37 protein-coding genes and 1 pseudogene (1 of these 38 cut by a window edge) are annotated in these 45,444 nt (G+C 69.2%); 22 read left to right on the forward strand and 16 right to left on the reverse strand.

Annotation, left to right across the window (positions count from 1 at the left end; all coding sequences use genetic code 11):
* The 5 genes from AB3347_RS20570 to AB3347_RS20590 all read right to left on the reverse strand — a co-directional run.
* Nucleotides 1-559, reverse strand: the 5' portion of a protein-coding gene (locus AB3347_RS20570) for an LTA synthase family protein (protein WP_369093576.1). Its footprint begins 1,442 nt before the window's first position; 559 of the gene's 2,001 nt are visible here — the first part of the coding sequence; it begins with the start codon at nucleotides 557-559; its stop codon lies beyond the left edge, outside the window.
* A gap of 314 nt (nucleotides 560-873) precedes the next feature.
* Complete coding sequence (locus AB3347_RS20575) at nucleotides 874-1,212, reverse strand: four-helix bundle copper-binding protein (RefSeq protein ID WP_369093577.1); 339 nt, start codon at nucleotides 1,210-1,212, stop codon at nucleotides 874-876.
* An 84-nt stretch (nucleotides 1,213-1,296) separates the two neighbouring features.
* Complete coding sequence (locus tag AB3347_RS20580) at nucleotides 1,297-3,702, reverse strand: ABC transporter permease (RefSeq protein ID WP_369093578.1); 2,406 nt, start codon at nucleotides 3,700-3,702, stop codon at nucleotides 1,297-1,299.
* 16 nt (nucleotides 3,703-3,718) lie between these two features.
* Nucleotides 3,719-4,399, reverse strand: coding sequence for an ABC transporter ATP-binding protein (locus AB3347_RS20585; protein WP_369093579.1), 681 nt, complete (start codon nucleotides 4,397-4,399; stop codon nucleotides 3,719-3,721).
* 30 nt (nucleotides 4,400-4,429) lie between these two features.
* Nucleotides 4,430-5,713: an efflux RND transporter periplasmic adaptor subunit gene (locus AB3347_RS20590; protein ID WP_369093580.1), complete on the reverse strand. Its 1,284-nt coding sequence runs from the start codon at nucleotides 5,711-5,713 to the stop codon at nucleotides 4,430-4,432.
* A 241-nt stretch (nucleotides 5,714-5,954) separates the two neighbouring features.
* Here AB3347_RS20590 and AB3347_RS20595 point away from each other — a divergent pair, with 241 nt between their 5' ends.
* The gene (locus tag AB3347_RS20595; RefSeq protein ID WP_369093581.1) at nucleotides 5,955-7,307 is read left to right on the forward strand and encodes a sigma-54-dependent transcriptional regulator; all 1,353 of its coding nucleotides are present in this window, start codon (nucleotides 5,955-5,957) and stop codon (nucleotides 7,305-7,307) included.
* The gene (locus AB3347_RS20600; protein ID WP_369093582.1) at nucleotides 7,297-8,532 is read left to right on the forward strand and encodes a PAS domain-containing sensor histidine kinase; all 1,236 of its coding nucleotides are present in this window, start codon (nucleotides 7,297-7,299) and stop codon (nucleotides 8,530-8,532) included. Before AB3347_RS20595 ends, AB3347_RS20600 begins: the two co-directional genes overlap by 11 nt.
* On the opposite strand, the gene AB3347_RS20605 is transcribed toward AB3347_RS20600, so the two are convergent.
* Nucleotides 8,522-9,322 (reverse strand): helix-turn-helix transcriptional regulator, encoded by an 801-nt coding sequence (locus AB3347_RS20605; protein WP_369093583.1) that lies wholly within the window; start codon nucleotides 9,320-9,322, stop codon nucleotides 8,522-8,524. The two genes, AB3347_RS20600 and AB3347_RS20605, sit on opposite strands and share 11 nt — an antisense overlap.
* Before the next feature lie 87 nt (nucleotides 9,323-9,409).
* Between AB3347_RS20605 and AB3347_RS20610 the strand changes: the two genes are divergently transcribed.
* Nucleotides 9,410-10,633 carry an MFS transporter gene (locus AB3347_RS20610; protein ID WP_369093584.1) on the forward strand — a complete coding sequence of 408 codons (1,224 nt, stop codon included), beginning with the start codon at nucleotides 9,410-9,412 and terminating at the stop codon, nucleotides 10,631-10,633.
* Between the two features lie 25 nt (nucleotides 10,634-10,658).
* Here AB3347_RS20610 and AB3347_RS20615 read toward each other — a convergent pair whose 3' ends face one another.
* Both AB3347_RS20615 and AB3347_RS20620 read right to left on the reverse strand, forming a co-directional pair.
* The gene (locus AB3347_RS20615; protein WP_369093585.1) at nucleotides 10,659-11,048 is read right to left on the reverse strand and encodes a hypothetical protein; all 390 of its coding nucleotides are present in this window, start codon (nucleotides 11,046-11,048) and stop codon (nucleotides 10,659-10,661) included.
* Nucleotides 11,049-11,073: 25 nt separating this feature from the next.
* Nucleotides 11,074-11,466: a hypothetical protein gene (locus tag AB3347_RS20620; RefSeq protein WP_369093586.1), complete on the reverse strand. Its 393-nt coding sequence runs from the start codon at nucleotides 11,464-11,466 to the stop codon at nucleotides 11,074-11,076.
* A gap of 176 nt (nucleotides 11,467-11,642) precedes the next feature.
* Between AB3347_RS20620 and AB3347_RS20625 the strand changes: the two genes are divergently transcribed.
* The gene (locus tag AB3347_RS20625) at nucleotides 11,643-15,449 is read left to right on the forward strand and encodes a PAS domain-containing protein (protein ID WP_369093587.1); all 3,807 of its coding nucleotides are present in this window, start codon (nucleotides 11,643-11,645) and stop codon (nucleotides 15,447-15,449) included.
* A 96-nt stretch (nucleotides 15,450-15,545) separates the two neighbouring features.
* Here the strand turns inward: AB3347_RS20625 and AB3347_RS20630 are convergent, their stop codons facing one another.
* From AB3347_RS20630 to AB3347_RS20645, 4 genes are all read right to left on the reverse strand, one after another.
* Nucleotides 15,546-16,127 carry an energy transducer TonB gene (locus tag AB3347_RS20630; protein ID WP_369093588.1) on the reverse strand — a complete coding sequence of 194 codons (582 nt, stop codon included), beginning with the start codon at nucleotides 16,125-16,127 and terminating at the stop codon, nucleotides 15,546-15,548.
* A 291-nt stretch (nucleotides 16,128-16,418) separates the two neighbouring features.
* The gene (locus AB3347_RS20635; RefSeq protein WP_369093589.1) at nucleotides 16,419-19,289 is read right to left on the reverse strand and encodes a PAS domain S-box protein; all 2,871 of its coding nucleotides are present in this window, start codon (nucleotides 19,287-19,289) and stop codon (nucleotides 16,419-16,421) included.
* 29 nt (nucleotides 19,290-19,318) lie between these two features.
* Nucleotides 19,319-19,654, reverse strand: a complete 336-nt coding sequence (locus AB3347_RS20640) for a hypothetical protein (RefSeq protein ID WP_369093590.1) — start codon at nucleotides 19,652-19,654, stop codon at nucleotides 19,319-19,321.
* A complete protein-coding gene (locus tag AB3347_RS20645; RefSeq protein ID WP_369093591.1) occupies nucleotides 19,651-20,907 on the reverse strand; it encodes a metal-dependent hydrolase in 1,257 nt (418 codons plus the stop codon). Before AB3347_RS20645 ends, AB3347_RS20640 begins: the two co-directional genes overlap by 4 nt.
* 170 nt (nucleotides 20,908-21,077) lie before the next feature.
* Here AB3347_RS20645 and AB3347_RS20650 point away from each other — a divergent pair, with 170 nt between their 5' ends.
* The 5 genes from AB3347_RS20650 to ccoS all read left to right on the forward strand — a co-directional run bounded on the left by AB3347_RS20650 (nucleotide 21,078) and on the right by ccoS (nucleotide 27,735).
* A complete protein-coding gene (locus tag AB3347_RS20650; protein ID WP_369093592.1) occupies nucleotides 21,078-22,652 on the forward strand; it encodes a methyl-accepting chemotaxis protein in 1,575 nt (524 codons plus the stop codon).
* 160 nt (nucleotides 22,653-22,812) lie between these two features.
* Nucleotides 22,813-24,270: an oxygen-independent coproporphyrinogen III oxidase gene (gene hemN, locus AB3347_RS20655; RefSeq protein WP_369093614.1), complete on the forward strand. Its 1,458-nt coding sequence runs from the start codon at nucleotides 22,813-22,815 to the stop codon at nucleotides 24,268-24,270.
* Nucleotides 24,267-25,043, forward strand: a complete 777-nt coding sequence (locus AB3347_RS20660) for a sulfite exporter TauE/SafE family protein (protein ID WP_369093593.1) — start codon at nucleotides 24,267-24,269, stop codon at nucleotides 25,041-25,043. The genes hemN and AB3347_RS20660 overlap by 4 nt, the downstream gene beginning before the upstream one ends.
* Entirely contained in the window at nucleotides 25,040-27,502 is a 2,463-nt protein-coding gene (locus tag AB3347_RS20665) for a heavy metal translocating P-type ATPase (protein ID WP_369093594.1), read from the forward strand. Before AB3347_RS20660 ends, AB3347_RS20665 begins: the two co-directional genes overlap by 4 nt.
* 14 nt (nucleotides 27,503-27,516) lie before the next feature.
* Nucleotides 27,517-27,735 carry a cbb3-type cytochrome oxidase assembly protein CcoS gene (ccoS, locus tag AB3347_RS20670; protein WP_369093595.1) on the forward strand — a complete coding sequence of 73 codons (219 nt, stop codon included), beginning with the start codon at nucleotides 27,517-27,519 and terminating at the stop codon, nucleotides 27,733-27,735.
* 67 nt (nucleotides 27,736-27,802) lie between these two features.
* Here the strand turns inward: ccoS and AB3347_RS20675 are convergent, their stop codons facing one another.
* Nucleotides 27,803-28,201 carry a TraR/DksA family transcriptional regulator gene (locus AB3347_RS20675; RefSeq protein ID WP_369093596.1) on the reverse strand — a complete coding sequence of 133 codons (399 nt, stop codon included), beginning with the start codon at nucleotides 28,199-28,201 and terminating at the stop codon, nucleotides 27,803-27,805.
* 236 nt (nucleotides 28,202-28,437) lie between these two features.
* Between AB3347_RS20675 and ccoN the strand changes: the two genes are divergently transcribed.
* The 13 genes from ccoN to AB3347_RS20740 all read left to right on the forward strand — a co-directional run bounded on the left by ccoN (nucleotide 28,438) and on the right by AB3347_RS20740 (nucleotide 41,773).
* Nucleotides 28,438-29,898 carry a cytochrome-c oxidase, cbb3-type subunit I gene (ccoN, locus tag AB3347_RS20680; protein WP_369093597.1) on the forward strand — a complete coding sequence of 487 codons (1,461 nt, stop codon included), beginning with the start codon at nucleotides 28,438-28,440 and terminating at the stop codon, nucleotides 29,896-29,898.
* A gap of 16 nt (nucleotides 29,899-29,914) precedes the next feature.
* Nucleotides 29,915-30,535, forward strand: a complete 621-nt coding sequence (gene ccoO / locus AB3347_RS20685) for a cytochrome-c oxidase, cbb3-type subunit II (protein WP_369093598.1) — start codon at nucleotides 29,915-29,917, stop codon at nucleotides 30,533-30,535.
* 2 nt (nucleotides 30,536-30,537) lie between these two features.
* Nucleotides 30,538-30,744: a cbb3-type cytochrome oxidase subunit 3 gene (locus AB3347_RS20690; RefSeq protein ID WP_369093599.1), complete on the forward strand. Its 207-nt coding sequence runs from the start codon at nucleotides 30,538-30,540 to the stop codon at nucleotides 30,742-30,744.
* On the forward strand, nucleotides 30,737-31,684 hold the full coding sequence (ccoP, locus tag AB3347_RS20695; protein ID WP_369093600.1) for a cytochrome-c oxidase, cbb3-type subunit III: 948 nt from the start codon (nucleotides 30,737-30,739) through the stop codon (nucleotides 31,682-31,684). Before AB3347_RS20690 ends, ccoP begins: the two co-directional genes overlap by 8 nt.
* On the forward strand, nucleotides 31,681-33,072 hold the full coding sequence (gene ccoG / locus AB3347_RS20700) for a cytochrome c oxidase accessory protein CcoG (protein ID WP_369093601.1): 1,392 nt from the start codon (nucleotides 31,681-31,683) through the stop codon (nucleotides 33,070-33,072). The genes ccoP and ccoG overlap by 4 nt, the downstream gene beginning before the upstream one ends.
* Before the next feature lie 14 nt (nucleotides 33,073-33,086).
* Nucleotides 33,087-33,626, forward strand: a complete 540-nt coding sequence (locus tag AB3347_RS20705) for a FixH family protein (protein ID WP_369093602.1) — start codon at nucleotides 33,087-33,089, stop codon at nucleotides 33,624-33,626.
* Between the two features lie 91 nt (nucleotides 33,627-33,717).
* The gene (locus AB3347_RS20710) at nucleotides 33,718-34,281 is read left to right on the forward strand and encodes a S41 family peptidase (protein ID WP_369093615.1); all 564 of its coding nucleotides are present in this window, start codon (nucleotides 33,718-33,720) and stop codon (nucleotides 34,279-34,281) included.
* A 126-nt stretch (nucleotides 34,282-34,407) separates the two neighbouring features.
* Entirely contained in the window at nucleotides 34,408-35,928 is a 1,521-nt protein-coding gene (locus tag AB3347_RS20715; protein WP_369093603.1) for a DUF4214 domain-containing protein, read from the forward strand.
* A gap of 277 nt (nucleotides 35,929-36,205) precedes the next feature.
* A complete protein-coding gene (locus tag AB3347_RS20720; RefSeq protein ID WP_369093604.1) occupies nucleotides 36,206-38,047 on the forward strand; it encodes a DUF885 family protein in 1,842 nt (613 codons plus the stop codon).
* Between the two features lie 138 nt (nucleotides 38,048-38,185).
* Nucleotides 38,186-38,929 (forward strand): hypothetical protein, encoded by a 744-nt coding sequence (locus tag AB3347_RS20725; protein WP_369093605.1) that lies wholly within the window; start codon nucleotides 38,186-38,188, stop codon nucleotides 38,927-38,929.
* Nucleotides 38,923-40,302 carry a serine hydrolase domain-containing protein gene (locus tag AB3347_RS20730; RefSeq protein ID WP_369093606.1) on the forward strand — a complete coding sequence of 460 codons (1,380 nt, stop codon included), beginning with the start codon at nucleotides 38,923-38,925 and terminating at the stop codon, nucleotides 40,300-40,302. The genes AB3347_RS20725 and AB3347_RS20730 overlap by 7 nt, the downstream gene beginning before the upstream one ends.
* Nucleotides 40,303-40,307: 5 nt before the next feature.
* Nucleotides 40,308-40,886, forward strand: a complete 579-nt coding sequence (locus AB3347_RS20735) for a PH domain-containing protein (protein ID WP_369093607.1) — start codon at nucleotides 40,308-40,310, stop codon at nucleotides 40,884-40,886.
* A gap of 53 nt (nucleotides 40,887-40,939) precedes the next feature.
* On the forward strand, nucleotides 40,940-41,773 hold the full coding sequence (locus AB3347_RS20740) for a metallophosphoesterase (protein ID WP_369093608.1): 834 nt from the start codon (nucleotides 40,940-40,942) through the stop codon (nucleotides 41,771-41,773).
* Here the strand turns inward: AB3347_RS20740 and AB3347_RS20745 are convergent.
* The 3 genes and pseudogenes from AB3347_RS20745 to AB3347_RS20755 all read right to left on the reverse strand — a co-directional run.
* Nucleotides 41,770-42,696, reverse strand: a complete 927-nt coding sequence (locus tag AB3347_RS20745) for a DMT family transporter (protein ID WP_369093609.1) — start codon at nucleotides 42,694-42,696, stop codon at nucleotides 41,770-41,772. The two genes, AB3347_RS20740 and AB3347_RS20745, sit on opposite strands and share 4 nt — an antisense overlap.
* Nucleotides 42,697-42,790: 94 nt before the next feature.
* Nucleotides 42,791-45,124: a PAS domain S-box protein gene (locus AB3347_RS20750; protein ID WP_369093610.1), complete on the reverse strand. Its 2,334-nt coding sequence runs from the start codon at nucleotides 45,122-45,124 to the stop codon at nucleotides 42,791-42,793.
* A 123-nt stretch (nucleotides 45,125-45,247) separates the two neighbouring features.
* Nucleotides 45,248-45,444: pseudogene (locus AB3347_RS20755) on the reverse strand (IS1595 family transposase); the annotation flags it as partial.

Raw genomic sequence — 45,444 nt, forward strand, 5'->3', positions numbered from 1 at the left:
GCATGCCGCGGGAGGCGCCGCGCAGCAGCCGGAACAGGCTGACCGCCAGCACCACGGTCAGGCCCACACCCAGCAGCAGCGCGGTGCGAAAGCCGTTCCACAAGGTGCCGAACACTTCGCGCGGATAGGCCAGGTACTCGACGAACAGGCGGTTCGGGCGCACGTCGTACTGCATGATGAACTGCGGCGAGGACAGCTCCATGAAGACGATGAAGACCAGGGCGAAGGTGGCCCAGCCGACCGTGGCGGCGCGCCAGAAGCGGCCGGAGGCGCGGTGCGCCAGCAGGGGAGCGAGCAGCAGCGGGACGACCAGGAAATAACCGAGCAGGATCAGGTCGGCGCGCAGGCCTTGCAGGAACAGGCTGCCGGCGATCCCGGTCGCCTGCACCCGGTCCCACTGCCAGGCGGCCAGGCCGAGGCGCGACAGGCTCAGGATCGCCAGCCCGAGCAGCAGCATCTGGAGCAGCACCGCATACGGCCCTGCCCAGAGGGTGAAGCGCGCGAGCCGTGCCGAGGGAGTCTTGTCTTGGGAAGGGATGCCGGATGCTGGAAGGACCATTGGAGAAGTAGGTAAGCCGCTTGCTAAGCCAGAGTGATGTGGATGACACATCGCCAGGCGATGCGCCAAGGGCGCGGCGCCTTGTGAGGCCGCGACGACACCTGCCGGTACCGACAGATCATAGTCGATGCTAGGGAGCAATTGCTCAGCGAGACGTTACCAAGGCGTTAAGAAAGCGTTAAATCGCGTGGCATGCATACAACGAAGTCGCCGTTTGCCTGAAAAACGGGCAGGAATGGCCGCGCATGCGGGGGCGCGGCCACCGGGACCTTGCGGCCCCGGCTGGGCTCAGCTCAGCTCGGCTCGGCTCGGCTTTAAATATGGCGCTCGCGTGCGTGCTTGTCGCACTCGGCGGCGCAGCGCTCGCAGGCCGCCTGGCACTCGGCGCAATGCCGGTGCATCGAGGCGTGCTTGGCGCATTCGGCCGCGCAGGCCCGGCAGACATGGGCGCACAGGGCGCAGAAGTCGCCATGGTGGGGCGAGCCGCGCGACAGCACGTTCAGGGTGGCTGCGCAGATGTCGGCGCAGTCGAGGTTGATCGCGATGCATTCGCCGTTGCCGTCGCGGATGTCGCCCGCGACGCAGGCCTGGCAGGCGCGCAGGGCCTCCTGGCAGGCCCGGATGCAGGCCTGGATATCGGACATTTCGCTCATCGTCTTGCTCCTAGTCGGTAACCGGGAGCCCATCCTAGCGCAATGCCCGCTTGGCCAGCGCGCGCTATCCGCCGCTGCGCGTCCTTACTCGCGCAGCGCCTGCGCCGGACGGATCTGCATCGCCGCCACCGCATGGCGCGCGGTCGATCCCAGCGCCACCAGCCCGGCCACCAGCAAGGCCAGCACCAGGGTCCAGGCGCCCACCGGGGCCTGGTCGGTAAAGCTGGACAGGTAGCGCTGGACCGCCACGAAGGCCACCGGCAGCCCGAGCAGGGCGCCGATCCCGATCAGCACCACGAATTCGCGCGCGACCAGGCGGCCGATCGCCGCATGCCCGGCGCCGTACAGCTTGCGCAGCACGATCTCGCGCCCCTTGCGCTGGACGCTGTAGGCCGCCAGCACGTAGATGCCGAAGGCCGCGATGGCGGTGGCGATCACGCTCGACGCCGCCAGCAGCTTGGCCAGGCGCAGGTCGTCCGCGTAGCTGAGCGAGAACAGCGACGCCATGCGCTGCACTTCCAGCACGTCGTTCGGGAAGTAGCGCGGCCAGAGCTCCTCGATGGCGCGCTGCACCGCTTCCTGGTCATGCCCGCTGCGCACGGTGAACACGCCGGTGCGGGTGCCCAGGAAGTAGACGGTGGGCTGCATCTCCTCGCGCGCCGAGCGGTGCCGGATGTTCGGCGCGACGCCGACCACCTGCATCGCATCCTCGCCGTTCGGCTGGCGGACGAACTTGCCGACCGCATCCTGGGCGCTGGCGAAGCCGAACTTGCGCGCCGCGGCCTCGTTGACGACCAGCTTGTCCTCGTCCTCGGGCTTGTCGCGCGACGGGTCGTACAGCCGTCCGGCCGCCGGCTCGAGGCCGTACACGCCGAAAAACTCGGGGCTGACCCTGGTCCAGTGGATATCGATCGGGCTGCCGCCGTCGCGCTTGAGCGCGGTGCTGTTGAAGTTGATCGTCACCGGCGCGTCGCTGACCGCCACGCCGCGCACGCCCGGAATCCGCGCCAGCGCATCGCGGAAGGCGCGCACCTGGGCGTTGCGCATGTCGTCCGGGGCGCGGACGATCAGCAGCGGCGCCGCGTCGAAGCCGGGGTCCAGGCTGCTGGCGTAGCGGGTCTGCCAGGCCACCGCCAGGGTCAGGCCGGTCAGGCCCATCGCGGTGGCGAACTGCAGCACCGTGAGCACGCGGCGCAGGCGCAGGCCGCCCACGGTCTCGCTGTTGCCGCGGCCGGCCAGCGCCGCGGTCGGACGCACCTTGATGGCCGACCAGGCCGGGTAGGCGCCGGCCAGCACGCCGACCAGCACGCCCAGCAGCAGGCTCAGGCCGAGCGAGAGCGGGGTGAACATCCGGTCCAGCCTGCGCTGCACCAGGTCGGAGAACACCGGCAGCAGCAGCCAGGCCAGCAGCAGACCGATCGCGGTGGCGATCAGGCATACCAGCACCGACTCGGCCAGGAAATGGCGGCTCACCGCCTGCGTCGAGGCGCCGAGCACCTTGCGCACCGCGATCTCGCGCTGGCGCCGCACCGTGCGCACGGTGGCCAGGTTGACGTAGTTGGTGGCGGCCAGCACCAGGATCAGCACGCCCACCGCGCCCAGGCCGAAGATGGTCTTGCGGTCGCCATGGGTCGGCGAGAATTCCTTGATCAGCGGGTCGAGGTAGGCGTCGCCCAGGGGGCCGAGGCGGAAGTCGATCAGGTCGCGGCCGTTCAGGGACGCTATCTGTTCCGGGCTCATGCGCTTGACGAAGCTCGAGGCCAGCATCGCGCGCCGCACCGAGTCGAGCACGGTCTGCGGATCCGCTCCCGGCAGCAGCTTGACGTACACGCCGCCGTGCGAGGAACCCCAGTTGGTGGTCACCAGCTGCCGGTATTCGTCGTTCCAGATCGTGGTGCGGCTGCCGGCCAGCGACGCGTAGGGCAGGGTGGTGGCGGCCGGCTGGTCTTCCAGCACGGCCATGATCCGGTAGGGTTGCCCGGCCACCTGCACGGTCTTGCCGACTACGTCGATGCCGCCGAACAGCTTGGTCGCGGTCTCGCGCGTGAGCGCCAGCGTATCCGGCCGGGCCAGGCTTGCGGCGAGGTCGCCCGCCAGCACGGTCGGCTGGAAGATCCGGCGGAAATCGGGATCGACCACCGTCAGGGTGATGGTCTGCACCTGGCTGCCGACGCGCACGTCGATGCTACGCTCGATGAAGGCGCTGGTCAGTACCGGCGCGCCGCTGGCCACCACGGCGTCGCGCGCCGGCAGGCTGGCGGAATCGTTCCAGTGTCCGCTGGCGGTCGACGTGTTCCACTTCTGCATGAGGCGGTAGATCTGTTCGCGCTGCGGGACATGGCGGTCGTAGGACAGCGAATGGGCCACGTAGCCGAGCAGCAGGAAGCAGGTGGCGAAGCCGACCGCCAGGCCCAGCACCACCACGGCCGAGTAGCCGGGTTCCTTGACCAGCAGGCGCCAGCCGATGCGGCAATCGCGTAAGAAGCGCATGATCATTCCGTGCTCCTCATGCCGCCTGCAGGGCGTCGACCACCACCCGGCCGTCGACCAGGTGCAGGGTGCGCGAGGCCTGGGCCGCATGCGCCGGCGAGTGGGTGACCATGACCACGGTGGTGCCTTCGGCATTGATGTTGCGCAGCAGGCGCATCACCTCGTCGCCGTGCGCACTGTCCAGGTTGCCGGTCGGTTCGTCGGCCAGCAGCATCGCCGGTTCGGCCACCAGCGCGCGCGCGATCGCCACGCGCTGCTGCTGGCCGCCCGACAGCTGCGAAGGACGGTGGCGCGCGCGGTGCGCCACGCCCAGGCGCTCCAGCATGGCCTCGACGCGGCGGCGGCGCTCGGCGGCCGGGGTGCCGGTGTATTCCAGCGCCAGCTCGACGTTCTCGTACACGCTCAGTTCCTCGATCAGGTTGAAGCTCTGGAAGATGAAGCCCACCCGCCCGCGGCGCAGCGCGTTCAGGCGCGCCTCGCTCCAGCCGGCCACGTTCTGGCCTTCGAAGAAATACTCGCCTTCGTTCGGCACGTCGAGCAGGCCGAGCACGCTCAGCAGGGTGGACTTGCCGCAGCCGGAGGGCCCGGTGATGGCGACGTATTCGCCGGCCGCGATGTCGAGGTCGACGCGGTCGAGGGCGCGGGTCTGCACTTCGCCCGCCTGGTGGATCTTGGAGACGCCCCTGAGTTTCAGCATGGTGCTTCCTTTCTGGTGTGATTCGTTGGTTTACTTGTTCAACTGGAGCTGCTCGGCCTTGCCGAACGGCCCGTAGCTGGAAACGATGACCTGCTCGCCGGCGGCCAGGCCCGACAGGACCTCGACCTGGCTGTTGTTGCGCCGGCCCAGGCGCACGGCGCGCTTCCCGGCGCGGCCACTGTCCTTGTCGACCACGAAGACCCAGGCGCCGCCGGTGTCGTTGACAAAGGCGCCGGCCGGCAGCAGCAGGGCCTGGGCGCTGCGGCCCAGGGTGAGCTGCGCGTCCAGGCTCTGGCCCGGGCTGATCACCGCGGGCTGGTCCTGCGTGAACACCATCTCGGCGGTGAAGCGGCCTTCGCGGATCTGCGGGAACACCGCGCTGACCTTCAGCGGGTACTGCTTGCCGTCCTGGTGGACTGCACCGGCCAGGCCGCGCGTCACCCGGCTCAGGTAGAACTCGTCGACCTCGACCCGCAGCTTGAAGCGCTTCGGATCGTCGATGCGGCCGATGTTCTGATTGGGCTGCACGGTCTGGCCGACCTGCAGGCGGAAGTCGGTCAGCATGCCGTCCGCGGGGGCGCGCACCGCCAGCGCGTCGACCGTGGCGCCGACCAGCTGCAGGCCGGAGGCCAGGCCGTCGATGGCCGTTTCCATCTGCTGCAGGCCCTGCTTTCGCACGCTTTCCTCGGTCTCGAAGCGGCGCCGTTCGTTGTCGAGCGTGCGGCGCTGCTGGGCCAGGCGGTCGCTCGACTCTTCCAGCGCCACCGCCGAGATGAAGCCCTGCTGGGCCAGGCGGCTGTTGCGGGCATGCTGTTTTTCCGCCTGCTGCAGCGCGAATTCCGCGTCCGCATAGCGCCGGCGGTGCTCGCTGCGGCTGGCTTCCTGGGCCACGCGCAGGTTTGCCAGGTTGGAGATCTGCTGGGCGTGCTCGGCCTGGCGTTCCAGCAGTGCCAGGTTGCGCTGCGGGTTGGACAGGCGGAACAGCAGCTGGCCCTTGCCGACGGTCTGGCCGTCCTCGACCAGCACTTCCTCGACGCGGCCGGATTCGACCGAATCGAGCATGATGGAATTGAGCGGCTGGGCGCTGGCGCGCACCACGATGTCGTCGCGGAAGATGCCGTTGGCGGCCTGCGCGACGCGCACGTCGGCGGCCGGTACTTGCAGGCCGTGCGGCATGAGCTGCCAGGCGCCGGCGCCGAAGGCGAGGAGCAGGGCGAAGGCCAGGCCGGCGCGTACGTAGCGCTTGCTGGGGCGGCGGGGCACCACCGCGTCCATGGCGGCGCCGGTGACGGCTTGGGGTGGGAGTCGGTCCATGTTTTTCAATCTAGTTGCGAGACTGCGGGTTGAGATGCCCCAGGCATCGCAACTATCGTGCCACCCCGGCGCCAGGCCGTTTTTCGCGCCTGCGGACAGCGTTCCGGGCAAAAGTGTCCGGATCCGGACAGGTATGCATGTTCGCAGGCGGACAGCTGTCCGCGCCCCTGTCCGCAGGGCGTAGGCGCGGCCGATCGGCGCTGCTAGAATGCGATTCTGTCATTACCTTCCCATGCCCGGCATGTCCCCATCGAACGCCTCCATCCTGATCCTCGACGACGACGAGGACGTTGCCTGCGCCGCGCAGATGCTGCTGCGCCGCCGCCATGGCCGCGTGGCGACGCTGGGCGACCCGCGCGGGCTGGACGGGCTGCTCGACGCCGCGCCGGACCTGGTGCTGCTCGACCTGAACTTCACGCCGGGCCGCATCGACGGCGCCGAAGGCCTGGCGGTGCTCGATCGCCTGCGCGCGCTGCCGCGTCCGCCAGGCGTGATCGCGCTCACCGCCTATGCCGACATCCCGCTGGCAGTCGAGGCCCTCAAGCGCGGCGCCAGCGACTTCATCACCAAGCCCTGGGACAATGCTCGCCTGGTGGCGGCGGTGGAGGGCGCGCTGGCGCGCCGCGCGGCGGCCGCTCCCGCCGGCGAGTCTCCCCTGATGGGAGATTCAGCGCCGATGCGCGAACTGCGCGCCATGATTGCCGCGGTGGCGCCGACCGAGGCCAACGTGATGGTGCTGGGCGAGAACGGGGTCGGCAAGGAGCTGGTGGCGCGCGCCATCCACGCGGCCTCGAAGCGCGCCGCCGGCAGCTTCCTGGCGGTGGACATGGGTGCGCTGCCGGAAGCGACCTTCGAGAGCGAGCTGTTCGGGCACCGCAAGGGCTCGTTCACCGACGCCAGGAGCGACCGCGCCGGGCGCTTCCAGGCCGCGCGCGGCGGCACCCTGTTCCTCGACGAGATCGGCAACATGCCGCTGGGCGCCCAGGCCAAGCTGCTCACCGTGCTGGAGCGGCGCGAGGTGACGCCGCTGGGGCTCGACCGCGCCGAACCGATCGACGTGCGCATCGTCAGCGCCACCAACCTGGAAGAACAGCGCCTGTTCGATGCATCGGTGTTCCGGCCCGACCTGCTGTTCCGCCTGAATACCATCGTGCTGCGCGTGCCGCCGCTGCGCGAACGGCGCGAGGACATCCCGCACCTGCTGCACCATTACCTGTCGCTGTACGAAACCCAGTACGGGCGCCCGGTGCGCGAGCTGGCCCCGCACGCGCTGGACGCCTTGTGCGCCTGGCCCTGGCCGGGCAATGTGCGCGGGCTGCGCCATGCCTGCGAGCGCGCGGCCATCCTGGCGGCGCAGCCCGAGTACCGCTTCGACGATTTCGGCCTGGCCGCGCCGGCCGCGGTGCCGGCGCCGGCGGCTGCGCCAGAGCCGGCCGTCGCGGCGCAGCCGGAGGAATTCAGCCTGGGCGCGCTGGAACGCGAGACCATCGCCGCCGCCCTCGACAAGGCCAAGGGCAACATCAGCCTGGCGGCGCGCATGCTGGGCCTGAGCCGCGCGGCGCTGTACCGCAAGCTGGGCAAGCATGGCATCTGAGGGCCGGGTCAAGGCCGCCGTCCTGCTGTGCGCGGCCGGCGTCGCCGTGCTCGGCTTCGGCGCCGGCATGGTCAAGGACGCGCCGCGCCTGATCGTGTTGTGCGCCCTGGCGGCGCTGCCGCTCCTGTGGGCCCTGTGGCGCTGCCTCGACCGGCTGGCCATGCTGCGCCACCCCAGGCCGCTCGAGCCGAAGGCCGTGCTCAGCATCGAACAGCAGCACCTGGTCGACAATGCGCTGGCCCTGGAGAGCAGCCTGGAACACGCGCCGATCGCGCTGTTTCGCATCGACGGCGCAGGCGGCGAAGGGAAGGTCACGCCACTGAACGCCAACGCGCGCAAGCTGGTGGCGCCGGGCCGGGCCAGCGATCCGGCGGCCCTGTACCGCGAGCTGGCCGGGCAGCCGGGCGAGCGCCGCACGATCATCCAGTTCGATACCGAACGCGGCGTCGAGCGCGCGCTGCTGGCGGTATCGGCGCTGGCGCTGCAGGGCAGGGCGCAGCGCCTGGCCGCCCTGATGCCGCTGGAAAGCGAGCTGGAAGCCGAAGCCCTGAACGCCTGGCGCCAGCTGGTGCACGTGCTCACCCACGAGATCATGAATTCGCTCACGCCGGTGGCCTCGCTGTCGCGCACCGCGCGCGAGATGCTGGAGGAGTGCCGCGCCTTGTTGCCGCCGGACCTCGGGCACGACCTGGTGACGGCCCTGGACGCGATCAGCCGGCGCGCCGACAGCCTGGCCGACTTCGTGGCCAGCTACCGCAGCCTGTCGAACGTGCCGCCGGCGCGGCCGGAACGGATCCACCTGGGCGCCCTGTTCGAGCGGGTGCGCGCGCTGGTGGCCCCGGGCTGGCGCGCACGCGGCGGCGAGGTGCAGTTTTCGGTGGAACCCGCCTCGCTCGAGCTGGTGGCCGACCCCGGCCAGCTGGAGCAGGCCCTGATCAACCTGCTCAAGAACGCCTTCGAGGCGACCCAGGGCCTGCGCCAGCCCGGCGCCCGGGTCAGCGCGCGCCTGGCGCGCGGCGCGCGCCTGCGCATCGAGGTCGCGGACGACGGCCCCGGCGTGCCGCCGGAACTGGTCGGGCACATCTTCACGCCCTTCTTCACCACCAAGAAGCAGGGCGGCGGCATCGGCCTGGCCATGGTGCGCCACCTGGTGCACGAGAACGGCGGCACGGTGCGCTACGCGCGGCCGGTGGGCAGCGGCGCGCGCTTCGTGATCAGTTTTTGAGCCCGCGATCGCCGGCAAAGAAGGCCGAAGGCGTGGTGCCGAAGGTTTTCCTGAACATCGCCGTGAAGGCCGACTGGCTGGCGTAACCGAGCTGCTGCGCCACCTGCCACAGCGGCAGGCCGCGCGCGATCAGGCAAGCGCCATGGGCCAGGCGCACCTGCTGGCGCCACTGGCCGAAGCTCATGCCCAGCTCGCGGTCGAACAGCCGCGCCAGGGTGCGTTCGGAAGCGCCCACGGCGCGGGCCCAGTCTGCCAGGGTCTGGGTGTCGCCCGGCGCGGCGATCAGGCCTTCGCACAGGCCCTTGAGGCGCTTGTCGCGCGGCAGCGGCACGCGGATCGGGCGCGACGGCGCGCGCGCCAGCTCGTCGAGGATCAGTTCCCCCAGCAGGAAGGCGCGCCCCGGGTCGCGCGGCTGTTCTCCGGTCTCGAGCGCGGCGATCAGTTCGCGCAGCAGGCTGCTCACCTCCACCACGCGGCAGCGCTCGCCCCCGAAGGGATCGCGCGACGCATGGATGCGCAGGGGACTCAGGCAGGCCGCCTCGAGCATCGTCACTTCGTGGACGACGTGCGGCGCGATCCAGAGCGCGCGCTGCGGCGGCACGATCCAGCTGCTGTCCTGCGCGCTCACCCGCATCATGCCGTTGTGCGCATAGGTCAGCTGGCCCCAGGCGTGGCTGTGGGCGCCCACCGAGACGTCGGCGGGCAGGTCGCGCGCCCACAGGCTCACCGGCCGCGCGTCGGTCGGGCCCGGACCCTGGGTGGGAGGAAGCGTTGGCCGCACTGGCTGCATGGCAGGTTCTCGATAAATCTTGACAGGCTATCTTAAATCGGACGCCGCCACTTTGCATACACTGGCTTTTTCGACGAGAGGCATAGGATGGAACAACAGAACAACAGCCTAAAGCAGGACGCCCGCGTGATCGGCCTGGTCGGCCTGGCGCACGGCACCTCGCACTTCTACCACCTGATCCTGGCGGCCCTGATCCCCTGGCTCAAGCCCGCCTTCGGCCTGAGCTACACCGAGCTGGGCCTCCTGATGACGGTGTTCTTCGTGGTCTCCGGGATCGGGCAGGCGCTGGCCGGCTTCGTGGTCGACCGGGTCGGCGCCCGCGCCGTGCTGTTCTTCGGCATGGGCATGCTGGGCGTTTCGGCGCTGCTGCTGTCCCGGGCGGACAGCTACGCCGGCCTGCTGGCGGGCGCGCTGCTGGCCGGCACCGGCAACGCGGTGTTCCACCCGGCCGACTACACGCTGCTGAACCAGCGCGTCTCGCGCGCGCGGCTGGCGCACGGCTTCTCGGTGCACGGCATCAGCGGCAACATCGGCTGGGCCGCCGCGCCGATCTTCCTGACCGCGATCGCCGCCACCCAAGGCTGGCGCGCCGCGCTGCTGGGGGCGGCGGCGCTGCCGGTGGCGGTGCTGGCGCTGTTGGTGCTGAACCGGCGGCTGCTGTATCCCGACCCGGTCCAGCGGCAGGGCGCCGCGGCGCAGGACAACACGCTCGGCTTCCTGAAGCTGCGCGCGGTCTGGCTGTGCTTCGGGTTCTTCCTGCTGACCGCGGTGGCGCTGGGCGGCATCCAGAGCTTCGCCACCATCAGCCTCGAATCTCTGTACGGCATCTCCCATGCGCTGGCGACCAGCTCGTACACCGCCTACATGCTGGCCTCGGCGCTGGGCATGCTGGCCGGCGGCTTCCTCGGCGCGCGCGCCAGGCACCACGACCGCACCGTGGCGCTGGCCTTCTCGGCGGCGGCCCTGCTGGCGCTGGTGCTGGCGGCCGGGGCCGGCCCGGCCTGGATGGCCTTGCCCCTGATGGGCCTGATCGGCCTGTGCTCGGGCGTGGCGGGACCTTCGCGCGACCTGATGATCCGCGCGGCCGCGCCGCAAGGGGCGACCGGACGCGTCTACGGCGTGGTGTATTCGGGCCTGGACAGCGGCCTGGCGATCGGCCCGCTGTTGTTCGGGCTGGTGATGGATGCGGGAAGGCCGGGCTGGGTGTTCGCCGGCGTTGCCCTGTTCCAGGCGCTGGCGATCGCCACCGCGGTGGGCGTGGGCGGGAGTACCCGCGAGCGCCGGGCGACGGCTAGCGGGCAGGCGGCCTAGCAGGCGCCCCGGGCGGCGCTGCGCGCTATCCGAGCGTCATGTTGGTCGCATGGGGCTGCCGCATCTCCGGATGCATGTCCGCCCGCGGCTCGGGCGCCGCCACCAGTTCGCGGCTGTCGCGCACGATCGACAGCATGGTGCGCACGCAGGCCAGGGTCGGCACGCCGCTCTGCGCATCGGCGCCCTTGGCATAGGCGCGTGCGATGCGGGTGGCCACCGGCGCGCCGCCCACCACCTGTTCGCGGTACAGGCGGATCAGCGTGACCACGGTTTCGTGCAGCATGTGCTGCGCCGCGCGAGCGATGTTGCGTCCGCTGCCGGCCTCGCCCACCGAGTCGGCGACGATCTGTTCGAGCTGGCGTTCGGCCCGGTCGACGAGCATGGCAACCTGGCCGGGAGTATAGGTGATGCGCATGTCTACCTCGTTGAACTTAATGTTGTCATGCCGCCTCCTTGGCGCAGGCCAGCCTGCCGGCTGTGCGCGCCATGATCCGCGAAGGCCGCACGCGTGGCGGCGGCGGCGGCGGGGCGAAGGGCCGGATCTGGGTCAGGGCGCCGCCGAACGGCGCCAGCGCGTCGTCGATTTCCTGGACCTCCGCGCCGGCATCGTCCACGCCCCGCGCCAGGTACTGGGCAATCGCGATTCTGACAAGCATGCGGTTGGTGAGTTCGGCCGAGAGCCCGACTTTGCGGCTGTGGTACTGGTAGGCCGCGGTCACGCCGTCCGGTCCCGTGATCTCGACCTTCTTCGGCAGCGAAAAGCCGTAGCGCCCGCTGGCCCAGAGCTTTACCAGGCACGCGCCGCTGGTTGGGGTTGAAAAGCTGAAGTTCATGAATAAATGGTAAGCCCGGCCGATCGGCAGCACGATTCGAAATTGTTCCAAACCGTAACGGGCGAAATATTCGTTTCCGACCGTTACGGATGACCTGTGGAGTTTCCCGGGGCGCAGGAAAGTTACTTGCCATGTCGGCTATACTGTCCGGCACTTCAACCCGACCCCACGACGCCATGCTGCCTGCCGATTGCGACAAGCTGATGTCTGCCCCGGCAACGCACCTGGCCGGCGGTGGCGACATGGGAGCGCTGATGCGCGCCTTCGACTGGGAGGCCACGCCGCTGGGCGCGCCCTCGGGATGGCCGAGCGCGCTCAAGACCACGCTGCGCCTGCTGCTCACCTCGAACCACCCGATGTGCCTCTGGTGGGGGCCGGAACGCATCCAGTTCTACAACGACGCCTTCCGCGCCACGCTGGACGCGCAGCGCCACCCGGCCGCCCTGGGCCAGCCCGGACCCGATTGCTGGCAGGAGGCCTGGCCGATCATCGGACCGCAGATCGCGCAGGTGATGCAAGGCGGCGCCACCGGGAACGAACACCGGCCGGCGCCGCCGGTGCCGCCGGCGCCCGAAGGCGCGCTGGCGGAGGTCTGGCGGACCTGTGGTTTCAGCCCGGTCGAGGACGACGGCGGCGTACGCGGCGTGCTGGCGATCTGCAACGATGTCACCGAGGAGCACCGCAACCGCGTCGCGCTGCAGGACATGAACCGCAGCCTCGAGGAAGAGGTCGCCCGGCGCCGGGGCGCCCAGGCGGAACTGGCGGCGGCCAAGATGCGCAGCGACCTGGCGCTGGCCGTTTCCGAGCACCAGCTGGCGCGCCAGCTCGACGACTGGCAGCAGCTGCACGCAATGAGCGAGCGCCTGCTGGAGGCCGGCACCCTCGCGCAGCAGTTCGACATCGTCCTGCGCACGGTGACCGGCCTGCACGGCGTGCACCAGGGCGCGATTTCGCTCTACGATGCCGACGCCGGCGGCCTGGCAGTGCAGGCCAGCCAGGGCATCGACGCCGACGGCCTGGCGGCCCTGTGCTGCGTGCCTGCGGGGGCGGGCGCGTGCGGCACCGCCTTTGCGGAAAAGCGGCGGATCGTGGTCGCCGATACCGCGACCGATCCGCTGTACGCGCACTACCGCGGGTTCGCACGACGCCAGCACATCGGCGCCTTGTACAGCACGCCGTTCTTCGGCAGCGACGGCAGCACCCTGGGCGTGATCAGCATTTACTTTTGCGAACAGCGCGTGCCGGACGAGCGCGAGATGCAGCTCACCGACATCTGCGCGCGCCACGTGGCGCCGATCGTCGAGCGCGAACGCGCCCAGGCGCAGCTGCACCGCGAACAGCAGCGCAGCCACCATATCCTGCAGACCTTGCAGGACGGCTTCCTGCTGATGGACCGCGCGTTCCGGATCCTGCAGATCAATGCCGCCGGCCTGGCCATGGACGGACGCCCGGCCGACCGGATCGTGGGACGCACCCACTGGGAGGCCTGGCCCGGGTCGGAACGCCAGCAATCCGGCCTGCTGTACCAGCGCGTGATGCGCGAGCGGGTCACGGTCGACATGCCGGTCGCCTACGAGCTCAATGGCCAGACCCGCTGGTTCAGCGTGCACGCCTATCCCTACGACGACGGCGTGGCCGTGCTGTACCGCGACGTCACGCGCCAGCGCGAGACCGAGCGCGAGTTGCAGGAGCTCGGCCGCGAGTCGGAGCAGCGCCGCCGCCTGTACGAGACCTTTCTTTCGCACACGCCGGACCTGGCCTACGTGTTCGACCTCGAGCACCGCTTCACCTACGCCAACGAAGTGCTGCTGACGATGTGGGGGCGAACCTGGGACGAGTCGATCGGCAAGACCTGCCTGGAGCTCGGCTACGAACCCTGGCACGCCGAGATGCACGGCCGCGAGATCGAGCAGGTGCGCGCGACCAGGGCGCCGATCAAGGGCGTGGTGCCCTTCAACGGCAGTTTCGGGCGCCGCATGTACGAATACATCTTCGTGCCGGTGATCGGGCCGGACGGCGAGGTCGAGGCGGTGGCCGGCACCACCCGCGACATCACCGAGCGCCTGCAGTCGGAAGAAGCGATCCGCGAGAACGAGGAGCGTTTCCGCTCGCTGATCGCGGCCACCACGCAGGTAGTGTGGCACTGCCGCCCGGACGGCGCGATCGAGGCCGATTCCCCGACCTGGCGCGCCTATACCGGCCAGGATTACGGACAGTTGAAGGGCTTCGGCTGGATCGATGCCATCCATCCCGAGGACCGCGCGCCCACCCTGGCGCAATGGAACGCCTGCGTCGCGCGGCGCACACCCTTCGAAGCCGAGCAGCGCATGCGCACCGCCGACGGCTCCTGGCGCTGGACGGTGACGCGCGCCGTGCCGATCTTCGGCCGCGACGGCGCGATCCGCGAATGGGTGGGCACCAGCACCGACATCCACGACCGCCGCCAGGTCGAGCTGGACCGCCAGCGCTTCGTCTCGCTCGCCGAGCGCAGCGAAGACTTCATCGGCATGGCCGGCCTGGACCTGAAGGTCTTCTTCCTGAACACGGCCGCGGTGCGGATGGTGGGCGCGGAGTCGGTCGAGGAAGCGCTGGCCATGCCGGTGGCCGGCTTCTTCTTTCCAGAGGACCGGGACTTCATCAGCAACGAATTCCTGCCGCGCGTGGCGCGCGAGGGACACAGCGAGACCGAGATCCGGATCCGGCACTTCCGCAGCGGCGAAGCGATCTGGATCATCTACACCGTCTACGTCATCCGCGACCAGCACGGCGTGCCGGAAGGCTATGCCACGGTCAGCCGCAACATCACGGAGCGCAAGCTGGCCGAGGAAAGGCTGCGCCAGGCCACCGTCGACCTGCTCGACGCCAACAACCGCAAGACCCGGTTCCTGGCCACGCTGGCGCACGAGCTGCGCAACCCGCTGGCGCCGCTGCGCACCGGCCTGGACCTGATGCAGCTGCCGGGCAGCAGTCCGCAGGTGCTGGCCAGGGCGCGCACGATGATGGATCGCCAGCTGCGCCAGATGGTGCACCTGATCGACGACCTGATGGACATCGCGCGCATCGACAGCGGCAAGATCGCGCTCAAGCGCGAGCGGGTCGCGCTGCGCCAGCTGGTCACCATCGCGATCGAGGGCGTGATGCCGATGATCGAGGCGTCCGGGCACCGGCTCGAGGTCGACCTGCCGGAACAGGCGCTGTGGCTGGACGCCGATCCGACCCGGCTGGCGCAGGTGCTGACCAACCTGCTCACCAATGCCTGCAAGTACACGCCGCCGGGAGGCATGGTCGCGCTGTCGGCCCGGGCGGACGAGGGCGAGGTGGTGGTGGCGGTGCGCGACAGCGGCATGGGCATTCCGCCGGATGCGCTGGAAAGCGTGTTCGACATGTTCAGCCAGGTGTCGCAGAACATCGGCCGCGCCCAGGGCGGCCTCGGAATCGGCCTGGCGCTGGTGCGCAGCCTGGTGCAGATGCATGGCGGGACCATCGTCGCCGACAGCGCCGGAATGGGGCAGGGCAGCTGCTTCACGCTGCGCCTGCCGCCGGCGCCGTCGCAGGCCGACGGCCCCGAGGCCGGCGCCGACGGCGGGCCGGGCGCCGCGCCGGCAGGCGGCCTGCGCATCCTGGTCGCGGACGACAACGTCGATGCGGCGACCATGCTCGCCGCCGTGCTGGAGGCGCGCGGCCACGGGGTGACGCTGGCGCACGACGGGCACGCGGCGCTGGCGCTGGCACGCGACGCCGGTTTCGAACTGCTGATCCTCGACATCGGCATGCCGGGCCTGTCGGGCTACGAACTGGCGCGCGCGATCCGCAGGCTGCCGCACCTGGACGGTGCGCTGCTGGCCGCCCATACCGGCTGGGGCGCACAGCACGACCGCAGCGAGGCGCGCGCGGCCGGCTTCGACGCCCACCTCACCAAGCCGGCCGGGCTGGAAGAGATCGACGCGCTGCTGGCGCGGCTGGGCACGCCGTCGCGGGCCTGATCCGGGCCGGGCGGAGGATCGACGGGCAACGCGGTCCTGTGGACGCGCACGGCAGCTCCGGGAGCGAGTGGAAGGGAAGCATGGAAAACCGGGTTGTCAGAGCTGCGGCGGCAATTCAGGACCGGCGGCGCAGGCCTGCGCACGATGCGCCAGGTAGATGTCGGACGTCGGGGCATGGGCCGATGGCGCCTGCGCCTGCCGCAACTGCAGGTATTTCGTGGCGGCCTCGCAGTCGCCCAGCGCCGCCCCCTGCCGGAACAGCGCGGCTGCCAGCTGGTCGTCGCCGTGTTGTTCGAGTATCAGCCCATACCGGTAGTAGGCGCCCGGGTGGCGCCACTGCATGGCCTTGCGGTACAGGCTGGCCGCTTCGGCGGGCGCCGCACTGCCTGCGCGGCCCGCCTCGATGAGCATGGCGAGTGCGGCTTCGGCACGCTGCCGGGTGCGCGCGAACAGTTCCTCGTACGCCGCCTGTGCCTGTTTCGCTTCGCCGGACACCCACACATACTGCGTCTTGAGCCAGCCGGTCGGCGCCTGGCCCGTGGCAAGCACCGCGTGGAATACGCAGCGGCGGATGCCGGCAAGAGCCGCCTCGTCCAGGTCGGCCCTGCCGCTGGAGGCGAGCACCCGGGCATCGGTGACGAGCCCCTGTTCGCCGATCTGCACTTCGACCGTGGTCACGCCGCCGCCACCATGCGCCGGGCAGCCGCTGGCCAATGGGGACGCGGGCAGGCATTCAGGTCGATCGTCATCACCTGCTGGGTGTCCTGGGCACGTGCTGCCCGTGCCTGTGCGGGAAGGAGGATGGCCGCACAAGCGGCCAGAAAAAGGATGTGCGCTCTCATCCGGCGAATGTACGCCATCGGGCCGCGCCACACATGCGCGGATTGTCACAAGCTGCCGGATTCTTGACCGGCATCGGCGACGCTGGGCGCAGCGCAGCGCGCAGCCGGAATCGCGGCTTCCCCGGGTTTACTGCGCGGCCGGGGCGCGCTCGATGATCTCCAGCAGCGCTGCCAGATCGGCCGGCTTGACGAAGTGGTGGTCGAAGCCGGCGGACCTGGCCAGCACGCGGTCGTGGGCCTGGCCGTAGCCGGTGAGGGCGACCAGGGTGGCGCCGCGGGCATTGGCGTCCTCGCGCAGGCGGCGCGCCAGGGCGTAGCCGTCGATGTCGGGCAGGCCGATGTCGAGGATGAACACGTCCGGCCAGTCGGCCTGCGCCAGCGCCAGCGCCTGGTGCGAGTCGTGCGCGGTGGCCACCGGATGCCCGAGCGAGCGCAGGACCTCGGCCAGCGACCGCGCCGCATCCACGTTGTCGTCGACCACCAGGATGCGCCGCCCCGTGTCCGCACCGGCCAGGGCCGCCGTGGACGGCTCGCCCGCCGCCGCGCCTGCGCCACTGCCTGCGCCGCTACCGCTGCCGGCGCCGCCGTCCACGGTCGGCAGGGTCACCGTGAACGTGCTGCCCATGCCGAGTCCCGCGCTGTGGGCCGCGACCCGGCCGCCGTGCAGCTGCACCAGGCTGTGTACCAGGGCCAGGCCCAGCCCGAGGCCGCCCTGGGAGCGGTCGGGCGTGCGTTCGGCCTGGGTGAACAGCCCGAACACGTGCGGCAGCATGGCGCGATCGATGCCGATCCCGTTGTCGCGCACCGTGATCGTCACGCTGGCGGCGTCGGTCTCGACCGAGAGCGCGATGGTGCCGCCCTGGGCGGTGTACTTGGCCGCGTTGTTGAGCAGGTTGACGACGACCTGCACCAGCCGGATGCGGTCGCCCTGCACCCAGCAGCGCTGCGACACCATGTGCTGGTCGAGCGCATGGCCGCGCGCCTCGATCAGCGGGCGCGCCTGCTCGACCGCGCTGGCCACCACCGACTTGATGTCGACCCGTTCCTGTTCCAGCTCCACCAGGCCGCGGGTCACGCGCGAGACGTCGAGCAGGTCGTCCACCAGCGAGGTCATGTGGCGCACCTGGCGGATGATCACCTCGCTCGACTGGCGCACCCGCTGCGGGTCCAGGCTGGTCATGGCCAGCAGCTGGGCCGCGTTGCTGATCGGCGCGAGCGGGTTGCGCAGCTCGTGCGCCAGCATCGCCAGGAACTCGTCCTTGCGGCGCGCCTGCGCCAGCAGCTCTTCGGCGCCGGTCTTCTGGTCGTGGATGTCGGTCAGGGTGCCCATCCAGCGGGTGGCCCTGCCGGCCGCGTCGAGCGAAGGCAGGGCGCGGTTGAGCACCCAGCGGTATCCCTGTGCATGGTGGACCAGGCGGTGCTCGATCTCGAACGGCTCGCCGGTGGCCAGGCTGCGGCGCCAGCGCTCGTTCAATGGCGGCAGGTCGTCCGGATGGACCACGTCGACCCAGCCGTTGCCGCGGATGCGTTCTTCCGGCACGCCGGTGAATTCCTCCCAGCGGGTATTCAGGTAGTCGTTCAGGCCGCCGGCGTCGGCCGACCAGACCATTTGCGGGATCACGTTGGCGATCAGGCGGAACTTGGCCTCGCTGTCCTTCATCGCGCGTTCGGCCTCGACCTGGGGCGTGATGTCCATGTTGGCGGCCACCGCGCCCACCATGGCGCCGTCGCGGTCGCGGATGGCGGCGGCCTGCACCAGGATGGTGCGGCGCACGCCCGGCGCGCCGAAGGGCTCGATCTCGAACACGCCGCCGGCCTGTTCGCCCCCGCCCAGCACCCGCACGATCGGCCACTCGTGCGCCAGCACGCGCTGGCCGGCGCGCTCCGCGCCGTCCGGCCACCAGCCCTTCCATTCGCCATAATCCTCGACCCGTTCGGCCTGCGGATGCGCGCCCCAGATGCGGCGGTTGGCGGCGTTGGCCAGCTGCAGGCGCCCGGCCGCGTCGGCATAGACGATGCCGACCGGGATCGCGTCGAGCAGCACGTCAAGGCGGCGCGCGCTTTCGTCGGCGCGCAGCGACGCGGCCAGGGCCTGGCGTTCGCTCTCGGCCCTGGCCTGCTCGGCGCGCTTGCGGTCGGTGATGTCCACCGCGATGCCGGCGAAGCGCCGCCCGCCGGTTTCGGGATCGGTGAATACCTTGCCGCGCGCGTTGACCCATGCGTCGGCGCCGGAGCGCTGCGGGATCCGGTATTCGACGTCGTACAGGGACTCGCTGAGGATCGCCCGGTCGATCGCCGCCAGCACGCGCGGGCGGTCTTCCGGATGGATCATGTCGGTGAAGCGCACCAGTTCCGTGCCCTCGCGCGCCAGCGCGGCCTCGACCTGGAACAGGCGCGCGAAGCGTTCGTCGACGTAGGTGGCGGCGGTGTCGAGGTCGTAGGACCAGGTGCCGATGTTGCCGGAAGCTTCGAGCGAGAGCGCCAGGCGCTCCTCCGCTTCCTTGTGGCGGGCCAGCGCGCGCACCCGGTCGGTGACCTCGATTACCGTGCAGATCATCCCGCCGACCGCGCCGCGCTCGTCGCGCACCGGGCTGTACGAAAAGGTGAACCAGGCCTGTTCGCGGTAACCGTGGCGTTCCACCGTGGTGCCGAAGTTCTCGAAGACGAAGGATTCGCCCTCGAGCACGCGGCGGGCGTAGGGGCCGACCAGGTCCCATACCTCGCTCCAGACCTCGGGCATCGGCTGCCCCAGTGCGCCGGCCTCCTTGTTGCCGAGCAGCGGCACGTAGGCGTCGTTGTAGAACAGGTCGAAGCGCGGTCCCCAGGCCAGGAAGGTGGGGAAGGACAGGCCGAGCACCATGCCGAGCGCGGTGCGCAGCGCCGCCGGCCAGGAAGGAATCGGCCCGAGCGGATGCGCGTGCCAGTCGTGGGCGTGGATCCGGGCGCCGGTGGCGCCGCCGTTCGACAGGAAGGCAAGCATGGGTTCAGGGGGCGTCACGGCAGGTCCAGCTTGCGAAAAGAATAATTCTACTGAAAAACGGGAGCGCCGTGCGGAACACGACGCTGCGGTGCGGCGGCGGGCGCAGCGGCGCCGCGCCGCGCACTGCTGACCTGCCGCAAACGCGCATGGGCAGGTAACGGCGGCGAGATCCGGCGCGCCAACTGCACGACCGCGCCGCCATGGCCGCGCTGCGCGTGCGCGTCTGGCAGGTGCGCGAGGCGTTCTGCTTCGACCCGCACGCGCCCGGGCTGATCGCGTTCTTCGAGCGCGCCGTCGCCCACGCCAACCGGCACGGGCGTGCGCAGCCGCGTGTCAGGATACCCGCCCCCGGCACGGCGGGCAGGCCGGGGCCAGCGCATCATTGCCAGCCGAGCAGGTCGGCGCGCGGATAGCCCCAGTCCGCCAGCGGCGCAGGGCAGGGCGCGGCCGCGCGGGCGGCATACGGCAGGCTCGAGAAATTGGGCTGGTCCGGCGCGCCGAAGCGAATATCCGTGGCCACACCGCCGACCAGCGAGGGCACGCGGGCGAAGCGCAGCCAGGCGTCGAAATGGCAATTGGTCCGTTGCAGCGTCCGGAATGCTGCCAGGCTGCGGGTCTCGGCGTATTTCCATGCCAGCGCAGCGCCTGGCCTGTCCAGGCTTGCCGTCGCCGTGGCGGCGCCTGGCCCGGCAGCGCTGTCCGGCACTCCGCCGAAGCGCGCCGGGCAGGCCCAGACCGGGCTCATGCCGGGCGCCAGGCTCAGCACGCCGACCCGCACCCCGTAGCTGCCGGCCGCCGGGCCTTCGCTGACCGTGGCGAAAGCCCAGCACAGGGGATTGGCCGGGAACGAGGACAGCGGAATGTCGAGCACCCGGCTGCCCGGCGCCAGTTGCGCCAGCGCCGCGCGCACCTGGCCGCGCGCGAAATGCCCGGCGACGGCCTGTACCCCGACGAAGCCGGCGCAGGCCAGCAGCGCCGCCGCCAGCCCGGCGCGCGCGCCCAGGCGCCGGCTGGCGGCGGCGACGCCCAGCGCCACCGCGCCCAGCAGGGCCAGCGAACCCCATTGCAGGAAGTCCATCCAGGTGAACAGCACGGGCATGGCCGCAAAGAAGGCCATGCCCAGCCAGCGCATGGCACGGCTGCGCGCCGCCAGGGCCAGGGCGAAGCCGAGCGCGGTCCAGAACAGCGGTTCGACGATGAACACCAGGTCGCCGTACAGCCAGCGCGAATCGAAGGGATGGAAGGGGTGGACGCCGTACACGTTGAGGGCGTCGAAGGACAGGTGCAGCAGCATGCCGAGCACGGCGGTGACAACGACTGCCCGGCGCGCGCCGCGGTCCTCCCGCAGCAGCCTGCGCGCGCCCGGCCACAGCAGCCAGGTCAGGGCCAGCAGCAAGGCCACCTGCGGCAGCGCGTACAGCAGGGTGTGCGTGTGGCCGCGGTGGTGGATCAGGTAGCCCAGCGGGGACGGCAGCAGCGGCGTGAGCACCAGGTCGAGGTCGGGAAAATTACTGGCCAGCAGGCCGGTGAGCAGCAGGGCGCGGCGCCGGGTCGCGCCGCGGGCCGGGTCGGCTGCCGCGGGCTGGGCGCGCTCGACCAGCTCTCCCAGCGCCAGGCCGACGAGCGAGTGCGTCATATTGTCCATATTCGAAGCTTACACCAATGGCAACATGTAACGAAGAGCAAGGGATTTCTTCGGGTAATGCAGGGCTTTCTGACAAATTTGATGCAGGTCAAAAAAATTGACAGGACCGCTGCTTAGAATCGTGCGGTAAAATTTGCCGTTGGGCAACTAGGAGAAGCGTCGTGAGAAGTAACCTGCCGGTCACCGGCATCGAATACCTGTTAAAAGAAGGCCAGTCCATTGTCTCGAAGACCGACACCAAGGGCCGAATCACCTACGTGAACCCGAGTTTCGTCGAAGTCAGCGGTTTCGAGGAGCACGAGCTGCTCGGCAAGGCACACAATATGGTGCGCCATCCGGACATGCCGCCCGAGGCCTTCGCCGACCTGTGGGCCACGCTGCAGTCCGGCGAGCCGTGGACCGGCCTGGTCAAGAACCGGCGCAAGAACGGCGACTTCTATTGGGTGGTGGCGAACGTGGTGCCGATCAAGCAGGGCGGGCACGTGAGCGGTTACATGTCGGTGCGTACCGCGCCCACCCGCGAGCAGGTGGCGGCGGCGAGCGAGTTGTACCGCAAGTTCCGGGCCGGCGAAGCGCGCGGCCTGACGATCCGCCGCGGCGCCGTGGCGCACCTCGGCTGGCGCGCCCGCCTGGATGGGCTGCGCAACCTGTCGCTGTCGCGCCGCCTCGCCATCCTGATGGGCGGCCAGGCGGCCCTGGTGGCGGGCCTCGGCATCGCCGCCGACGGCCTGGCCTGGCAAGTGCTGGCCGGGGCCGGCGTGCTGGCGACGCTGGCGGCCTGGGCCGAGCTGCAGCGCAGCATCGCCCGTCCCCTGCACCAAGCCACCGCCGCCGTCTACGCGCTGGCCGGCGGCGACCTGGCCCATCCCTGCGAAGCGGGCGACGCTGGACGCAACGACGAGATCGGACGGCTGCAGCTGGCGCTGCGCCAGCTGAACGTCAACCTGAAGGCGATCGTCGGCGACGTCCGCCGCAACGTCGCCTCGATCGAGCATGCGACCCGCGAGATCGCTTCCGGCAACGGCGACCTGGCCAGCCGCACCGAGGCCCAGGCCGCCAGCCTGGAGCAGACCGCCAGCAGCCTGGCGCAGATCGCGGCGGCGGCCGGCCAGAACACCGACAGCGCGGTGCGCGCCGACGGGCTGGTGGTGGCGGCGTCCGGCGTGGCGGGACGCGGCGGCCAGGCGGTCGGGCGGGTGGGCGACACCATGCAGCGGATCAGCACCTCGGCCACCCGGATCGTGGACATCATCGGCCTGATCGACGGCATCGCCTTCCAGACCAACATCCTGGCGCTGAATGCCGCGGTGGAGGCGGCCAGGGCCGGCGAACAGGGGCGCGGCTTCGCCGTGGTTGCGGGCGAGGTGCGCAGCCTGGCGCAGCGCTCGGCCGCCGCCGCCAAGGAGATCAAGGCCCTGATCGAAGCCTCGGTGCAGCAGGTCGGCGAGGGCAATGTGCTGGTCGACGACGCCGGCCAGACCATGCGCGAAGTGGTGGACGCGGTGCGCGAGGCGGCGGCGATCATGGGCGACATCACCGGCGCCAGCCGCGAGCAGGGCAGCGGCATCGCCGAGGTCAATGCGGCCATGACCCGGCTCGACCTCATTACGCGCGAGAACGCCGCCCTGGTCGAGGAGTCGGCAAATGCCTCGGCCAGCGTGGCCGACGAGGCCCACCAGCTGGTGCAGGCGCTGTCGGTGTTCCAGTTCGAGGAGCGCGCCCTGGTCCGCCGCTGAAGGCAGCGTTCGCGTCTGGATAGACTCCACCGTATTTGATGCAAGTCAAGGATTTAGGCGACGCTGATCAATAAACTGCCTGCTATTCGAGCCGGTTTGCATTACCGCAAACCGGCAGCAGCAGGAGCAAATTGACATGCACGCAACAGCGTTTCCGGCCATGGGCAAGACCGTGGTTCCAATCCAGGCCCATCCGGCAACCGACCCGGCGGCCGCACATTCCGCCATTCCCACCGTCGAGGTCGACACCGACCTGCTCAAGCGGCTCGGCAAGAACGGCCCGCGCTATACCTCCTATCCGACCGCCGACCGTTTCAGCGAGGAATTCGGCTACCGCGACTACCTGCACGCCGTGGCCGGCCTGCTGACCCGCGGCGGCGCCCGCCCGCTGTCGCTGTACCTGCACATCCCGTTCTGCGACACGGTCTGCTACTACTGCGCCTGCAACAAGATCGTCACCAAGCGCCGCGACAAGGCCGCCACCTACCTGTCCTACCTGAAGCGCGAGATCGCCATGCAGGCCGCCCTGTTCGGCGGCATGAACGAGGTCGAGCAGCTGCACTTCGGCGGCGGCACCCCGACCTACCTGTCGGACGCGCAGATGGACGACCTGATGGCCCACCTGCGCCGCAGCTTCCGCTTCGCGCCCGACGAACAGGGCGAATACTCGATCGAGGTCGATCCGCGCACGGTCTCGCCGGAACGCGTGCATACCCTGCGCCGCCAGGGCTTCAACCGCATCAGCCTGGGCGTGCAGGACTTCGACCCCGAGGTGCAGCGCGCCGTCAACCGCGTCCAGCCCGAGCTTGAGACCCGCGCGGTGATCGACGCCGCGCGCGCCGCCGGTTTCCGCTCGGTGAGCATCGACCTGATCTACGGCCTGCCGAAGCAGACCCTGGAGACGATGCGGCAGACCCTCGACAAGGTGGTCGCGGCCGGCCCGGACCGCATCGCCGTCTACCACTACGCCCACATGCCGCACCTGTTCAAGCCGCAGCGCCGCATCGTCGAAGCCGACATGCCGTCCAGCGACACCAAGCTGCAGATGCTCCAGCTGTGCATCGAGCGCCTGGGCGCGGCCGGCTACGTGTACATCGGCATGGACCATTTCGCCCGACCCGACGACGATCTCGCCGTGGCCCAGCGCCACGGCCACCTGCACCGCAACTTCCAGGGCTACTCGACCCATGCCGACACCGACCTGGTGGCCTGCGGCGTGTCGGCCATCGGCTCGGTGGGCGCCACCTACAGCCAGAACGTCAAGACCCTCGAGGAATACTACGACCTGCTCGACCAGAACGAGCTGCCGGTGGCGCGCGGCATCCGCCTCGGCATGGACGACGCGCTGCGCCGCAGCCTGATCCAGAAGCTGATGTGCCAGTTCGAGGTGTCGATCCCGGCGCTGGAGCAGGCCTTTCCGATCGTGTTCAAGGATTACTTCGCCGCCGAGCTGGCGCAGCTGCGCCAGCTGGAAGCGGACGGCCTGGTGACCGTCGGCCCGGAATGGCTGACCGTGACCATGAAAGGGCGGCTCCTGATCCGCAACGTGTGCATGGTGTTCGACCGCTACCTGGCGGCGGCCCGCGCGGCCGGTCCGCGGCATTCGCAGACCGTATGAACGTCAGTTTGTTCCCGGTGTTCCTGGTCGGCCTGGCCGGCAGCGTCCATTGCGCCGGCATGTGCGGCGGCATCGTGGGCGCGCTGTCGGTCGCGCGCGGCCCGGTCGCGGCGCCCGCCTTCCCCGTGCCGGTGCGCACGGTCCCGGTGCGCTCGCTGGCGCCGGTGGCGCACGTCGCCGCCTACAACGCCGGGCGCATCGCCAGCTACGCCACCGCCGGCGCCCTGGCGGGCGGGCTCGCCGGCAGCGTCGCCGGCCTGGCCAGCTTGCCGGCGCTGCAGTCCGGCGCCTATGTGCTGGCCAACCTGATGCTGGTGGCGCTGGGACTGTACCTGATGGATGCCTGGCGCGGCCTGGCGGTGCTGGAGCAGGGCGGGCAGGCGCTGTGGCGCCATGTCAGCCCGCTGCTGCGCCGGCTCGGTCCCGGCACCACGCCGGGGCGCATGTTCGCGGCCGGCGCGCTGTGGGGCTGGCTGCCCTGCGGGATGGTGTACAGCATGCTGGTGACGGCCATGCTGAGTGGTTCCGCGCTGGGCGGCGCCGGGGTGATGCTGGCCTTCGGGCTCGGCACGCTGCCGATGCTGGCGGCGATCGGGCTGGCCGGCGTGAAGCTGCGCTCGCTGTTCCGGATGCACCGGGTGCGCCTGGTATGCGGCCTGGTGATCCTCGCGTTCGGCCTGCTCGGCCTGGCGCGCGTCGCCGGGGGCTCGGCCGCCGGCGTTCCGGCGCACTGGATCGACGTGCTGTGCATCACCCAGGGAGCCGGGGCGTGAGCGCCGTGCTCGCCGCAGCCGCGGCGCCGGGCGCCAAGGGCAATGTCGACCAGGGCGCCGCCGGCGACATGGCGGCGGGCGGCTGCTTCCACTGCGGCGCGCCGGTCCCCAAGGGCAGCCGCTGGCAGGCCCAGGTCGACGGCGCGGCGCGCAGCATGTGCTGCCCCGGCTGCGCCGCCGCAGCCGAGGCCATCGTCGGCGGCGGCTTCGCCGATTACTACCTCGCGCGCACCGAATATGCCGCCTCGGTCGCCGCGGCCGCCACCATGCAGGACGAACCCGAGCTGGCGCTGTTCGACCAGCAGGACCTGCAGGGCGAGGGCAGTTTCTCGATCGAAGGCGTGCGCTGCGGCGCCTGCGTCTGGCTGGTCGAGCGCCGCCTGGGCCAGTTGGCGGGCGTGCAGGAAGTCTCGCTCAACGTCGCCACCGGGCGAGTCTTCGTGCGCTGGGACCCGGCCTTGTGCCGTCCCAGCGCGATCGTGCGCGCGCTGCGCGCGATCGGCTACAACGCGGCTCCGTATGACGTGCAGCGCCACGACCAGGGTCTGGAGCGCGCGCGCCGCCGCCTGTTCCGCCAGCTGTTCGTGGCCGGCCTGGCAATGATGCAGGTGATGATGTATGCGGTGCCGGTCTACCTGGCCGAGGACGGCACCATGGACGCCGACATGCGCGCGCTGATGGGCTGGGCTTCGTTCGCGCTGACCCTGCCGGCCGTGTTCTATTCGGCGCTGCCCTTTTTCGCGGGCGCCTGGCGCGACCTGAGGCGTGGCGTGCCGGGCATGGACGTGCCGGTGGCGCTGGGCATCGCGGCCGCGTTCGCCGGCAGCTGCGTCAGCCTGGTGTCCGGGAAGGGCGACGTCTACTTCGACTCGATCACGATGTTCGTGTTCCTGCTGCTCGGCAGCCGCTACCTCGAACTGAACGCGCGCCGCCGTGCCTCGCAGGCGCTCGATGCCCTGCGCCGCGGGCTGCCGGCGTCGGCGCTGCGCCTGCGCGGCGACCCCGGCCTGCGCGATACCGAGCTGGTGCCGGCCGCGAAGCTGGCGGTCGGCGACCTGGTGCTGGTTACGCCGGCCAAGGCGGTGCCCGCCGACGGCGTGGTGGTGGAAGGCGAGACCGACCTCGACTTTTCCCTGCTGACCGGCGAAAGCCGCACCCGCCGCATGGGTCCGGGCGACCAGCTGCCCGGCGGGGCGGTGAATGCCGGCCAGGCGGTGGTGCTGCGGGTCACCTCGGTGGCACGCGACAGCACGCTGGCGATGCTGGTGCGCCTGGTCGAGCGGGCCGGCCTCGGCAAGCCGGCCATGGCCCTGTGGGCCGACCGCGTCGCCGCCTGGTTCGTGCTCGGCCTGCTGCTGCTCACCGTGGCGGTCTACCTGGCCTGGAGCACGGTCGACGAGACTCGCGCCTGGCACGCCGCGGTGGCGGTGCTGGTGGTGTCCTGCCCGTGCGCGCTGTCGCTGGCCACGCCGACCGCGCTGGCGGCGGCTACCGACCGCCTGTTGCGGCGCGGCGTGCTGGCGGTCGCCCCGCACACGCTGGAAACCTTCGAACGCGCCACCCACGTGGTGTTCGACAAGACCGGCACGCTGACCCTCGGCCGCGTGGTGCTGCGCCAGGTGGTGCCGGTCGGATCGCTCGACGCCGACCTGTGCCTGCGCATCGGGTCGGCGCTGCAAGGCGAAAACTCCCACCCGGTGGGGATGGCGATCCGCGCCGCGATGCCGGCGCACGGGCTGGCGGCCTGCAAGCTGCGCTCCGAGATCGGCGCCGGTTTCGAGGGCACGATCGACGGCGTCGTGTACCGGATCGGCAGCGCCGACTTCGTGCAGGAACTGGCCGGCGGCATGGTGCGCTCGGCGGCGCCGAGCGGGACCAGCACCACCTGGCTCGCCTGCGAAGGACAATGGCTGGCGCGATTCGACCTGGCCGACGGCCTGCGCGAGGAAGCGCCCGAGGTGGTGCGGCGCTTCCAGCGCGCCGGCAAGACCGTGGTCCTGCTCAGCGGCGACGACCAGGGCGCGGTCAATGCGGTGGCGCGCCAGCTCGGCATCACCAGCGCCTTCGGCGGCCGCCTGCCGGCCGAGAAGCTGGCTTTCGTGCGCGAGCTGCAGCAGGAGGGCGCGGTGGTGGCCATGATCGGCGACGGCAGCAACGATGCCGCGGTCCTGCGCGGCGCCGACGTCTCCTTCGCGATGGGGCGCGGCACCGAGCTGGCCCAGGTGCATGCCGACGGCGTGCTGCTGGGCGACAGCCTGCTGCCGCTGGCCGACGCCGCAGTCACCGCGCGCCGCACCCTGACGATCATCCGCCAGAACCTGATCTGGGCCTCGGTCTACAACCTGGCGGCGATTCCGGCGGCGGCGACCGGACTGCTCAACCCCTGGCTGTCGGGGATCGGCATGGCCGCCAGCTCGGCGATCGTGGTGCTCAACGCCCTGCGCCTGCGCCAGGACTGAAGAAAGGATCGGACATGGAAGCCTTGTATCTGCTCATTCCCCTCAGCGTGATGCTGGTCGCGCTGGCGGTGTGGATCTTCTTCGGGGCGGCGGAAAGCGGCCAGTTCGAGGATCTCGAAGGGCCGGGGATGCGAATTCTGGTCGACGACGATCGTACCGATGCCGATGCCGCATGCGCCGCAGCGCAGCGCAGGGGAGGCGAACGCGTGGGCGCGAGCCAGGACGCGGGATGATCCCGCTCCGGGACGGAGCCTCCCACCCTGCGGCGTAGCGGGCCGGCCGCAGTCGCCGGGTGCGAGCCTACATCGACGGCCCGCGCCCCGTATGCCGGTCTTTCTCGAGCTGCTCCTGGCACCCGATGCACAGGCGCACGGTCGGGGTGGCCAGCAGGCGTGCTTCGGGGATGTCGCAGCCGCACGATTCGCAGATGCCGGCGCCGCCCGATTCGAGCTTGCCGATGGCGACGTCGATCTCGTGCAGCAGGCTTGACTCGTGGTCGGCCAGGTGCTGCTCGTTGTGGCTGATCATCTCGGACTGCGGCGCGTCGTCGCTCTGGCCCTGGTGGGCAAGGGGACCGATGCTGGGGGCTTCGTCATCCTGCGGTCCGGTGCGCGCACGCACGGTGTCGAGCAGGTCTGCGCGCGCCTGGTGCAGTTGCTTGCTCAGTTGTTCGGATACGGATTGCGAGAGAGGCGGCATAGTGTTTTTCCCTGGGAAAAGCCCTTCCGAGTGTGGCGGGCCGTCTGTCGAGAACCTTGATTCGTCTCAAAATCGCATCGTTGATTTTCTGGACCGGCGCCTCGCGCATTCGGCCGCAACACTCCGTTCAGATAGCTCGTCTGATGCTGAACAATTTGATTCACATCAAGGATTTTTGCTTATCAAAAAACGACACTCCTGACTGTCATCCATCAAGGTATTTTCAGGAGAGCATCTTGGACAGCAGTCTAAACTATAACTACAAGATCGTGCGCCAGTTTGCCATCGCGACCGTCGTGTGGGGCGTGATCGGCATGGCGGCCGGCGTCTTCATCGCGGCGCAGCTGGCCTGGCCGGCGCTCAATTTCGATATTCCCTGGCTGAGCTACGGACGCCTGCGTCCGCTGCACACCAATGCGGTCATCTTCGCGTTCGGCATCTGCGGCCTGTTCGCTACTTCCTACTATGTCGTGCAGCGCACCTGCCAGGTGCGGCTGTTCAGCGACAAGCTGGCCAGCTTCACTTTCTGGGGCTGGCAGGCGGTGCTGGTGTCGGCCGCGATCTCGCTGCCGATGGGATTCACCCGCGGCAAGGAATACGCCGAGCTCGAATGGCCGATCGCGATCCTGATCACCATCGTCTGGGTGGCCTACGCGGTGGTGTTCTTCGGCACCATCATCAAGCGCCGCGTCCAGCACATCTACGTGGCCAACTGGTTCTTCGGCGCCTACATCCTGGCGGTCGCCATCCTCCACATCGTCAACGGCGCCGTGATGCCGGTGTCGGCGATGAAGTCGTACTCGGCCTACGCCGGCGTGCAGGACGCCATGATCCAGTGGTGGTACGGCCATAACGCGGTGGGCTTCATCCTGACCGCCGGCTACCTCGGCATGGTCTATTACTTCATTCCGAAGCAGGCCGAGCGCCCGGTGTACTCGTACCGCCTGTCGATCGTGCACTTCTGGGCCCTGATCTTCACCTACATGTGGGCCGGCCCGCACCACCTGCACTACACCGCGCTGCCCGACTGGACCCAGTCGATCGGCATGGTGTTCTCGCTGATCCTGCTGGCGCCGTCGTGGGGCGGCATGATCAACGGGATCATGACCCTGTCGGGCGCCTGGCATAAGCTGCGCTCGGACCCGATCCTGAAGTTCCTGATCGTCTCGCTGTCGTTCTATGGCATGGCCACCTTCGAGGGCCCGATGATGTCGATCAAGACCATCAACTCGCTGTCGCACTACACCGACTGGACCGTCGCCCACGTCCACGCCGGCGCCCTGGGCTGGGTCGGCTTCATCACCATGGGCTCGATCTACTACCTGATCCCGCGCCTGGCCGGTAAAAAGCAGATGTGGAGCATGCAACTGGTCGAGACCCACTTCTGGGTCGCCACCATCGGCATCGTCCTGTACATCGCCTCGATGTGGATCGCCGGCGTGATGCAGGGCCTGATGTGGCGCGCGGTGAACCCGGACGGCACCCTGACCTACACCTTCGCCGAAAGCGTCAAGGCCACCTATCCGTACTACGTGATCCGCTTCACCGGCGGCTTCCTGTACCTGTCGGGCATGCTGCTGATGGCCTTCAATACCTGGAAGACGCTGAGCGGCACCAAGAGCGTGGACGCGACGATCCCGACCGGCCCTGCCAAGCCGCACCTGAATCACGCGCAGCCTGAAGCAGCGCACGCCTGAACCACCGGAGCACACAATGAAAAAGAAGTTTACGCATGAATGGATCGAGAAGAATCCCTGGCTGCTGATCGGCCTGGTGCTGATCGTGATCTCCTTCGGCGGCCTGGTCGAGATCGTGCCGCTGTTCTTCCAGAAGTCCACCACCGAGCCGGTGGCGGGCCTGAAGCCCTACTCGCCGCTGCGCCTGGCCGGCCGCGACGTCTACATCCGCGAAGGCTGCTACAACTGCCACTCGCAGATGATCCGTCCGTTCCGCGCCGAGACCGAGCGCTACGGCCACTATTCGGTGGCGGGCGAATTCGTCTACGACCACCCGTTCCAGTGGGGCTCGAAGCGCACCGGTCCGGACCTGGCCCGCGTGGGCGGCCGCTACAGCGACGAATGGCACCGCACCCACCTCGACAATCCGCGCGACGTGGTGCCGGAATCGAACATGCCGGGCTACCCGTGGCTGGCCAACGCCAAGCTGAATCCGGCCGAGATCATCCCGAAAATGCGCGCCATGCGCCGCCTCGGGGTGCCTTACAGCGAGGCCGAGATCGCTGCCGCACCGGGTGAGGTGAGCGGCAAGAGCGAGCAGGACGCCCTGATTGCCTACCTGCAGGGACTGGGCACCCAGATCAAGACGAGGAATTGAACATGGCACTCCAAAACGCATTAGACGCGGTACGCGTCATTAACATCCTTGACAATGCAAGCAGCGTCATGACGGTGGTCAGCTTCACGACCTTCCTGGGCATCGTCGGCTGGACCTACCTGCTGCGCCGGAACAGCGATTTCGACAAGGCGGCACAGTTGCCGTTCGCCGATGAGAACGAAACCGCAGGGGAGAGCAAACGTGGCTGATTTCTTCAACGATTTCTGGCACTGGTACGTGGCCGTCATCACGGTGCTGTCGATCCTCGGTTGCGCCATCCTGCTGTGGTCGCAGTCGACCTACCGCGTCAAGCTGCGCGCCGACGGCACGCCCGAGAAAACCACCGGCCACGTGTGGGACGAAGACCTGACCGAGCTGAATACCCCGATGCCGCGCTGGTGGATCGTGCTGTTCTGGCTCACCATCGTGTTCGGCTTCGCCTACCTGGCGCTGTATCCGGGCCTGGGCAGCTATGCCGGCAAGCTGGGCTGGAATTCCACCGGCGAATACAAGGCCGAGCTGAAGCAGGCCAAGGCCGAATACGGTCCGCTGTTCGCGAAATACGCGAACCAGGACCTGAAGGCGGTGGCCGCCGATCCGCAGGCCCACGCCATCGGCGAGCGCCTGTTCCTGACCTACTGCGCCCAGTGCCACGGCTCGGATGCGCGCGGCAGCAAGGGCTTCCCGAACCTGACCGACCGCGACTGGCTGCACGGCGGCGAGCCCTCGACCATCAAGCAGACCATCATGCAGGGCCGCGTCGGCAACATGCCGCCGATGGGCGCGGCGCTCGGTTCGGACAAGGACATCGAGAGCGTGGCGCATTACGTGCGCAACCTGTCGGGCCTGACCGCCGACCCGATCAAGGTCGCCTTCGGCAAGCCGAAGTTCGCCGCCTGCGCCGCCTGCCACGGCGCCGAAGGCAAGGGCAATCCTCTGCTCGGTGCGCCGAACCTGGCCGACAAGACCTGGCTCTACGGCGGCAGCCAGGAAACCGTGATGGAAACCATCCGCAAGGGCCGCACCAACACCATGCCGGCCTTCGGCGAATTCCTCGGCGAAGAGAAGGTGCACGTGCTGGCGGCTTACGTATGGAGCCTGTCGAACGACGCCGACACCAAACCGATCGTCACGGCGGCAGCAAAATGAATGCGCCGACTCAGCTGCCACGCGAGGCGGTCATCCGCATGTACGCGGCGCGCGAGGAGATCTACCCGCGCGAAATCAAGGGCCGCTACGCCTCGCTGCGCTGGGCCTGCGTGTGGCTGACGCAGCTGCTGTTCTACGGCCTGCCATGGTTCGAGATGCACGGCCGCCAGGCGGTGCTGTTCGACCTGGCCAGCCGCAAGTTCTACCTGTTCGGCCTGGTGCTGTGGCCGCAGGACTTCATCTACCTGGCGGCGCTGCTGATCCTGTGCGCCTACGGCCTGTTCCTGGTGACGGCGGTGGCGGGCCGGGTGTGGTGCGGCTTCGCCTGCCCGCAGACGGTGTATACCGAGATCTTCCTGTGGATCGAACGCAAGCTCGAAGGCCCGCGCAGCGCCCGCATCCGCCTCGACCGCCAACCCTGGAGCCTGGAAAAGCTCGCCCGCAAGGGCGGCAAGCACGCCGCCTGGGGCCTGGTGGCCTTGTGGACCGGCTTTACCTTCGTCGGCTACTTCACGCCGGTGCGCGAACTGAGCTTCGATGTCGCCAGCTTCGGGCTGGGACCGTGGGAGACCTTCTGGGTGCTGTTCTATGGCTTCGCCACCTACGGCAATGCCGGCTGGCTGCGCGAGCAGGTCTGCAAGTACATGTGCCCGTATGCGCGCTTCCAGAGCGTGATGTTCGACAAGGACACCCTGATCGTCACCTATGACGCCGCACGCGGCGAACCGCGCAATGCGCGCCAGGCGACGGCCGGGGCAGGCGACTGCATCGACTGCAGCATGTGCGTGCAGGTCTGCCCGACCGGGATCGACATCCGCAAGGGCCTGCAGTACGAATGCATCGGCTGCGCCGCCTGCGTGGACGGCTGCAACAGCGTGATGGACAAGGTCGGCAAGCCGCGCGGCCTGATCCGTTACGCCACCGAGAACGCGCTGGCGGCCAGGCTGCCGACCAGCGAGGTGCGGCGCCGCGTGCTGCGCCCGCGCGTGCTGATCTATACCGCCGTGCTGGCGATCCTCGGCACCACCATGGTCGCGTCGCTCGCGCTGCGCAACCCGCTCAAGCTGGACGTGATCCGCGACCGCGGCTCGATGGGGCGCGAAGTGGAAGACGGGATGATCGAGAACGTCTACCGGCTGCAAGTGATGAACACCACCGAAGACGCGCAGCGCCTGCGCATCACGGTGGACGGCATCGCCTCGGCGAAGATCGCGGACGGGGACCTGATCGAGATCGAAGCGGCCACCACGCGTGCGGTGCCGGTGCGGGTGCGCATCGCCGGCGGCGACGGCAAGCCGGGATCGAACCGGATCGCCTTCACCCTGCACTCGCAGGATCGCGCCGCGCTGCAGGTGACCGAAGAAGCGGCATTCATCGTGCCGAAGTAAGAAAGGATAGACACATGCAAGCGAATATGAGCCTCCAGCCGGCCGCCCCCTGGTACCGGCACCGCTGGCCCTGGTTCCTGATGATCGGGCCGGTGCTGGTGCTGGTCGGCGGCGTCGTCATGATCTGGCTGGCCACCAGCCGTCCGGACGCGATGGTGGTGGGCGACTACTACAAGCAGGGCAAGGCGATCAACCAGGAATTGCGGCGCGACCGCGCCGCCAGCCGCCTCGGGCTGCGCTTCGAAGCCGGCTACGATGCCGCCGCCGGGCGCGTCACCGGCACGCTGCTCAGCCATGGCGAGCCGGTGCGCGCACCCTTCCACATCCGCCTCGCCCACCCGACCCAGCCGGAGCGCGACCGCGTCCTGGAAGCCCTGCCGGACGCCCAGGGCCGCTTCGTGGCGCAGGCCCCGGGCCTGGAGGCCACCCATTGGCAGGTGGTGGTGGAAGGCGGCGCGCGCGACTGGCGCCTGGCGCGCAGCTGGAGCTGGCAGCGCGAGCCGGTGCTGGCGATCGCCGCGGATGCGGAAGCGGGGAGCGCCGACGCTCCGTAAAGCGGGCAGCCGGTAGTCGCGCCGCTTGCGCTTACCTTGTCTCCCGTAGCGACCCCTGCGCGCCTGACTGGCGCGCTATTTGCATAATAAATTGCCACAATCAAGTAATTGGTGTGCTACGCTTGATCCACTTGCTTGCCTTGCGAGCGAAGTAGTTGTTTCCGTGCGCGAGCACCGTGGCGGCCATCCGCAAGGGGTTGCCTTACTGGTCAGCTATTTCGTGGACCAGCGTACCCGCCTCAACGCAATCTGGGACCGCAACACCGGCGCCAGCGAGCAGCACTGGACGGTCGACAAGCTCGACGGAAAACGCTATGGCGGCGGGAAGCCGGTGCTGATCCTGGCCGGTCCCAATACCAAGTCGGCCGGCGAAGAATTCGTGTACACGATGCAGGCGCTGAAACGGGCCGCGGTGATCGGCGCGCCGACCTGGGGCGGCGCCCATCCGTCGCGCGCCTATCGCATCGGCGAGCACTTCTATGCCTTCATTCCCGACAAGCGCAGCATCAACCCGGTCACCGGGTCGAACTGGTACGGCGCGGGCGTGATTCCCGATATCGCGGCGGCGCCGGACCAGGCGCTCGCAGTGGCCGAGGCTCGGCTGCAGCGTCGACTCAAGGGCGGCGCCGCGCTTGCCGGCGCCGGCGGGCCGTGAAAGCGCCTCCGGCTGCCGCAGCGCCGGCTTCGCCGGGCGGCGCTGTTTTCGCCAGGCGAACGAGCAGCGCGCCGGGCAAATCCTGCTATCGTTCCGGTCATTCAGACTCTTGCTTGACTCATTCCTATGGATACCGTCACCCTCCGCGGCCTTGATGCCCTCGCCGGCCAGGGCCTGACTTTCGAAGGCACGACCGTCCGGGCCAGCTTCAGCTTCGCCGACTTCCCGGTGCCGCCCGTGCTCGCGGTCCCGTCCACCTTCGACTGGACCATCGGCACGCGCACCGAGCGGCTGCCCGGCATCGAATACGCGGCCGCCCTCAGTCTCTACGAGGCCTCGCAGCGCGACGTCGGCCAGGCGATTTCCGTGACCGCGAACGTCCCGTACATGGGCGTGATGCATAGCGCCGCCAGTACCCGGTCGGTGACGGTGTTGAACGTGAACGACATGCCGACCGGCGGGCTGCGCATCGAAGGCGACGGCCGCAGCGCGGGCAGCGTGCTGACCGCGGTCAGCAGCATCGCCGACGAGGACGGGATGGGCGAACTCAGCTACCAGTGGCAGGCGGACGGGCAGCTCATCGCGGGTGCCACCGGCCCCACGCTGACGCTGGGGCAGCTTGACGCCGGCAAGACCATCACGGTGGTGGCGAGCTATGTCGATGGCTTCGGCCAGGCCGAGTCGGTCGCCAGCGACGCCAACCCGGGCGCGGTGTTCGTGAACACGCCCGGCAGCTCGCGCGTGAGCGGCACCCTGGCGGCGGGGCAGACGCTGCACGCCGAGGTGGTCGACCCCGACCACGACGGCAAGATCTACTACCAGTGGCAGCAAGGGGACAGCAGCGGCAATTATCGCGATATCGACGGCGCCTGGAGCAGCGACTACAGCGTCGGCGCCGCCGTGCCGGCGGCCATGCGCGTGCTGACGGCCTATGCCGACCGTCATGGGTTCGTCGAAACGCAGGCGCATACGATCGGCAGCGCCGCCGACGACGTCCTGACGGGCGACGGCCTGGTCGAAACCATCATGGCCGGCGACGGCAACGACATCATCCACGGCGTCGGCCGTGGCGACCGGATCGACGGCGGGGCCGGCCTCGATACCTTCGTCACCTTCCATGCGCGCTACCAGTTCTTCCAGACCCCGGACGTGGCGGGGCAGTGGGAGGTCGCGGACATCATCTTCGCCGGCGCCCCTTACCTGCTGACGAAGGTCGAACGCGTGCATTTCGGGAACGGCAGCGACGGCGTGGCGCTCGACTACGAGGGCCACGCAGGCCAGGCCTACCGCCTGTACCAGGCCGCCTTCGACCGCGCGCCGGACAAGGTCGGCCAGGGCTTCTGGATGAACCGCCTGGACATCGGCGTGCGCCTGCTCGACATCGCCGACGCCTTTGTCGCATCGAACGAATTCCGGCAGTTGTACGGTGCGAATCCGACCAACGCCGAGATCGTCGCCAAGTTCTACGAGAACGTGCTCGGTCGCGCGCCCGACGCGGCCAGCCAGTTCTGGATCGACGTGCTGGACAGCCAGCGCGCAACGGTGGCCGAGGTGCTGGTCGGCTTCAGCGAAAGCGCGGAGAACGTGGCGGCGCTGGTCGGTGTGGCAAGCACGGGCATCGATTTCACGCCCTACACGGGCCCGTGATCAGGCCCCGTGGCCGCCTGGATGCCGGTGGCGATGCCCGCCACTACCGGCAGCAGGTTCGCTGCAGATTGCGCCAGGGTGACAGGAAATTTCAGTCAAGCCGGCTAATTGAAATATTATTTCATGGCCTCGTAGCCGCCACGCCCTTGCATCGCGTCACCGTCCGCCGTGCGCGCATTGTTGCCTGGGCCGGTTCCGTGTTAGATTCCTCGCCGGCAAGCACGGCGCCCGCCGCCGGCCGAGACCATACGATAACGACCAAGGACACGAGACCAAGATGCCATCCTCCCGCCAGCGCAGCCTGCGCGCCGTCATCGGCGCATTGTTCATTCCCGCCGCCATCGCCGTCGCCGGCATGCCCAGCGCGGCACTCGCGGCGGCGGCGGCGCAAGCCGCGGTCAAGGCCGACGTCAAGCCGAACAAGGCCTTCGACACCTGGGCCGAGAAGTTCGCCGAGGACTGGGTGCGCCTGAACCCGCAGGGCGCGACCTCGACCCAGTACTTCAGCGGCGCCGAGCAGGCGAAACTGGACCGCGAACTGACGCCCTTGACCCGCGCCCAGCGCCAGAAGACGCTGGCCCTGGCCAAGGCCGGGCTGGCGCGCCTGGACAAGTGGATGGCCGGTCCGCTCGACGCCAACCAGCGCGTCTCGGCCGCCGTCATGCGCTGGTCGCTGCAGAACACGGTGGCCAACGAGCCCTTCGAGGACCACGCCTTCATCTTCTCGCAGTTCAGCGGCGTGCAGGTCGGCCTGGTCAACTTCATGACCACCACCCATCCGCTGCGCAACCCGCAGGACGTCGACAGCTACCTGGCGCGCCTGGAGCAGGTCGGCACCCGCATGGACGAAGCGCTGGCGCGCGGCCGCGAAGCCGCCGCCAAGTCGCTGATCCCGCCGCGCTTCATCCTCGAGCGCGCCCAGTACCAGGTCGACACCTTCCTCAAGCCGGCCGCGAACGAGAACGTGCTGGTCACCTCGCTGGCGCAGCGCACCGAGAAAATGGAAGGCTTGAGCCCGGAAGCACGCAGCGCCGCGCTGGCGCGCGCCGCCCGCATCGTCGACGAGCGTATCCGCCCGGCCTACAAGCGGGTGCAGGACTTCATGCGCGACATCCACCCGCGCACCGGCGACGTGGCCGGCATCTCGCGCCTGCCGAACGGCGCCGCCGCCTATGCGCGCGCGGTCGAGAACTTCACCAGCACCAAGCTGACCCCGAACGAGATCCACGAGATCGGCCTGCGCGAAGTGGCCCGCATCGAAGGCGAGATGGACAAGCACCTGCGCTCGCTCGGCCTCACCGAGGGCAATATCGAAACGCGCATGAAGCAGCTCGACGCGCGCTTCCAGCCGAAGGGCGAGGGCGACCCGCGCCCGGCGATCCTGGCCAGCTACGTCGAGATGGTCAAGGACGCCGAGCGCCGCAGCGCCTCGCTGTTCAACCTGAAGCCGCGCGCGCCGGTGGAGGTGCGCCGCGAGCCGCCGCTGACCGAGCCCTCGGCCGCCGCCCACTACACGCTGCCGGCGCCGGACGGCACCCGCCCGGGCATCTTCTGGGTGCCGATGCGCGGACCCACCTTCGACATGATCCGCATGCGCAGCCTGTCCTACCACGAGGCGGTGCCGGGCCACCACTTCCAGCTGGCGATCCAGCAGGAGCTGACCGGCATCCCGAAATACCGCAGCCAGCGCATCTTCAGCGGCGGCAGCGCCCATGCCGAGGGCTGGGCGCTGTACACCGAGCGCCTGGCGGTGGAGCAGGGCTGGTACGAAGGCGACGTGCCGGGCCTGCTCGGGGCGCTCGGTTCGGAACTGTTCCGCGCGCGCCGCCTGGTGGTCGACACCGGCCTGCACACCAAGGGCTGGACCCGCCAGCAGGCGATCGACTACGGCATCGGCGCCCAGGAAGTCGAGCGCTACGTGGCATGGCCGGGCCAGGCCAACGCCTACATGATCGGCATGCTGCGCATCATCGAGCTGCGCGAAAAGGCGAAGAAGGAACTGGGCGACAAGTTCTCGCTCCCGGGTTTCCACGACCTGGTGCTGGGCGCCGGCTCGGTGCCGCTGGACGTGCTGGGCGAGCTGGTGGACGGCTGGATCGCGAAGCAGAAGAAGGCCTGAGCTGGCGGCGGCAGGCGCAAGCCTGCCGCCGCTCGATGGGTCCATCGGGAACTCGTGCAGCTGCCTGGTGCGCAGCCCGGCATGCTCGCGCAAGGAGACGTGCCTGTAACAATGAATGCGCAAGAGCGCTGAGGGAACATGCTGAAGACGTATTCCGGTCTGAGCCACGCATACGATGGCGGGCTGTCGGCGATTCCGCACTATGTGCTGTATCCCGAGATGATGGCGGCGGTCGGCGCCCATTATGACGAGGCGCCGGTACGGGTACTGGTCTTGGGCGAGAGTCCGTATCTCGCGAGCGTGGAGGAATCCAATACGCCGGCCCTGTGGTATCAGGGGCGCGCGCTGCGCCATGACACATCGTCCCGGAACATCAACGCCCGTGGGATCTTCAATAACGTTATCCTCGGGAAGAATCCCAGCAAGTCGAAAGCGATTTTTCACGCGCTGGCGAACGCGCTCGCCGACTGCGGTATGGCAATGCCGGGAGCCTGCAGCGCCCTGCAGTCGATCGCCTACATGAACTACTTCCAGCGGCCGGCAGAGCGGCCCGGGAAATCGATCCTGGCGTGCGCGCGCGATGGCGAGGAAGCCGATCGTGTCGTCACGGCGGTGGTCGGCATTCTGAAGCCGGACCTGGTGGTGTTCGCCACCAGGCTGGGATGGCGCTATGCCTTGCGCGGGCTTGTCCACCAGTTGAACGAGGCCGGCATCGCGACGGCGAGTGTTCCTCATCCCGCCACGTCGTGGTGGAACCGCACATCCGTTCCAATGAATAACATGACAGGACGAGCATATTTTATCCAGGCGATCGCAGTCGCCAGGAGCAGCCTGGACCCGAACAAGGGGACAGCCGCGCGGACGGAAGGGATTTCATGCTGACGAAGAATGTGACCGCGATCCTGACGTTATGGTCCGCTTGCCATTTCGCTTGCGGCGGGCCTTTGCCCGACACGCAGGCCGCCGGCCTGACCCGCCAACTGCAAACCATCGTCGACGACCCCGCCATCCCGCTGCCCGGCCTGTCGGTGGTTGCGATCCGCGCCGGCGAAGTCGTCTACAGCCGCCAGTTCGGCCACAAGCGCCTGGCCACGGCCGGCGCGCCGGCCCGGCCGATGGACGCGAACACGATGTTCCGGGTCGCCTCGGTGTCGAAGCTTGTCACCGCCCTCGGCGCCATGAAGCTGGTGGAGCAGGGCCGGCTGGCGCTGGACGCGGACGTGAGCGACTACCTCGGCTACCGCCTGCGCAATCCGCACTTCCCGGACCGGGCGATCAGCTTGCGTATGCTGCTCAGCCACACCTCGTCGCTGCGCGACGAGGGCGGCTTCAAGTTTGAGCCCGGGATCGACCTGAAAGAGGTGCTGCTGCCGGGCGGACGCCTGCACGGCAAGGGCGCGATGTGGTCGAAGAATCATGCGCCCGGTTCCTGGTTCGAGTACGTTAACTTCAATTCCGGCATCGTCGCCACCATCATGGAACGCGCCGGCGGCGAGCGTTTCGACCGCCTGATGCGGCGCCTGGTGTTCGATCCGATGGGCCTGAAGGCCGGCTTCTACCTGGCCGACTTCGCCCCCGCGCACATCGACGACGCGGCCACCCTGTACCGGCGGCGCGAAAAGGACGGCGACGAGCGCTGGGACCCGCAGGGCCCCTGGATCGCGCAGTCCGACGACTTCGGCGTCGCGCCGCCGGTGGCGCCGGCGGGTCTGGAGCGCTACGTCGTCGGCAGCAACGGTACCCTGTTCGGCCCGCAGGGCAGCCTGCGCATCTCGGCAAACGAACTGGCGCAGATCATGCTCATGCTGATGAACCAGGGGCAGCACCAGGGCAGGCAGATCCTGCGGCCCGAGACCATCGGCGCCATGCTCTCGCGCCAGTGGACCCTGCGCGAGGCAGCGGGCGGAATCGACAACGGCAACGCAGACAGCGACAACTTCCGCGGCCTGTACCACGCCTGGGGCCTGGGCAACCAGCACTTCGTCGACGCCAGCTTCGTGAAGAACGGCCGCGCCGGCGGCGACCGGCTGGTGGAAGGCGGCGGTTTCAGCGGCGTCGGCCACCTGGGCTGGTCCTGGGGCCTGAACGCCCTGTTCGTATTCGATCCGGCCACGAACGACGGCATGGTCTACGTCGCCAGCGGCGTCGGCGACGACCCCGACCGGCACCCGGGGCGCTTCTCGTCCGAGGCGCGCTTCCAGGAACGCATTACCGATGCCCTCTACCGTGGCGCCATCGCGGCGCCAAGGGAGTGATACCGATGGACCCCAGCTGGCTGGCCGCGATCGCCAAGGCGATGTTCTTCGCCGCCGCCCTGACGCTGACGATGCGCTGGCTGGCGCGCAGCCGCGATCGCCCGCGCCCGCCGGAACTGGACAGGGAGCTCGCCTATCCGCCGGCGATGCTGGTGCTGGCCATCGCCGGCATGGTCTTCTTCAGCGGCGTGACGATCGCCGCCATGATCTGGCCGGACGAGCGGCATCCGGTGCTCGCCGTCCTCATGCTGGGCGGTTTCATCCTGCTTCCCGCGGCCCTGCTGGCCGACTACTTCTTCGCCCGCCACACGGTGTCGGAAGAGGGCATGGCATTCGGCCGCCTGTCCGGCAAACGCGGCGCCTTCCGGTGGGGCGAGGTCAAGCGCGTCCGGTTCGGCCACATGGCTCATTGGTTCAAGCTCGAACTGCAGTCCGGCGAGACCGTCCGGATCTCGGCTTTTCTCATGGGCCTGCCCGCGTTCGCGCACTGCGTGCTGCGCCATGTGCCGGCGGCGCGCATCGACAAGGCGACCCGCGCGCTGCTCGAACAGACCGCCAGGGGGGCCGCGCCCGGCCCCACCTAGCCGGGCGGTATAGCACGGCGCGGGGCGCGGCGGAAAGCCGGTATACTGCGCCGATGCGCATCCAGCTTTTCTCCGACCTGCACCTCGAACGCTACCCGCACTTCGTCCCCGAGATCCGGCCCGACACCGACGTGGTCGTGCTGGCGGGCGACATCGGCTCCTACCAGTCCGGCTCGCGCCTGACCGACACCGACTTCGGCCTGGGGCGCTTTTCCCCGCTGCGGCCCGGCGCCGCGCCGGCACGCGTACTGTACATCCCCGGCAACCACGAATTCGACGGCCTCGACTACGACGAGGCCTATGCCCGCCTGCGCGCCACCTGTACGCAGCTCGGCATCGAATGGCTGGACCGCGAGACGCTCGTGATCGGCCGGGTGCGCTTCATCGGCACCACCTTGTGGAGCGATTTCGACGCCCTGGCCATGCAGGAGCAGGACCTGGGCAAGCAGCTGCAGCGGCGCGAGAAGGCCTTCCGCGCCGCCAACTACTACCTGTCGAAGAACACCACCCTGAAGAACGGCGAGAAGGTGCTGGCCGAAGGCATCCGCGCCATGTCGCTCGACTGCCAGGACTGGCTGCGCGACGCGCTGGCGGCGCCCTTCGACGGCACGACCGTGGTGGTGACCCACTTCGCGCCGAGCCTGGAAAGCGCCGATCCGCGCTACGGCCTCACGCCCGGCACCGCGGGCTTCTGCAATGCGCTCGACGCGCTGTTCCCGCAAGCCCACCTGTGGATCCACGGCCACCTGCACTGCGCCAACGACTACGTGGTGAGCGGCGTCGAGGCCGGCCGGCCCTGGTCGTGCCGGGTGCTCGCCAATCCGCTCGGCTACCTGAGCAAGGGCGAACAGGAAGCGTTCCGGCCAGAGCTGGTGGTCGAGCTCTAGTCCTTGCGGTGGGCGGCGGCGCAGGAGGCCACGCCGGCCAGCAGCAGCGCCAGGGCCGCGGCTTCCAGCCCGTTCGGCCAGCGCGCCTCCCACAGGAAGCCGTACAGCGAGGCGAACACGGTTTCGAACACGATCATTTGTCCCATCAGCGCCATCGGCAGGGTGCGGCTGGCGTAGTTCCATAGCGCGTTGCCGACCACCGAACAGAAGACGCCCACCGCGGTCACCACGCCCACGAACTGCAGCCATTCGGCGCCGGTATGCGCGGCGCTGCCGGGCGCGAAGGCGGGCGCGGCCAGCAGCAGGGCCTGGGCGCCGGTCATGACCCCCACCAGCGAACTCCACTCCTGCCCCGAGATGCCCTTGAGGCGGGCCAGCCAGCGCCGGTTGGCGACGGCGTAGACCGTCCACGACAGCAGCGCCCCGATGGCGCACAGCAGGCCCGGCACCGAGCCCTCGACGCTGCGCAGCGCATCCCAGCCGATGCAGGCCAGCCCGGCGCCGCCCAGCAGCAGCGAGGGCGCGAGGCGCCGCAGCGGCAGCGCGCCGTGCTCGCGCAAGCCGGCCAGGGTCACGGCCAGCGGCAGCAGGCCGATCACGATCGCGGTCATCGCCACGCCGCCCGATTGCACGGCCTGGGCCACGAACAGGTAATACACGATGTTGCCCAGCAAGCTGAGCCAGGCCAGGCCGCGCCAGTCGGCCCAGCTCAGCCCGCGCCGCAGGCGCGGCCAGGCGCGCGCGACCAGCACGGCCGCCACGATGCCGTAGGCGAGGTAGCGGCCGGCCGACAGCTGCAGGGGCGAGAAGCCGGGCGTGAGCTCGGGCGCGAGGAAGACCAGGCCCCAGAAGGCGCCGGCGGTGATGCCGGCGCCGATGCCGCGCTGGGCGGCGTTGGAACTGCTGTAGATCTGTGTGAACATCGAACAATCTCCTGTGAGCGGAGATTGTCGGCCGCGCGGCTGCGCAGTTCTTGACGCTGGCTACTGCGGTGTTGACCGGTTCTCGCGAACCGCCTCAGTGCTGCGGGCGGGCCTTGACCATTGCCTGGACCTTGCGGGCAAACGCGCTGATCTCGAATGGTTTCGCGATCATTTCCATTCCCGGCTCGAGATGACCGTTTCCGACGGCCGCCGTATCGGCGTAGCCGGTGACGAACAGCACCTTGAGTGCCGGGCGCCGCATCCTGGCAAGGTCGGCGACCTGGCGCCCGTTCAGTCCGCCGGGAAGCCCGACGTCCGTGATCAGGAGGTCGATCTGCGCATCCGAGTGAAGGATGTGCAGGCCGGTCGGCCCGTCCTGGGCTGTCAGCACGCGATAGCCCGCGTCATACAGGATTTCTTCGACGATGTCGCGCAGGCTGGGCTCGTCTTCGATGAGCAGCACGGTTTCGCCTTGTCCCGGCTCGAAGGAAACAGGGGGCGCCTGTACGTCTTCCTGCCAATCGCCTTCATGCCTCGGCAGGTACAGGAACATGCTGGTCCCCTTTCCCACTTCGGAATGCACCCGCACCTGGCCACCCGACTGGCGTACGAAACCGTACACCATCGACAGGCCCAGTCCGGTGCCTGCGCCGAGGGGCTTGGTGGTGTAGAAGGGATCGAAGATGCGCGAGATGACTTCGGGAGGCATGCCGGTGCCGGTATCGGCGACGGACAGCAGGACGTAGTCGCCAGGCGGCATGCTGCGTTCCCTGGTGCTGTCGTCGATGCGGACGTTCGCGGTGGCGAGCGTGAGCGACCCGCCGCCGGGCATGGCGTCGCGGGCATTGATGCACAGGTTGAGCAGGGCGTTCTCGAGCTGGGACGGGTCGACTTTCGTCAGCCCGAGATCCGCTTCCTGCATCACGTTCAGGGCGATCGTGGGGCCGACCGACCGGCGCACCAGTTCCACCATGCCGGCGATCAGGCGATTCAGGTCGGTCGGTTTGGGGTCGAGCGTCTGGCGGCGCGAGAAGGCCAGCAGCCTTTGCGTGAGCGAGGCCGCGCGCCGCACCGAGGATTCGCCGATGTCGATATAGCGGTCCAGCGCCTCGTACTGGCCGCGTTGCAGCTTGAGCTTGAGGACCTGCAGGCTGCTGCTGATGGACGCCAGCAGGTTGTTGAAATCGTGGGCCAGGCCGCCCGTCAGCTGACCGACCGCCTCCATCTTCTGCGCCTGGCGCAAGGCTTCCTGCGCCATCGCGAGTTCGGCTTCCTGCGCCTTGTTGGCGCTGAGATCGCGTCCGATGGCGACGAAATTCTCGCCATCGGCTTCCGGCGTCACCGTCCACTCGATATGTTTCCAGCGGCCGTCCCGGGTGGCGATGCGGTTTTCGAAGCGGGCGGGCCGGCGGGTCTCGGCCATCCGCGTGATGGCGTCGAGCGTGCCGGGCATGTCGTCGGGATGCATGAAACTGGCATACGGACGGGTCAGCAGTTCGGCTTCGCTCCAGCCCAGCACATCGGTCCACGCGGGGCTCACGGCCGACATCGTCCCCTGGTAGTTTGCCCGGGCAAGCATGTCCTGCGACAGGTCCCACAGGCGGTCGCGCTCGGCCGTGCGCTGGATCAGCTCGGCTACATGCTGTTTTTCGGTGCTGATATCGCGGCCGGTGGCGTAGGTCATGTCGCCGGCCGGCGCCGCCACCCAGGAGAGCCAGCGGATCGAACCGTCCTTGTGCCGATAGCGATTCTCGATCGTCGGCCGGCCGCCGGCAGCGGCGGTCCGGTATGCGCCGACCGTGGCGGCGTGGTCGTCGGGAAGGACGAAGCGGTTCACGTGGCAGCCCACCAGTTCTTCCGGCTGGTAGCCGAGCAGTTCCGTCCAGGCGGGATTGACGCGCCGGATGAAACCGTCGAAGTCGATCACCAGCATCAGGTCGGGCGAGGTGTTCCACATGCGATCGCGCTCGGCCGTGCGCTCGGCGACCTGGCTTTCCAGGGTCAGGTTGAGCTCCTGCAACCTGGCTTCTGCAATCTTGCGCGCGCTGATGTCCTTGAAGATGATCGCCAGCTGGCGTCTGCTAGCCGGGTCGATGCGGAAGCACGCCACCTCGAGGTGGCGGTCGGTGGCTTCGAGCCGGCGTTCGAAACGCACCGGCTCGCCCGTCTGGAGCACGTTGCGAAACACCGCCACCCAGGCGTCGGCCTCGCTCTCCTTGAGCTTCTCGCGGCCGGTCTTGCCGACGATGTCCGATATCCCGGCATGACGCATGTAGGCGGGATTCGCTTCGAGATGGATGTAGTCCGACAGCGGACCACGGGGGCCGTCGATGAACTCGACGACGCAGAAACCTTCGTCGATCGTATCGAACAAGGCCCGGTAATGTGCTTCGCTATCGCTGAGCTTGAGCCCGTCCTGTTGCCTCATGTCAGTGGCTGCGAAACCAATGGCGGATTGAAATTCGGGCATGACAAGCTCGATATGAATAGGCGCACACGATACCACATTTAACAATCAGTCAAGACGCAAATTGCATTGCCATTGGCGCTGTCATCGTTGACTATGGATGAGGCCGATCGCGATGCGCAGCAATTGCTCGGCAGAGGTGATCCGCTTACCATCGAGCGCCCAGTGCCAGCCCAGGTAGTTGGACAGGTAGCGCGAGGCCACGCCGCGAAAGCGGCTCAACCACTGGCGAAAGCGGCTGTGGTAGGCGTTCACATTCTGGACGTGGATCGCGCCGGCGG

The organism is Massilia sp. X63, from assembly GCF_041023745.1.
Lineage (GTDB): Bacteria > Pseudomonadota > Gammaproteobacteria > Burkholderiales > Burkholderiaceae_D > Telluria.

Excerpts from the sequence above, each read along its gene's own strand:
- AB3347_RS20610 (WP_369093584.1), top strand. The coding sequence starts at position 9,410 with ATGGAACAACAGAACAACAGCCTAAAGCAGGACGCCCGCGTGATCGGC.
- AB3347_RS20645 (WP_369093591.1), bottom strand. The coding sequence starts at position 20,907 with ATGACGCACTCGCTCGTCGGCCTGGCGCTGGGAGAGCTGGTCGAGCGC.
- ccoS (WP_369093595.1), top strand. The coding sequence starts at position 27,517 with ATGGAAGCCTTGTATCTGCTCATTCCCCTCAGCGTGATGCTGGTCGCG.
- AB3347_RS20735 (WP_369093607.1), top strand. The coding sequence starts at position 40,308 with ATGGACCCCAGCTGGCTGGCCGCGATCGCCAAGGCGATGTTCTTCGCC.
- AB3347_RS20690 (WP_369093599.1), top strand. The coding sequence starts at position 30,538 with ATGGCACTCCAAAACGCATTAGACGCGGTACGCGTCATTAACATCCTT.
- ccoO (WP_369093598.1), top strand. The coding sequence starts at position 29,915 with ATGAAAAAGAAGTTTACGCATGAATGGATCGAGAAGAATCCCTGGCTG.
- AB3347_RS20720 (WP_369093604.1), top strand. The coding sequence starts at position 36,206 with ATGCCATCCTCCCGCCAGCGCAGCCTGCGCGCCGTCATCGGCGCATTG.
- AB3347_RS20730 (WP_369093606.1), top strand. The coding sequence starts at position 38,923 with ATGCTGACGAAGAATGTGACCGCGATCCTGACGTTATGGTCCGCTTGC.
- AB3347_RS20750 (WP_369093610.1), bottom strand. The coding sequence starts at position 45,124 with ATGAGGCAACAGGACGGGCTCAAGCTCAGCGATAGCGAAGCACATTAC.
- AB3347_RS20590 (WP_369093580.1), bottom strand. The coding sequence starts at position 5,713 with ATGGACCGACTCCCACCCCAAGCCGTCACCGGCGCCGCCATGGACGCG.
- AB3347_RS20705 (WP_369093602.1), top strand. The coding sequence starts at position 33,087 with ATGCAAGCGAATATGAGCCTCCAGCCGGCCGCCCCCTGGTACCGGCAC.
- AB3347_RS20580 (WP_369093578.1), bottom strand. The coding sequence starts at position 3,702 with ATGCGCTTCTTACGCGATTGCCGCATCGGCTGGCGCCTGCTGGTCAAG.
- AB3347_RS20595 (WP_369093581.1), top strand. The coding sequence starts at position 5,955 with ATGTCCCCATCGAACGCCTCCATCCTGATCCTCGACGACGACGAGGAC.
- AB3347_RS20575 (WP_369093577.1), bottom strand. The coding sequence starts at position 1,212 with ATGAGCGAAATGTCCGATATCCAGGCCTGCATCCGGGCCTGCCAGGAG.
- AB3347_RS20615 (WP_369093585.1), bottom strand. The coding sequence starts at position 11,048 with ATGCGCATCACCTATACTCCCGGCCAGGTTGCCATGCTCGTCGACCGG.
- AB3347_RS20585 (WP_369093579.1), bottom strand. The coding sequence starts at position 4,399 with ATGCTGAAACTCAGGGGCGTCTCCAAGATCCACCAGGCGGGCGAAGTG.
- AB3347_RS20715 (WP_369093603.1), top strand. The coding sequence starts at position 34,408 with ATGGATACCGTCACCCTCCGCGGCCTTGATGCCCTCGCCGGCCAGGGC.
- AB3347_RS20740 (WP_369093608.1), top strand. The coding sequence starts at position 40,940 with ATGCGCATCCAGCTTTTCTCCGACCTGCACCTCGAACGCTACCCGCAC.
- AB3347_RS20605 (WP_369093583.1), bottom strand. The coding sequence starts at position 9,322 with ATGCAGCCAGTGCGGCCAACGCTTCCTCCCACCCAGGGTCCGGGCCCG.
- AB3347_RS20620 (WP_369093586.1), bottom strand. The coding sequence starts at position 11,466 with ATGAACTTCAGCTTTTCAACCCCAACCAGCGGCGCGTGCCTGGTAAAG.
- hemN (WP_369093614.1), top strand. The coding sequence starts at position 22,813 with ATGGGCAAGACCGTGGTTCCAATCCAGGCCCATCCGGCAACCGACCCG.
- AB3347_RS20640 (WP_369093590.1), bottom strand. The coding sequence starts at position 19,654 with ATGATGCGCTGGCCCCGGCCTGCCCGCCGTGCCGGGGGCGGGTATCCT.
- AB3347_RS20600 (WP_369093582.1), top strand. The coding sequence starts at position 7,297 with ATGGCATCTGAGGGCCGGGTCAAGGCCGCCGTCCTGCTGTGCGCGGCC.
- AB3347_RS20625 (WP_369093587.1), top strand. The coding sequence starts at position 11,643 with ATGCTGCCTGCCGATTGCGACAAGCTGATGTCTGCCCCGGCAACGCAC.
- AB3347_RS20660 (WP_369093593.1), top strand. The coding sequence starts at position 24,267 with ATGAACGTCAGTTTGTTCCCGGTGTTCCTGGTCGGCCTGGCCGGCAGC.
- ccoG (WP_369093601.1), top strand. The coding sequence starts at position 31,681 with ATGAATGCGCCGACTCAGCTGCCACGCGAGGCGGTCATCCGCATGTAC.
- AB3347_RS20725 (WP_369093605.1), top strand. The coding sequence starts at position 38,186 with ATGCTGAAGACGTATTCCGGTCTGAGCCACGCATACGATGGCGGGCTG.
- AB3347_RS20675 (WP_369093596.1), bottom strand. The coding sequence starts at position 28,201 with ATGCCGCCTCTCTCGCAATCCGTATCCGAACAACTGAGCAAGCAACTG.
- AB3347_RS20745 (WP_369093609.1), bottom strand. The coding sequence starts at position 42,696 with ATGTTCACACAGATCTACAGCAGTTCCAACGCCGCCCAGCGCGGCATC.